71 protein-coding genes (1 of these 71 cut by a window edge) are annotated in these 50850 nt (G+C 69.3%); 18 read left to right on the forward strand and 53 right to left on the reverse strand.

What is annotated here, in order from left to right:
* Nucleotides 1-5: 5 nt before the first annotated feature.
* The gene (locus tag AB0P29_RS02640; protein ID WP_363378226.1) at nucleotides 6-707 is read right to left on the reverse strand and encodes a class II aldolase/adducin family protein; all 702 of its coding nucleotides are present in this window, start codon (nucleotides 705-707) and stop codon (nucleotides 6-8) included.
* A gap of 121 nt (nucleotides 708-828) precedes the next feature.
* Nucleotides 829-1839 (reverse strand): LacI family DNA-binding transcriptional regulator, encoded by a 1011-nt coding sequence (locus AB0P29_RS02645; protein WP_217530499.1) that lies wholly within the window; start codon nucleotides 1837-1839, stop codon nucleotides 829-831.
* Between the two features lie 152 nt (nucleotides 1840-1991).
* Between AB0P29_RS02645 and AB0P29_RS02650 the strand changes: the two genes are divergently transcribed.
* The 3 genes from AB0P29_RS02650 (at nucleotide 1992) to AB0P29_RS02660 (ending at nucleotide 3658) form a co-directional block, all read left to right on the forward strand.
* Nucleotides 1992-2504, forward strand: coding sequence for a hypothetical protein (locus tag AB0P29_RS02650; RefSeq protein ID WP_253035887.1), 513 nt, complete (start codon nucleotides 1992-1994; stop codon nucleotides 2502-2504).
* Nucleotides 2505-2514: 10 nt separating this feature from the next.
* Entirely contained in the window at nucleotides 2515-3378 is an 864-nt protein-coding gene (locus AB0P29_RS02655; RefSeq protein WP_253035888.1) for an NYN domain-containing protein, read from the forward strand.
* Between the two features lie 85 nt (nucleotides 3379-3463).
* The gene (locus AB0P29_RS02660) at nucleotides 3464-3658 is read left to right on the forward strand and encodes a hypothetical protein (RefSeq protein ID WP_363378229.1); all 195 of its coding nucleotides are present in this window, start codon (nucleotides 3464-3466) and stop codon (nucleotides 3656-3658) included.
* Nucleotides 3659-3713: 55 nt separating this feature from the next.
* Here the strand turns inward: AB0P29_RS02660 and AB0P29_RS02665 are convergent, their stop codons facing one another.
* On the reverse strand, nucleotides 3714-4112 hold the full coding sequence (locus tag AB0P29_RS02665) for a hypothetical protein (RefSeq protein WP_363378231.1): 399 nt from the start codon (nucleotides 4110-4112) through the stop codon (nucleotides 3714-3716).
* A 54-nt stretch (nucleotides 4113-4166) separates the two neighbouring features.
* Between AB0P29_RS02665 and AB0P29_RS02670 the strand changes: the two genes are divergently transcribed.
* Nucleotides 4167-5297 (forward strand): methyltransferase, encoded by a 1131-nt coding sequence (locus AB0P29_RS02670; protein ID WP_363378233.1) that lies wholly within the window; start codon nucleotides 4167-4169, stop codon nucleotides 5295-5297.
* Between the two features lie 9 nt (nucleotides 5298-5306).
* Here AB0P29_RS02670 and AB0P29_RS02675 read toward each other — a convergent pair whose 3' ends face one another.
* From AB0P29_RS02675 to AB0P29_RS02685, 3 genes are all read right to left on the reverse strand, one after another.
* On the reverse strand, nucleotides 5307-5768 hold the full coding sequence (locus tag AB0P29_RS02675; protein ID WP_359917126.1) for a DUF3817 domain-containing protein: 462 nt from the start codon (nucleotides 5766-5768) through the stop codon (nucleotides 5307-5309).
* Nucleotides 5769-5837: 69 nt separating this feature from the next.
* Nucleotides 5838-6245, reverse strand: a complete 408-nt coding sequence (locus AB0P29_RS02680) for a hypothetical protein (protein ID WP_253034054.1) — start codon at nucleotides 6243-6245, stop codon at nucleotides 5838-5840.
* On the reverse strand, nucleotides 6242-6667 hold the full coding sequence (locus tag AB0P29_RS02685) for a MarR family transcriptional regulator (RefSeq protein WP_082886071.1): 426 nt from the start codon (nucleotides 6665-6667) through the stop codon (nucleotides 6242-6244). Before AB0P29_RS02685 ends, AB0P29_RS02680 begins: the two co-directional genes overlap by 4 nt.
* An 83-nt stretch (nucleotides 6668-6750) precedes the next feature.
* On the opposite strand from AB0P29_RS02685, the gene AB0P29_RS02690 reads away from it, so the two are divergent.
* The 5 genes from AB0P29_RS02690 (at nucleotide 6751) to AB0P29_RS02710 (ending at nucleotide 10478) form a co-directional block, all read left to right on the forward strand.
* Entirely contained in the window at nucleotides 6751-8010 is a 1260-nt protein-coding gene (locus AB0P29_RS02690; protein ID WP_363378235.1) for a hypothetical protein, read from the forward strand.
* Nucleotides 8010-8489 (forward strand): hypothetical protein, encoded by a 480-nt coding sequence (locus AB0P29_RS02695; protein WP_363378237.1) that lies wholly within the window; start codon nucleotides 8010-8012, stop codon nucleotides 8487-8489. The genes AB0P29_RS02690 and AB0P29_RS02695 overlap by 1 nt, the downstream gene beginning before the upstream one ends.
* A 294-nt stretch (nucleotides 8490-8783) precedes the next feature.
* Nucleotides 8784-9527: a hypothetical protein gene (locus AB0P29_RS02700; protein WP_363378239.1), complete on the forward strand. Its 744-nt coding sequence runs from the start codon at nucleotides 8784-8786 to the stop codon at nucleotides 9525-9527.
* Nucleotides 9505-9918 (forward strand): phage holin family protein, encoded by a 414-nt coding sequence (locus AB0P29_RS02705; RefSeq protein WP_363378241.1) that lies wholly within the window; start codon nucleotides 9505-9507, stop codon nucleotides 9916-9918. The genes AB0P29_RS02700 and AB0P29_RS02705 overlap by 23 nt, the downstream gene beginning before the upstream one ends.
* Entirely contained in the window at nucleotides 9915-10478 is a 564-nt protein-coding gene (locus AB0P29_RS02710) for a DUF3618 domain-containing protein (protein WP_363378243.1), read from the forward strand. Before AB0P29_RS02705 ends, AB0P29_RS02710 begins: the two co-directional genes overlap by 4 nt.
* A 399-nt stretch (nucleotides 10479-10877) precedes the next feature.
* On the opposite strand, the gene AB0P29_RS02715 is transcribed toward AB0P29_RS02710, so the two are convergent.
* Nucleotides 10878-11114, reverse strand: coding sequence for a DUF3263 domain-containing protein (locus AB0P29_RS02715; protein ID WP_363378245.1), 237 nt, complete (start codon nucleotides 11112-11114; stop codon nucleotides 10878-10880).
* A 28-nt stretch (nucleotides 11115-11142) separates the two neighbouring features.
* Nucleotides 11143-11310, reverse strand: coding sequence for a hypothetical protein (locus AB0P29_RS02720; protein ID WP_363378247.1), 168 nt, complete (start codon nucleotides 11308-11310; stop codon nucleotides 11143-11145).
* Nucleotides 11311-11391: 81 nt separating this feature from the next.
* Here AB0P29_RS02720 and AB0P29_RS02725 point away from each other — a divergent pair, with 81 nt between their 5' ends.
* Together AB0P29_RS02725 and AB0P29_RS02730 are read left to right on the forward strand one after the other, a co-directional pair.
* Nucleotides 11392-12099, forward strand: a complete 708-nt coding sequence (locus tag AB0P29_RS02725; RefSeq protein ID WP_363378248.1) for a DUF3800 domain-containing protein — start codon at nucleotides 11392-11394, stop codon at nucleotides 12097-12099.
* A 249-nt stretch (nucleotides 12100-12348) separates the two neighbouring features.
* On the forward strand, nucleotides 12349-12651 hold the full coding sequence (locus AB0P29_RS02730; RefSeq protein ID WP_363378250.1) for a hypothetical protein: 303 nt from the start codon (nucleotides 12349-12351) through the stop codon (nucleotides 12649-12651).
* Here AB0P29_RS02730 and AB0P29_RS02735 read toward each other — a convergent pair.
* A complete protein-coding gene (locus tag AB0P29_RS02735; RefSeq protein ID WP_363378252.1) occupies nucleotides 12635-13090 on the reverse strand; it encodes a hypothetical protein in 456 nt (151 codons plus the stop codon). The two genes, AB0P29_RS02730 and AB0P29_RS02735, sit on opposite strands and share 17 nt — an antisense overlap.
* On the opposite strand from AB0P29_RS02735, the gene AB0P29_RS02740 reads away from it, so the two are divergent.
* The 3 genes from AB0P29_RS02740 (at nucleotide 13070) to AB0P29_RS02750 (ending at nucleotide 14836) form a co-directional block, all read left to right on the forward strand.
* Complete coding sequence (locus tag AB0P29_RS02740; protein ID WP_363378254.1) at nucleotides 13070-13345, forward strand: hypothetical protein; 276 nt, start codon at nucleotides 13070-13072, stop codon at nucleotides 13343-13345. The genes AB0P29_RS02735 and AB0P29_RS02740 overlap by 21 nt on opposite strands.
* A gap of 36 nt (nucleotides 13346-13381) precedes the next feature.
* A complete protein-coding gene (locus tag AB0P29_RS02745; RefSeq protein ID WP_363378256.1) occupies nucleotides 13382-14005 on the forward strand; it encodes a hypothetical protein in 624 nt (207 codons plus the stop codon).
* Between the two features lie 75 nt (nucleotides 14006-14080).
* Nucleotides 14081-14836, forward strand: coding sequence for an SGNH/GDSL hydrolase family protein (locus AB0P29_RS02750; RefSeq protein WP_363378258.1), 756 nt, complete (start codon nucleotides 14081-14083; stop codon nucleotides 14834-14836).
* A 17-nt stretch (nucleotides 14837-14853) separates the two neighbouring features.
* Here AB0P29_RS02750 and AB0P29_RS02755 read toward each other — a convergent pair whose 3' ends face one another.
* The 26 genes from AB0P29_RS02755 to AB0P29_RS02880 form a co-directional block, all read right to left on the reverse strand.
* The gene (locus AB0P29_RS02755; RefSeq protein WP_363378260.1) at nucleotides 14854-16542 is read right to left on the reverse strand and encodes an SGNH/GDSL hydrolase family protein; all 1689 of its coding nucleotides are present in this window, start codon (nucleotides 16540-16542) and stop codon (nucleotides 14854-14856) included.
* Nucleotides 16543-16544: 2 nt separating this feature from the next.
* Nucleotides 16545-16853 (reverse strand): hypothetical protein, encoded by a 309-nt coding sequence (locus AB0P29_RS02760; protein WP_363378261.1) that lies wholly within the window; start codon nucleotides 16851-16853, stop codon nucleotides 16545-16547.
* Between the two features lie 11 nt (nucleotides 16854-16864).
* Entirely contained in the window at nucleotides 16865-17350 is a 486-nt protein-coding gene (locus AB0P29_RS02765; RefSeq protein ID WP_363378263.1) for a hypothetical protein, read from the reverse strand.
* The gene (locus tag AB0P29_RS02770; protein ID WP_363378265.1) at nucleotides 17347-17859 is read right to left on the reverse strand and encodes a hypothetical protein; all 513 of its coding nucleotides are present in this window, start codon (nucleotides 17857-17859) and stop codon (nucleotides 17347-17349) included. Before AB0P29_RS02770 ends, AB0P29_RS02765 begins: the two co-directional genes overlap by 4 nt.
* On the reverse strand, nucleotides 17856-18776 hold the full coding sequence (locus tag AB0P29_RS02775) for an SH3 domain-containing protein (RefSeq protein WP_363378267.1): 921 nt from the start codon (nucleotides 18774-18776) through the stop codon (nucleotides 17856-17858). The genes AB0P29_RS02770 and AB0P29_RS02775 overlap by 4 nt, the downstream gene beginning before the upstream one ends.
* A gap of 66 nt (nucleotides 18777-18842) precedes the next feature.
* Nucleotides 18843-19202, reverse strand: a complete 360-nt coding sequence (locus tag AB0P29_RS02780) for a hypothetical protein (RefSeq protein ID WP_363378269.1) — start codon at nucleotides 19200-19202, stop codon at nucleotides 18843-18845.
* Nucleotides 19203-19211: 9 nt separating this feature from the next.
* Entirely contained in the window at nucleotides 19212-22100 is a 2889-nt protein-coding gene (locus AB0P29_RS02785; RefSeq protein ID WP_363378271.1) for a hypothetical protein, read from the reverse strand.
* Complete coding sequence (locus AB0P29_RS02790) at nucleotides 22093-22794, reverse strand: hypothetical protein (protein WP_363378273.1); 702 nt, start codon at nucleotides 22792-22794, stop codon at nucleotides 22093-22095. The genes AB0P29_RS02785 and AB0P29_RS02790 overlap by 8 nt, the downstream gene beginning before the upstream one ends.
* Before the next feature lie 79 nt (nucleotides 22795-22873).
* Complete coding sequence (locus AB0P29_RS02795; protein ID WP_363378275.1) at nucleotides 22874-26887, reverse strand: phage tail tape measure protein; 4014 nt, start codon at nucleotides 26885-26887, stop codon at nucleotides 22874-22876.
* Nucleotides 26884-27561: an HNH endonuclease gene (locus AB0P29_RS02800; protein WP_363378277.1), complete on the reverse strand. Its 678-nt coding sequence runs from the start codon at nucleotides 27559-27561 to the stop codon at nucleotides 26884-26886. The genes AB0P29_RS02795 and AB0P29_RS02800 overlap by 4 nt, the downstream gene beginning before the upstream one ends.
* A 6-nt stretch (nucleotides 27562-27567) precedes the next feature.
* Nucleotides 27568-27759, reverse strand: coding sequence for a hypothetical protein (locus AB0P29_RS02805; protein ID WP_363378279.1), 192 nt, complete (start codon nucleotides 27757-27759; stop codon nucleotides 27568-27570).
* A 134-nt stretch (nucleotides 27760-27893) separates the two neighbouring features.
* On the reverse strand, nucleotides 27894-28343 hold the full coding sequence (locus AB0P29_RS02810; protein ID WP_363378281.1) for a hypothetical protein: 450 nt from the start codon (nucleotides 28341-28343) through the stop codon (nucleotides 27894-27896).
* A gap of 66 nt (nucleotides 28344-28409) precedes the next feature.
* Complete coding sequence (locus AB0P29_RS02815) at nucleotides 28410-29183, reverse strand: IPT/TIG domain-containing protein (protein WP_363378283.1); 774 nt, start codon at nucleotides 29181-29183, stop codon at nucleotides 28410-28412.
* Complete coding sequence (locus AB0P29_RS02820; protein ID WP_363378285.1) at nucleotides 29180-29608, reverse strand: minor capsid protein; 429 nt, start codon at nucleotides 29606-29608, stop codon at nucleotides 29180-29182. Before AB0P29_RS02820 ends, AB0P29_RS02815 begins: the two co-directional genes overlap by 4 nt.
* Entirely contained in the window at nucleotides 29601-29927 is a 327-nt protein-coding gene (locus AB0P29_RS02825) for a hypothetical protein (protein ID WP_363378287.1), read from the reverse strand. The genes AB0P29_RS02820 and AB0P29_RS02825 overlap by 8 nt, the downstream gene beginning before the upstream one ends.
* 12 nt (nucleotides 29928-29939) lie before the next feature.
* The gene (locus tag AB0P29_RS02830) at nucleotides 29940-30269 is read right to left on the reverse strand and encodes a hypothetical protein (RefSeq protein WP_363378288.1); all 330 of its coding nucleotides are present in this window, start codon (nucleotides 30267-30269) and stop codon (nucleotides 29940-29942) included.
* Nucleotides 30266-30628: a hypothetical protein gene (locus tag AB0P29_RS02835; RefSeq protein WP_363378290.1), complete on the reverse strand. Its 363-nt coding sequence runs from the start codon at nucleotides 30626-30628 to the stop codon at nucleotides 30266-30268. Before AB0P29_RS02835 ends, AB0P29_RS02830 begins: the two co-directional genes overlap by 4 nt.
* A 16-nt stretch (nucleotides 30629-30644) precedes the next feature.
* Nucleotides 30645-31001, reverse strand: coding sequence for a hypothetical protein (locus tag AB0P29_RS02840; RefSeq protein ID WP_363378292.1), 357 nt, complete (start codon nucleotides 30999-31001; stop codon nucleotides 30645-30647).
* Nucleotides 31001-31906 carry a major capsid protein gene (locus AB0P29_RS02845; protein ID WP_363378294.1) on the reverse strand — a complete coding sequence of 302 codons (906 nt, stop codon included), beginning with the start codon at nucleotides 31904-31906 and terminating at the stop codon, nucleotides 31001-31003. The genes AB0P29_RS02840 and AB0P29_RS02845 overlap by 1 nt, the downstream gene beginning before the upstream one ends.
* A gap of 13 nt (nucleotides 31907-31919) precedes the next feature.
* A complete protein-coding gene (locus AB0P29_RS02850; protein WP_363378296.1) occupies nucleotides 31920-32306 on the reverse strand; it encodes a capsid cement protein in 387 nt (128 codons plus the stop codon).
* A gap of 11 nt (nucleotides 32307-32317) precedes the next feature.
* On the reverse strand, nucleotides 32318-33622 hold the full coding sequence (locus tag AB0P29_RS02855; protein WP_363378298.1) for a head maturation protease, ClpP-related: 1305 nt from the start codon (nucleotides 33620-33622) through the stop codon (nucleotides 32318-32320).
* Nucleotides 33619-34932 carry a hypothetical protein gene (locus AB0P29_RS02860; protein WP_363378300.1) on the reverse strand — a complete coding sequence of 438 codons (1314 nt, stop codon included), beginning with the start codon at nucleotides 34930-34932 and terminating at the stop codon, nucleotides 33619-33621. Before AB0P29_RS02860 ends, AB0P29_RS02855 begins: the two co-directional genes overlap by 4 nt.
* Nucleotides 34933-34945: 13 nt before the next feature.
* Nucleotides 34946-36607 (reverse strand): hypothetical protein, encoded by a 1662-nt coding sequence (locus AB0P29_RS02865; RefSeq protein WP_363378302.1) that lies wholly within the window; start codon nucleotides 36605-36607, stop codon nucleotides 34946-34948.
* Nucleotides 36567-37202, reverse strand: a complete 636-nt coding sequence (locus tag AB0P29_RS02870) for a hypothetical protein (RefSeq protein ID WP_363378304.1) — start codon at nucleotides 37200-37202, stop codon at nucleotides 36567-36569. Before AB0P29_RS02870 ends, AB0P29_RS02865 begins: the two co-directional genes overlap by 41 nt.
* On the reverse strand, nucleotides 37195-38466 hold the full coding sequence (locus AB0P29_RS02875) for a DNA methyltransferase (protein WP_363378306.1): 1272 nt from the start codon (nucleotides 38464-38466) through the stop codon (nucleotides 37195-37197). The genes AB0P29_RS02870 and AB0P29_RS02875 overlap by 8 nt, the downstream gene beginning before the upstream one ends.
* Nucleotides 38467-38888: 422 nt before the next feature.
* Entirely contained in the window at nucleotides 38889-39233 is a 345-nt protein-coding gene (locus tag AB0P29_RS02880; RefSeq protein WP_363378308.1) for a hypothetical protein, read from the reverse strand.
* Between the two features lie 78 nt (nucleotides 39234-39311).
* Here AB0P29_RS02880 and AB0P29_RS02885 point away from each other — a divergent pair, with 78 nt between their 5' ends.
* Nucleotides 39312-39533, forward strand: a complete 222-nt coding sequence (locus AB0P29_RS02885) for a hypothetical protein (protein WP_363378310.1) — start codon at nucleotides 39312-39314, stop codon at nucleotides 39531-39533.
* On the opposite strand, the gene AB0P29_RS02890 is transcribed toward AB0P29_RS02885, so the two are convergent.
* Nucleotides 39534-39848, reverse strand: coding sequence for a hypothetical protein (locus AB0P29_RS02890; protein WP_363378313.1), 315 nt, complete (start codon nucleotides 39846-39848; stop codon nucleotides 39534-39536).
* Between the two features lie 224 nt (nucleotides 39849-40072).
* On the reverse strand, nucleotides 40073-40417 hold the full coding sequence (locus AB0P29_RS02895; protein WP_363378315.1) for a hypothetical protein: 345 nt from the start codon (nucleotides 40415-40417) through the stop codon (nucleotides 40073-40075).
* 146 nt (nucleotides 40418-40563) lie between these two features.
* Between AB0P29_RS02895 and AB0P29_RS02900 the strand changes: the two genes are divergently transcribed.
* Nucleotides 40564-40749, forward strand: a complete 186-nt coding sequence (locus tag AB0P29_RS02900; protein WP_363378316.1) for a hypothetical protein — start codon at nucleotides 40564-40566, stop codon at nucleotides 40747-40749.
* Nucleotides 40750-40855: 106 nt separating this feature from the next.
* Here AB0P29_RS02900 and AB0P29_RS02905 read toward each other — a convergent pair whose 3' ends face one another.
* Nucleotides 40856-41113, reverse strand: coding sequence for a hypothetical protein (locus AB0P29_RS02905; RefSeq protein ID WP_363378318.1), 258 nt, complete (start codon nucleotides 41111-41113; stop codon nucleotides 40856-40858).
* 31 nt (nucleotides 41114-41144) lie between these two features.
* Between AB0P29_RS02905 and AB0P29_RS02910 the strand changes: the two genes are divergently transcribed.
* A complete protein-coding gene (locus AB0P29_RS02910) occupies nucleotides 41145-41366 on the forward strand; it encodes a hypothetical protein (RefSeq protein ID WP_363378320.1) in 222 nt (73 codons plus the stop codon).
* 41 nt (nucleotides 41367-41407) lie between these two features.
* On the opposite strand, the gene AB0P29_RS02915 is transcribed toward AB0P29_RS02910, so the two are convergent.
* A complete protein-coding gene (locus tag AB0P29_RS02915) occupies nucleotides 41408-42010 on the reverse strand; it encodes a hypothetical protein (protein ID WP_363378322.1) in 603 nt (200 codons plus the stop codon).
* Between the two features lie 107 nt (nucleotides 42011-42117).
* On the opposite strand from AB0P29_RS02915, the gene AB0P29_RS02920 reads away from it, so the two are divergent.
* Complete coding sequence (locus AB0P29_RS02920; RefSeq protein ID WP_363378324.1) at nucleotides 42118-42471, forward strand: hypothetical protein; 354 nt, start codon at nucleotides 42118-42120, stop codon at nucleotides 42469-42471.
* A 274-nt stretch (nucleotides 42472-42745) separates the two neighbouring features.
* Here AB0P29_RS02920 and AB0P29_RS02925 read toward each other — a convergent pair whose 3' ends face one another.
* The 14 genes in view from AB0P29_RS02925 to AB0P29_RS02990 are tightly spaced (each overlapping or abutting the next) and all read right to left on the reverse strand, a layout consistent with a single transcriptional unit that may run on beyond the window.
* Entirely contained in the window at nucleotides 42746-45379 is a 2634-nt protein-coding gene (locus tag AB0P29_RS02925) for a DNA methyltransferase (RefSeq protein WP_363378325.1), read from the reverse strand.
* Nucleotides 45376-45522, reverse strand: a complete 147-nt coding sequence (locus tag AB0P29_RS02930) for a hypothetical protein (RefSeq protein ID WP_363378326.1) — start codon at nucleotides 45520-45522, stop codon at nucleotides 45376-45378. Before AB0P29_RS02930 ends, AB0P29_RS02925 begins: the two co-directional genes overlap by 4 nt.
* Entirely contained in the window at nucleotides 45522-45845 is a 324-nt protein-coding gene (locus AB0P29_RS02935; RefSeq protein WP_363378328.1) for a hypothetical protein, read from the reverse strand. Before AB0P29_RS02935 ends, AB0P29_RS02930 begins: the two co-directional genes overlap by 1 nt.
* Nucleotides 45842-46477 (reverse strand): hypothetical protein, encoded by a 636-nt coding sequence (locus AB0P29_RS02940; RefSeq protein ID WP_363378330.1) that lies wholly within the window; start codon nucleotides 46475-46477, stop codon nucleotides 45842-45844. Before AB0P29_RS02940 ends, AB0P29_RS02935 begins: the two co-directional genes overlap by 4 nt.
* Complete coding sequence (locus tag AB0P29_RS02945; RefSeq protein WP_363378332.1) at nucleotides 46474-46839, reverse strand: hypothetical protein; 366 nt, start codon at nucleotides 46837-46839, stop codon at nucleotides 46474-46476. The genes AB0P29_RS02940 and AB0P29_RS02945 overlap by 4 nt, the downstream gene beginning before the upstream one ends.
* On the reverse strand, nucleotides 46836-47081 hold the full coding sequence (locus tag AB0P29_RS02950; protein WP_363378333.1) for a hypothetical protein: 246 nt from the start codon (nucleotides 47079-47081) through the stop codon (nucleotides 46836-46838). The genes AB0P29_RS02945 and AB0P29_RS02950 overlap by 4 nt, the downstream gene beginning before the upstream one ends.
* Entirely contained in the window at nucleotides 47078-48280 is a 1203-nt protein-coding gene (locus AB0P29_RS02955) for a DnaB-like helicase N-terminal domain-containing protein (protein ID WP_363378335.1), read from the reverse strand. Before AB0P29_RS02955 ends, AB0P29_RS02950 begins: the two co-directional genes overlap by 4 nt.
* Nucleotides 48277-48597, reverse strand: coding sequence for a hypothetical protein (locus tag AB0P29_RS02960; protein ID WP_363378337.1), 321 nt, complete (start codon nucleotides 48595-48597; stop codon nucleotides 48277-48279). The genes AB0P29_RS02955 and AB0P29_RS02960 overlap by 4 nt, the downstream gene beginning before the upstream one ends.
* Nucleotides 48594-49412, reverse strand: coding sequence for a helix-turn-helix domain-containing protein (locus tag AB0P29_RS02965; protein ID WP_363378339.1), 819 nt, complete (start codon nucleotides 49410-49412; stop codon nucleotides 48594-48596). Before AB0P29_RS02965 ends, AB0P29_RS02960 begins: the two co-directional genes overlap by 4 nt.
* Nucleotides 49409-49798: a hypothetical protein gene (locus AB0P29_RS02970; RefSeq protein ID WP_363378341.1), complete on the reverse strand. Its 390-nt coding sequence runs from the start codon at nucleotides 49796-49798 to the stop codon at nucleotides 49409-49411. Before AB0P29_RS02970 ends, AB0P29_RS02965 begins: the two co-directional genes overlap by 4 nt.
* Nucleotides 49798-49965: a hypothetical protein gene (locus AB0P29_RS02975; RefSeq protein ID WP_363378343.1), complete on the reverse strand. Its 168-nt coding sequence runs from the start codon at nucleotides 49963-49965 to the stop codon at nucleotides 49798-49800. Before AB0P29_RS02975 ends, AB0P29_RS02970 begins: the two co-directional genes overlap by 1 nt.
* Nucleotides 49965-50441 (reverse strand): hypothetical protein, encoded by a 477-nt coding sequence (locus AB0P29_RS02980; protein WP_363378344.1) that lies wholly within the window; start codon nucleotides 50439-50441, stop codon nucleotides 49965-49967. Before AB0P29_RS02980 ends, AB0P29_RS02975 begins: the two co-directional genes overlap by 1 nt.
* On the reverse strand, nucleotides 50438-50758 hold the full coding sequence (locus tag AB0P29_RS02985; protein WP_363378347.1) for a DUF4406 domain-containing protein: 321 nt from the start codon (nucleotides 50756-50758) through the stop codon (nucleotides 50438-50440). The genes AB0P29_RS02980 and AB0P29_RS02985 overlap by 4 nt, the downstream gene beginning before the upstream one ends.
* Nucleotides 50755-50850, reverse strand: the 3' portion of a protein-coding gene (locus tag AB0P29_RS02990) for a hypothetical protein (protein WP_363378349.1). It continues 111 nt past the right edge of the window; only the last 96 of its 207 coding nucleotides appear in the window; the start codon falls outside the window, past its right edge; its stop codon occupies nucleotides 50755-50757. The genes AB0P29_RS02985 and AB0P29_RS02990 overlap by 4 nt, the downstream gene beginning before the upstream one ends.

Genomic DNA, 50850 nt, shown 5'->3' on the forward strand with positions numbered 1-50850 from the left:
TCGGGCTACCGGCGGCCGTCGGTGATCGGTTCCCGCAGGTCGCGAGCGCGGCCGGAGAGGTCCGCGATCGTCTCGGGCGAGAGGGGCTCGGTGGGTCCGCCGACCGCGGCGAGTGCAGCGGTGCGGGCGACGCCTTCGAGCACCTGCGCGACACGGGCCGCCTCGCGGGCGGAGCCGGCCGCGCAGAAGGCGCCGAGACCTGCGACGAGGACGACGGAGGCGCCGTCGCCGCGGAGGGCCTCGACGAGAGCCGCCGGGTCGACGCGCGGCCCGGCGAGGACAGGCACCGTGCCGCCGAACTCGCGGGCGGACTGGGCGGTGACGCAGGGGATCTCCTGCCCGCGTGCCGCCCAGGCGGCCGCGTGGCCGGTCTCGAGGTGGACGAGGGCCATCGTGTCCGGGAGCTCGCGGAGCACCGTCGCGTAGAGCGCGACGTCGGCGGGGCGCGCGCCGCCCTCGCCGGGCGTCCCGGCGACGGGGGTGCCGGTGAGGGTGAGGACCATCATCCGCTCGGGCGCGAGGTCGTCGTCCGCGTCCGCGGGTCGGGTGACGAAGAGGTCCGCGTCGGGGACGCGCTCGCACAGCGTGGCCGAGACCAGGCCACGGCGGGACAGGTCGACCAGGAGGGATGCCACTCGCTCGCGGATGCGTGCGACGGCCACCTCGGTCCTCACCCCGCTCACGTAGCGCTCGTCCTTCGACGCCATTGCCGACTCCCTTGTCCTGCGCGGTCCGATTCACTCGGCCGGGTGACGGCCATGTGACCGTTCACATCGGAGACTATGCACCCAAGGCCGCGGTGATGTCAAACACGACGCGCCGAAGGGGTCAGAGTCGGGCGACCGCCGCCGTCGACGACCGGACGACGAGCTCCGGCGTGAGCATGGGAAGCGCTGCGGACCCCGCCTCGTCGAGCAGGATCTCGACGCACCGGCGGCCGAGTTCGGCGAAGTCCTGACGCACCGTCGTGAGCGGCGGCCAGAAGTGGCCCGCCTCGGGGATGTCGTCGAACCCGACGATGCTGATGTCGCGCGGACAGTCCAGGCCCTCGTCGCGCACGGCGTGCAGGAGCCCCAGCGCCATCTGGTCGTTGGAGGAGAAGATCGCCGTGAAGTCGCGGTATCGCAGCAACTCGCGCCCGGCGTAATAGCCGAAGTCGGCGGTCCAGTCCCCCAGGATCGGCGCGGTCGTGGCGATGTCCCACGCGCTGATCTCCTCGAGGAAGCCCGTCATGCGGGCCTCCGCCTCCATCCAGTCCTGCGGCCCCGCGAGGTGGTAGATCGAGCGATGGCCCAGTTCGATCAGGTGGCGTGTGGCCAATCGGGCGCCCGCGACCTGGTCGACGGCGACGGAGTGGCCCGCGTCGGGATCGGTGGACTGCAGCGTCACGAACGGCACGTCGACGGCGTGGGCGGCGATGGCCCGGATGACGCGCACCTGGGGCGCGATCACGACGAGACCCTCGACGGACTGGGCCATGAGGTGCGAGATGCCGTCGGGGATGGACTGGGGGTCGCCGGGGTCGATGTTCGCCGTCGACACCCAGTAGCCCCGCGCCTGCGCGGCCGCTTCGATCGCGGCGATGGAGGAGGCCGGGCCGTACTGCGTCGCCGACGCCGCGAGCACGCCGATGGTCCGCGACCGGCTCGTCACCAGCGCACGGGCCGCGCGGTTCGGGCTGTACGAGAGGTCCCGCATCGCCGCCAGAACCCGGTCCCGCGTCTCCGGCCGGATGCTGGGGTGGTCGTTCAGGACGCGGGACACCGTCTGGTGCGAGACCTCCGCGAGGCGCGCGACATCGCGGATACTCGGTCTCCGACCGGCGGCATCGTCGCTCATCGGGCCCCTCGCTGAATGTTCACGGTCACATCGATTCGACGCCATTATGCACGTCCCGACCTCCAGGGCACCCTACTCCCCTGTCGTGACGGGGCCTCGCGTGTGACAAGACGGCCTGTCACATCGCGCCCGCCGCCGCCTAAGCTGACCGCATGTCCGACCTCTCGCGCCACCTGCCCCTCAGCAACCGGGAGCGCACGGACGAGTCCGCGGTGACGGGCGACTGGAGAGTGGCGCTCGCCGACGTCGTCGCGCTCGCAGCGGGCCTCGCGCGATCTCAGGACGACGCCGACCGTTTCCTCGCCGAGGCCGGTCTGGGATCCTCCGCGGGGACACCGCTCACCGAGGTGGTGGCGGAGATCCGCGGCGGTCGGCGCCGCCGCATCCGCTCCCTCGTCGACGCGACACGCGCCCTGCTCGTCCTCGCGGGCGATCGCCCGGTCGCGCTCCCGCCCACCCTGAGCGGGGCCGTGGCGCTGTATGCCGTCACACGCATGCCCTTCGAGCGGCGCGCCGCCGTCGCCGGGTCGACCTTCTCCGCGGACGACGCCGGGTGGGCGCTCGGGCGCGGTCCGGTGCGGACGGCGACGGCCCGCGACATCCTCGACTTCGTCCTCGGCCTCAGCGACACGGTTCCCGGAACACCTCGCGGCCCCAAGCTGTAAGACTGGGGGGATGCCGGATTCCTCCACTCCTCGCGTCGCGGTCTACCTCGATTTCGACAACATCGTCATGAGTTGGTACGACCGGGTGCACGGTCGCAACAGCTACTCGCGGGACCGGCAGCGGATCACGGCGGATCCCGACGAGAAGGAGATCGCCGACCGTCTCGCGGCGGCGATGATCGACGTCGGCGCGATCATGGACTACGCCGCCTCGTTCGGCACCCTCGTGCTCACCCGCGCCTACGCGGACTGGTCGTCGCCGGTGAACTCGCTCTACCGGCAGCAGCTCGTCGCCCGGGCGGTCGACCTCGTGCAGCTGTTCCCGGCGGCGGCGTACGCGAAGAACGGTGCCGACATCCGCCTCGCCGTCGACACCGTCGAGGACCTCTTCCGCCTCGAGGACCTCACCCACGTCGTCATCGTCGCCGGCGACAGCGACTACGTGCCGCTCGCGCAGCGGTGCAAGCGCCTCGGCCGCTATGTCGTCGCCGTCGGGGTCGCCGGCTCCACGGCCAAGTCGCTCGCCGCCGCGTGCGACCAGTTCGACGCGTACGACGCGCTCCCGGGTGTGACCCTCGCCCACCCCGAACCCGCACCCGAGGCCGCTCCCAGCGCTGGTCGGCGCCGACGCAAGACGGTCGACCCCGTCGAACAGCTCCTCTCCCGCGCACTGCGGCTCGAGCACGAGCGCACCGACGAGGAGTGGGTCCACCTCTCGGCCGTCAAGAACCTGCTCAAGCGCATGGACCCCTCCTTCAGCGAGAAGGCGCTCGGCCACCGCTCCTTCTCGGACTTCGTCAAGGACCACCCGAAGGTCGCCGAGCTCGACGAGACCACCAACATCGTCCGCGTCCGCCTCATCGACGCCGCCTGACCCGCCCGGGGCCGGTCGCGCGCCCCGCGCGGTAGGGTGTCCCCGTGGCTCGCCGGTCAACACCGCCCGGCTCGCAGTCCTCGGTGTGAGCCTGTTCGGTGGTCGCGGACGGCTGATCCACGCGGCGATCGGCGCGCTCGTCATCGCGATCATCATCAACGGGCTCGGCCTTCTGCAGATGGATGCCGGCTTCAACCTGCTGGTCACGGGCGGCGTCCTGATCCTCGCCGCCACCGTCGACGCGCTGTCGCGTCTGCGGACCGGGGGCGTCCGCACCTGACGCCTCCCCTGTACGAAGGAGGCCCCCGTCCGCGCGGACGGGGGCCTCTCTCGTCTCAGTCGCGCGCGGACCCCTCATCCCGCGTCGACCACAGCGCCCAGGCGACGAGGACGGGCTGGAACAGCAGCCGCGCCCAGCGCGCCTTGTCGCTGTCGAGGCGGAAGCCGTCGCGCTTCCCCAGGGCCTGGCCGATGTTGCCGGGGAAGATCGCGACGAAGAACGCGGCGAGGATCGCCCCGACGCGGCGCCGCTCCTTCGGGAGCGCGACGAGAGCGGCGCCCAGCATCATCTCGACGGCGCCGGAGGCGACGACGACACCGTCCTTGTCGATCGGCAGCACCTCGGTGACGAGGTCCGGCACCTGCGCCTGGAACTCCTTCCGGGCCCAGAACAGGTGGCTGAGGCCGGCGAACACCATGGCGCCGGCGAGTACCCAGCGTGCGAGAGTCTTCATCGTCCGATTATCCCCCGGGTGAGGGATGCCGCGGCCCGGCGATACGCTCGACGGGTGACCTCCGCCGCGCCGTTCCCGTTCGCGCGGCTGTCCCGCCTCCCGGATCTCGAGGCTCCGGGGCTCGTCGCCGCCGATGCCGCCGACCGGCTGATCCTCGACCAGTCCGCCGACGCGCGCGCCGCTGCGGCCGCCGGGGAGATCGCGGTCATCGGCGACGCCTACGGCGCCCTGGCCCTCGGTGCGGCATGGGACGGGGGCCCCGGCATCCGCGTCCATCAGGACGCCCTCGCGGGCGAACGCGCACTCGCCCGCAACGCCGCGGCGCTGGGCCTCGCCGGGCGGGTTTCGTCGCGCCCGTTGAGCGCGGAGCTCGTCTCGGGGGCGCGGGTCGTGCTGCTGCGCCTGCCGCGGTCCCTCGATGCGCTGGACGACATCGCCGCGCTCATCGCCGCCCACGCCCACCCGGACGTCGTCGTCTGGGCGGGCGGACGCCTGAAGCACATGAGCCTCGCGATGAACGAGGTCCTCGCCCGGTCCTTCGACCGGCTCGACGTGACGCCGGCGCGCCAGAAGTCGCGCGTGCTCGTCGCCCGCGGGCCGCACGACGGCCACGATCCCGTGCCGGCGGAAGGCGACGCCGACGGCCTCGCCCTCCGCGCGTTCGGCGGCGCGTTCGCGGGCGCGCGGCTCGACATCGGCACGCGGCTGCTGCTCGCGCACCTGCCGCAGGACCCGGCCGGCGGCAGCGCCTCCGACCCGCTCATCGACTTCGCGTGCGGCACGGGCGCCGTCGCCGCGCACCTCGCCCTCGCTCACCCCGGGCGGCACGTCTACGCGTCCGATCAGTCCGCCGCCGCGGTGGCCTCGGCGCGCGCGACGGCCGCGGCGAACGGCGTGGACGACCGCGTCGAGGTGGCGCGCGACGACCTGCTGCAGGCACGGGCGGATGCCTCGGCATCCTTCATCGCGCTGAACCCGCCCTTCCACAGCGGGGCCGCCGTGACCGACCGCCTCGCACCGCGGATGTTCGCCGACGCGGCGCGCGTCCTGCGGCCCGGCGGCGAGCTTTGGTGCGTCTGGAACTCCGGACTGCGCTACCGCAGCGCGCTCGAGCGGATCGTCGGTCCCACGCGGCAGGCGGCGCGCGACGCGAAGTTCACCGTGACGGTCTCGACGCGGCGCTGACCCCCGGGATCACCGTCCGCCCGGCGGCCCGACGATGAGCAGCACGACGTAGAGCGCGACGACGGCGACGACGATCAGCGCCACGAGGACGCCGGCGTGGCGCAAGAACCACCGCAGCAGCCGGTCGATCGGCCGCCGGTCACGCGGGTCGGCGGTCTCCTCGAGCCGCCAGTGCCCGTCGAGGCGTCCCGTCCGGCGCAGCCACATCTCCATCGGCAGGGTGGCGTAGGGGACGATCGCCGATCCCACCGCGAGCAGCGCCACGCCGAGGTGCCACCGGTTGTTGAGGGCGACGAGGATGGCCGTCGCCCCGTAGGAGAGGAAGACGAACCCGTGGATGCCGCCACCGATCGTGACGGCGACGGCCGGACCGCCGACCGCGCGGATGATGAGGCCGGCGATCAGGAGGGTCCAGGAGAACAGCTCGGCGATGGCGAGCACGCGATACAGGGAGGCAGGGGTGCGGAACACGCCTTCAGCCTAGCTGAAGGATGCTGCGACACCTGTGCGCGCGCTGTGACGGCTCCGCACGGTGACCACTCACCGGCGTGTCGACCAGAGCGCCCACGCGACCAGGAGCGGCTGCAGGAACAGGCGAGCGAACCTCTTGGCGTCGGAGTCGAGCCCCGGCACGTCGCGTCCGGTGCGCCAATGGTGCACGTTGCCGGGGAAGACCGCGACGAACAGAGCGGCGACCGCGACGCCCACGCGCCGGCGCTCGCGCGGGAGCACGAGGAGCGCAACGCCGAGCAGCGCCTCGACGACACCCGACACGACGACGATGGTGTCCTTGTCGGTGCGCAGCAGCCGAGTCGCCCAGTCCGGCACCGCGATGCGGAACCCGCGGCGGAGGACGGTGAGGTGACCGACGCCGGCGGCGACGAGGAGAGCGGCCAGCGCCGAGCGCGCCGCCGTGCGGAGCGGGTCCCGCGGTGCCGCGCGCGTCATTCGACGACGCCGGCGCGGATGCCGTCGAGCGACTCCGCGACCCTCGGATGCGCCTGTGCCAGCGCGCGGTCGAGGGCGGCGAGCCGTTCCTGCGCGTCCTGCAGGACCTTCGCGCCGCGGGGCGTCACGCTCAGGTCGCTGGCCGCGCCGGCCTGGGCTGTCGCGTCCGCCACGAGGCCGTCGTCGACGAGGGCGTGCACGGCCGCGTGCGCGGACTGGACGGTGATGCGGGAGCGGCGTGCGAGCTCCGAGAAGGAGATGCCGGGCTCGGCGCCGATGTGCCCGAGCAGACCGAACTTGCGGGTCGAGATGCCGAGGTCGCGCAGCTCCGCGGCGAGCTGCGCCTCCCACGAGGCGGAGACGGCGAGCAACGCGATCACCGGGCTGAAACGCGGAGCGTCCTCGGTCGGGGTATCTGCCACGCGAGCAGTCTATGAGTCATGGGAGCGGCCGTCCGTGATTGGCGTGGCCGGGAGCGGTCCCGGCTGCCAATACAATCAGCGCTATGATGCGCGCGAATGCCCATCCGACCGCAGCCCTGGCCGCTGCGGCGATGGCGTTCGCCTTGGTGACTCCCGGAGTCCCGGTGGCGCCGGCATCCGCCGCGGCGCCGACCCCGAATCACCACCGGACGCACCTCAGCGTCTCGGCGACCCTGGCCGAGCTGGCCTCCCTCGATCGCGCCGGCGTGAGGGCGCTGCTGGACCGCACGCCCGGGCTCATCGCGACGCTGCTCACGCAGACCTCCGCTGCCGACGCCGCGATCTGGTGGGCCGAAATGGATGCCGCGCGCCGCGACGACCTCATCCGCACGGTGCCCGTGCTCGTCGGCTCGCTCGACGGCATCGACGCCACCGACCGTGTCCGCGCCAACCGGTACGCGGCGCGGGCGCGCCTGGCGCGGGTCGACGAGCGGTTGCAGCAGGTGAGTCGCCGGGGCGCGGAGGAAGACGCGGCACTGCTCGGCGACCTGTTGCTCGAGCGCCGGTACCTCACGAAGGTCGTCGCCGGTCAGGTGCGCCTCTACCTCTACTCCCCCGAACGCGGCGCGATGATCGAGATGGCGGGCGATCCGTCGACCGCTGCGGGCATCCTGCTCGTCGTCCCGGGGACGAACGCGTCGGTGCGCAGCTTCATGGTGGACGACCCGGTCACCTCGTTCGCCGACTGGCAGGTCGCCAACGCCGACCCCGGCGCCCCCGTCGTGGCCTTCACGGTGCTCGCCGCCCCCATGCCGCAGATCTCCCTGAATCTCGCGTCGGGCCCGCAGAACAACACGATCGCCACGGCCGCGGGTGCGGACTACGCTCGCATCGTGAAGGGAATCGAGGTCGCTCTCCCCGGGCTCCCGACGCTCAGCTACGAGCACAGCGCCGGGTCGCAGGTCGGCAGTTCGGCCGAGATGCACGGTGCCCGTTTCGACGTGCGGTTCCTCGCCGGCGGCGTGGGGGCCACCGACGGCTACCGCCCGGTCAGCGGAACGGCCTACTACGCGGCGCAGGCCGCGGAGGACGTCAACCGGTACTACGCGGGCTTCCAGGTGGGCGACATCGGCTACGGCGTCGGCCCCGAGGACATTCCCGGGGTCATCGTGCTGGACCCCGGGTACGCCGAGGAGCAGGCGACGGGCTCGGTCGGCGCGATGCTCATGCAGGGACTCGATCTGCACAACCGACTGTTCAGCGGCGACGGTCGCACGAACGGAACCGTCCTCAAGGACGTGCGCCTGCTCCTGGCCTCGCTGGCCCGCGGAAGCAGCGGCTGATGCGCGCCCGGTCCGGCGCAGCGACGATGCTGCTCGTGACCTGCCTCATCGGTCTCACCGCCTGCTCCGCGGGAGCGGGGCCGTCGTACGCGGACGTGCGCGCCCAGGCCGAGGACGCGGTCGCCGAGATCGTCGCCGCTCTCCCCGACGGCGCCGAGTTCGTCCCCGACGGCGGGGCGAGCGCGCAGTCGTGCGATTCGGAGGTCAGCCCGGGCGGCCCGTCGACGGGCGAGTTCGCGACGATCCACGGCGCCGTCGCGCTGCCGGAGGGAACGGATGCCGCCGCGACCGTCACGGAGCTCCCCGTCGCCCTCGGCGACGGCTGGGCGCTCGAACCGGCCGGCGTCGACCTCGACATCGCGACCGTGCGGCTCAGTCGCGCCGAGACGAACGTGTCGGTCGACGTCACGGAGTCGACGGTGCAGGGGCGCCCCGGACTCGACCTGCTCGCCCTGTCGGAGTGCGGCCGCGGGGGCTGACGCCGCTCAGGCCGGCGGCGGCGCCGTGGACCGCCCCGGTCCGCTCGCGGATGCAACGGATCCGACGCGACACGCCGCGCACACGCCTGGTCTGTCGGCATGTCGCCGCGGATCCATTGCATCCCTGAACAGCCCGGCGCCGACGACGGCGGAACCCGGCGTCCGCTCGCGGGCCTCGCGTGCGGTCCCCTCGTGTACCGCTTGACGCGTTGGTGCGCAACCCCGATACGACTTGCTCGACCTGCTCGCACAGTGGCGCTCCCAGGACAGGAGTCCTCGAGCAAGGGAGCAACTATGTCAGTCGGATATGGACCCACGGGTACCGGTGGCGCCGACGCCGGGTCGGGGAAGACCGAGACCGTGAAGGATGAGGCATCCGCCGTCACCGGCACCGCGACCGACGCGGCGAAGGATGTCGCGCACACCGCCAAGGATGAGGCGGCGTCCGTGGCGGGCGAGGCGAAGTCGCAACTGAAGGACCTCTACGCGCAGAGCCGCACCGAGTTCTCGGAGCAGGCGGCGCAGCAGCAGGAGCGAGTCGCGAGCGGGCTGAAGGCCGCGGGCGAGGAGCTCGGGTCGATGGCCCGCAACGCGGAGGGCGGCGGCATCGCCACCGACCTCGTGCAGCAGGTCTCCGACCGCCTCACCGGCGCGGCTGCGTGGTTGGGCGAACGTGACCCCGCCGCCCTCCTCGACGAGGTGAAGCGGTTCGCGCGGCGCCGCCCCCTCGTCTTCATCGCCGGCGCGGCCGTCGTGGGGATCGTCGCCGGGCGACTCGTCCGGGCGATGGCGTCGCACGACGACAGCGGTCCGTCGACCTCGCGCACCGCGCTTGCGCCCGCCCCGGCAGCGGCGGCGGTCCCGGCATCCGCGCCCGCCACACCCGTCGACGGACGGGACCCGGCCTACATCGACCCGATCGCGGCCGACACGACCGGTGAACTGCCGCCGTCGGACACGCCGCTCTACGACGAGTCGGCCGGCTTCCGCGGCGGCGCAGACGAAAGGGTCACGGATGAGCGACGCGACACCTTCTGAGCGCAAGGCCGCGTCGACCTCGCTCGGCGACCTGCTCGGCGAGGTGACACGCGATCTGTCGACGCTGATGCGGCAGGAGATCGCGCTCGCGAAGGCGGAGTTGAAGCAGTCGGCCACGACCTCCGCCAAGGGCGCCGGGCTTCTCGGCGGTGCCGGGTACGCGGCCTCCATGGTCGTCCTCTTCCTGTCCCTCGCCTTGTGGGCCGCCCTCGCGACCCTCGTCGGGTGGGGCTGGTCGGGCGTGATCGTGGCGGTCCTGTGGGCGATCATCGCGGCGATCCTGTACACGGTCGGCCGCAAGCAACTGAAAGAGGTGCAGGGCGCGCCGCAGACCGTCGAGACCCTGCAGGAGATCCCAGAGACATTCAAGAGAAACGAGGAGAACCGATGAGCGATTCACCTGACGCGATCCGCGCCGACATCGAGCGCACCCGCGCCGAACTCGGCACCGACGTCGACGCACTGGCCGACAAGGTCAACCCGTCGAAGATCGTCGACCGCCAGACGAGCAAGATCAAGGGCGCGGTCGGCTCCGTCCGCGACCGGATCATGGGCGCCGCCGACGACGCCGGCTCGTCCGCGCACGACCTCGCCGGGTCCGCGCACGGCGTCGCCCACGACGTGAAGGCCAAGGCGGAGGGCAACCCGCTCGCCGTCGGCCTGATCGCCTTCGGCGCGGGGCTTCTCGCCGCATCCCTCATCCCCGCCTCGGCGAAGGAGAAGGAGCTCGCCGAGACGGCGAAGGAGCAGGCGCAGCCGCTCGTCGACGAGCTCGGGGAGGTGGCGAAGGATGCCGCCAGCCACCTGAAGGAGCCGGCTCAGGATGCCGCGACCGCCGTCAAGGAGCGTGCCCAGGAGGCCGTGCAGACGGTGAAGGACGAGGGTTCCGACGCCGCCGGGACCGTCACCGACCGCGCCCAGGAGGCGCGCACCAACATCAGCGAGCACTGATTCCGAGAGGAGACATCATGAGCGATCCCATCGCGGACAAGCCGAGTCAGGCCGAGGGCGACATCGGCGACGACGACATCACGAAGGACGAGCAGGAGTCCGACGAACAGGACGACTGACCGCACGGGCCACCGCGCAGCGAACGACGAAGGCCCCCGGCATCCGCTCATGCGAGCAGTGCCGGGGGCCTTCGTCAGTGACTCAGAAGTCCCAGTCGTCGTCCTCGGTCGCGACGGCCTTGCCGATGACGTACGACGAGCCCGACCCGCTGAAGAAGTCGTGGTTATTAGCTGACACCCGCCACACTGTAGCCGACCGCGGGATTATGCGGGAGAAGCGTTGGCGAGCGATGGCGAGCGCGGGCAAAAGTGTGGGCAGAATGTGGGCAGAACGTGGGCACTAGCTCGCCCGCCGGCGACGACGCCAGCGGGCATCAGCACGGTCCTGCAGCCGACGCAGCCGGTGGACCAGCATCGGGTCGAGCTGCTCCGCTTCCGGCTCGTCGATGACGCGGCCGAGCAGCTGGTAGTACCGTGCCGCGCTGATGCCCAGCTCGGACTCGATCGCCTGCTGCTTGTGCCCCGGGTGGCCGGGGTGGCGGGCTTCGAAGTCGAGGAGGGTGGCGGTGGACAGCATCCCTCGATCCTGCCGAGGGGGTCCGACATCAGCGGATGCTGGGCAGCCCATCCCCCGCGGTCGGACGCTCCACCCACGGGACGTCCTGGAACCAGCCACACCCGCCGCACTCGTAGCCGCCGTCGACGTCGCGCATGACAGTCCCGCAGGCGGGGCAGTTCGGCTGGGATGCTGAGTTGAATCCGTCGTCGGTCATGCCGAAAACCCTAAGCCGTAGGGTGAGACATCGAGCGGAGTTATCCACAGGCTCGGGTGTCGAGTGTCTTAGCGCGAGCTTATGCTCGGCACCGTGCTGTTCGCCTTCATCGATGAGTCCTACACCCAGGACCGCTACTACGTTGCCGCGCTCGTCATCGACGTCGACGACATCGGGAAGCTCGGCGCCGCAGTCCACGCCACCGCGCAGTACGCAGTCGGCTTCGGCGTACCCCTCGGGACCGAGCTGCACGGGCATCGGATCATGAGCGGAACCGACGGGTGGGAAGCCCTACACCGCAAGACACGAGCGAAGGGCATGATCTACGGCCACGCGGTGGACGGCATCGGCCAGCTCCCGGCCAGGCTTTACGTCCAAGGCGTCGACGTTGCACGTCTGAACGCCCGCTACTCCTACCCTGATCCGCCGCATCTCGTATGCCTTCGGCATGTCCTCGAAGACGTGAACACCCTCGCCGCCGCGCGCAACGAGGAAGTCATCGTCATCTGCGACCAGGTCACCGACCAGGAGGCCCACGAACGCCGCTTCGGTCAGTACCAGAAGATCGGCACACCGGGTTTCCGCCCCAGCAAGCTCGCGCGCATCGAGCAGCTCATGTTCGCTGACTCGTCAGCCTCGCCTGGCCTCCAAGCGGTCGACCTCGCCGTGTACCTCTACCGTCGTCGAGACGCGAATGCCGCGGTTGATCCTCGTGCGAAGAAGCTTGCCGACGACCTCTGGTGGAAGCTGCGTCCGATCGTGGCGAAGGCGCGGCGCTGGGACCCCTGAGAAGCACGAAAGCCCCACTGCGCGTGGGGCCTCCGGCGGACAACGCTCCGGTAACCGGCTCGTCGTGCTTGGAATGTACCACCTACGGCTGACAACGGTCACCATTGAGAGGCCACAGGTGCCAACAGGTGCCAACGAGTCCGCACAGATGCGAACGGATGCCGCGTCTCGACCACAGCTAGGCATCTCGAGCGGCGCGATGTCCGCGTATCCTGGCATCCTCGGCCGGAGGAAGGATCCCGGCCACCCGTGACGAAGAACCGCCGCTACGAGGCGCACTACGACACCCTCAACGACGCTCGCATCATGGAGTCGGCGAACGTCCGCGCCGCGACGACGCTCCCGCAGCAGGCGTTCGGTCCGCAGCCGTTCGAGTGGACGAACCGCGGCGAGCCGGTGTGGGCCTGGATCTCCTGGGCGGAGGGGCCGGCGACGCGGATCCCCGCGACGGCGACCGGATGGAATGACCGGGTCGTGTGCGTCGAGTGGGAAGCGCGCGGCGGCCGGCGATCCGTGATCGTCTGGCGAAACGCGGTCAGTCGGCGATCTTGAGTGCGACGGCAACGACCGTCGCGCATGCGCTGATCGAGGCGACCAAGGGGATCAACGCAACGGCCGCGTCGAGATACGGCCGAACTCTAGGCGCCAGGTCTTTCGCTTCCGATAGGACTTTCAAGGCGGTCAGCACGACGGTGATGAGGGCAGCGACGACGGCGACAGTCCCGTAAGTATCAGGCGTCGAAATCCACCGGATCGCGAAGAGTCCACCGAAGAAGAACAGGACGATCGTCAGTCCCACGGCGACCCAAGACGATCGCACCTGCTTTGCCTTCTTCTTCTCAAGGGCCGCGACGCGGGCCTCGAGATCTTGCTGACTGCCCGGCACAGGGTGAGTGCCTGGGACTGGAGGCGTAGACATGCTGCCACCATAGCGCCGCATCAGCAGATCGCCGTTCGTAGGCTGGTGATCATGTTCATCGGCACGATCCACCCCGACGAGACCCGCACCGCCGAGCTCACCGGCAACTCGCTCGAGGAGATCCATGCCGCGGCGATCGCGCAGCTCCCCGACGGTTTCGAGCTTGTTGCCGCGCCCGTGCAGATGATCAAGGGCAGTACCGCGCTCACCGCGACCGCGACGTACCGGCGCGTCGACGGGATCCGTGAGGTCGAAGCCGACGACCGTGGCGCGCTGTTCGCGAAGGTACCGGTCGGCTGGAAGATGCTCGAGGTGCGCGAGGTCTGAACGCTCGCTGTCGTCGCGCGCCGCTATCGTGACGGCGTGGACGAGATCTGGGCGTGGGCAGCGGACGACGGGCTACGCCTGCTCGGGGACATCATCATCCCGGTGGCAGCAATCCTGATCCCGACGATCATTGCGGTTAGGGTCGCCCGGCGGGAGCGCGAGCGGGCGGAGAGTGCTGCGGTCGAGGAGCGCGCGGCTCGAGCGGCAGACGAGCAGCGCGCTCGGGCCCTTGCCGCTGGAGGAAACGTCATCAGCGTCCTGGCGAGCTTCGTATCGATGAACCCCCGCACGATCGACATGCATGGGCACCTCGCTGCGCTTCGCGGTTCCATCGCTGTGTACCGCGCATGGATACCCATTGACGACATCTCGGGCGATTGGCTTGCACTCAAGCACACGCAAGGCATGAAGCTCTGGGGTGCAGCGATGACGGCCCCGGACGTGACTATCGTCAACGATCAGCCGCTGTTCCCGGTCGCTCTCAGCGCGGCTCAGCAATGGGCGCAGGACACCATCGAGACGTTCTCCGGATGGTTGCGGGGCGACACATCAGAAGCGCAGCTCAGCGAGGAAGGTGCCGACCTGTTGCACCTTGCCCGACCGAGACCAAGCCAGTGGGCTGGTGCGGAAACGACGGAAGCCCCCGGCCAGCATCCGTAGATGCCAGCCGGGGGCTGTGATGGTGTCGGCAGTAAACCGGGCTACACGTGCGATTGCCGGTAACACGGTGCCCATATGATCGAGCGCATGGGGAAACGACGCCGCCATCGAAATCAAGACGCCTGGTGGCGTCAGCAGTACGGTGGGATGCCCGTCTGGGGGCTCGGCCTCGCCGTCGTCGCGCTGGCGATTTCCGCCGCGATCGCAGTTCCGGCCGCTCTCACACCGCCGCAACGGAGCGAGGCTGCACCGCGCCCCCTCCCATCGATGTACGTGCCGGCGAAGAAGCCGGTCGCGGTGTTCATCGGTGATTCCTACACGGCGGGTGACGGACTAGCAGACAAGGTCAGCGAGCGGTGGACACATCTCCTGTCCACGGAGAAAGGCTGGTTCGAGAAGAACTACGGGATTGGCGGCACAGGTTACGCGACCGTAGGTCCCATAGACGGTGCGGACACCTACCTCGACCGCCTCTCACGCATCGCAGAAGATCCAGACATTGTTTTCGTCTCGGGTGGGCGCAACGACGACGAGGGCGCGTACGAACCCTCAGTGGCGGAGTTCTTTACAGCACTCGACGCCGCGTTCCCCGATGCCAAGATCGTCGCGATCGAACCGTTCTACGACAGCGGCCCGTACCCGGAGAGGCTCACCCGACTCGGCGAGCTGGTCCGGGGTGAAGTGACGAAGATCGGCGGAACCTACGTCGAGGGCGTGGGTGGTGCACTGACGGGGCACCCCGAGTGGATTCTTGACGATGGCGTGCACCCGGACGCTGAGGGGCACAGGCGGCTCGCGGAAAGTGTCGCGGCCGCCGTGCCCCCGCTCTAAATCTGCATCCGATACGGTCAGGCGGCCCCGAGTGAAGTGAGGTCGGCGACGGTGATCTCGGAGAACTTCGCTACTGACCCTTCACCGGCCAGCGTGAATCGGAGGCGGTACGTGTCGCCGAAGCCAGGCGGCACGGTGAACTCGGCATAGAAGCGACGGTTCGACACAGAGTTGTTGAGCACTTTCCCGCTCGGACTTGCTGTGTGATACCCCATTGCCCAGAGCGTGCCGTTTGTCGTACCAGTGTTGGAGTCGAGGCGCATGAAGAACGTTCCGCCACCCGCGAGAGCGAGATCGAACGCGAGCCCGAGCCGGTACTTGTGTCCTGCGACGAGAGCGTACGTTCCGAACCTTCCGCTGATGTCGGTGTCCCCCCGATTAGCGACATACCCGTAGCCGCCTTTGGCAGCAGCGAAAGCCGCGGGGAGGAATGACCCGGTACCGACCGACGTTAGGTTCTGGAAATCGGTCCCGACGGTCGGAGAACTCAGGGCCAGTGGTTTGGTCTGTAGGTAGTTCGTCGCGGGGGTGTTGAACGGCACCAGAGGTGAAACAGCGGTGTCGAACAGTGTTGAGAGCGTCGCGGCGATGGTCTCGCCGAGGACCTTCGCGCCAGCCTCGGACAGGTGCACGCCGTCGCCGTTATCCCAACCGGTGACATAACCGCCCGTAGTTGCATCCACCAGCGCCGCGTGAGCGTCCGCGATGGGCACGCCATAGCTCGCTGCCCACGCTTGTAGAGCAGCGTTGAGAGTCTGCGGGGTGGAGGGTGCAGAGTTGCGCGGCGGTGTGGTCACGGCGACCGTGTGCAGACCAGCAGCGCGTAGCGCTTCGTGAATCCGAGGGATGTCGTTCATCGCCGTACTCGCGCCGTTGGTCCCGGCAAGGACGACGACCGTATCGCCAGGGGTGGCCCGCGCGATGACGTTGGGAACGTGGGTCGCGAGGATCTGGGCCGGGGTGTAGCCCGCTGTTGCGGCAACGCCCGCGAGGGTCCACTTCCCCTCAGACGCAAGGGTTGCCCAGGTGGTCCACGCGTTATTGTTCTGCCAGAGCCCACCCTGGAGTCTCGCCGCGTTCACCTCTGAGCCATACGGCGCGCTCGACCACGCGACGCCCTGATCGGTGATCGAGTCGCCCATTGCCCAGACACGACGGGTGCGCGCTGCTCGGGTGAACGTCGCTGGAATGTACGTAGACGCTTCGACGCCCTGGTCAATCGTGTCCGTTAGTGCAGCTCGGGTGGCAGATCCCGAGGCTTTGATACGCCCCGCGATCGTCGCGTCCTGCATAGCGACTGCGCTCGATGCTGCAGCCTCAGCGTCCTCCCGCGCCTGCAGCACTTCGCCGTACCATCCCGGGATGGCATAGCCCGATCCCGCGACCGGCGCCATGTCATCGAGGTCCTTGAGGTCGTACGTGCCCGACGCCGGGACACGCTTCACGAGCGGGATCGACTTGAACTGGCCGTTGTTGATCTCGAACTCGAAGACGTGTGCGAAGCCCGCGGGCACCGGGTCGACGACGACGCTGAAGCTGCCGTCCTCCTCGATGGGGGTCGGGTTGCCCACGACAGGCAGCATCAGCACGCCGGCCGCGGTCGTCACCATGTCGGCCACCCGGACCCGGACGTACGACTTACCCGTTGTGAGCTGCGAAGGCGCGCGGCCCGGGCCGATCTCCACCTTCCCCGTGATGGTCGTCATGATCAGCCCTCCGGGGTGGTGAAGCCATCGCTCTCCGCGGCCTCGTCGAGGCCGGCCTCGACGTACTCGCCGGGGATGCCGCGGGACAGGATGGACAGGGCGGATGCCGCGCCGGCGAGCAGCGGCGTGACGAGCGCGACGCCGACTGTGATCGCGAGCGGGATCGGCTGCACCTCGCCGGTTGTGAGGCCGATGATGACGGTCGTCGAGATGCCGCCCGCGAGCGAAGTCGAGTACGCCTGCGCGGTCGTGCGGATGAAGCCTCGCTTTGCGGCGAGCTTGGTGCTGTCGGGGACGATGCTGGTGCTCATGGTGGGCTCCTTTAGCCGGTGGTGATGGTGTCTTCGAGATCCCCTAGCCCGAGCTCGGCGCGGGCTTCGCGCTGGAGGACGGAGTCGGGGAGGTTGGGGTCGCCGAGGATGTCGACGACGGTGAGGCGTTCGCCGCGCGCGAGCTTCTCGGCGGCGAGGCGTGCGCGGGACTCGAGGGCGCCGATGCGGAGGGTCTTCTTCCGGTCAATGTCCTCGAGTGCGCGGATGCGTTCCTGCTTCGTGGTGCCGTCGTTCTTGAGGTCGCGGATCGTCTCGCGGAGTTCCTTGCGTTCCTCGCGCGCCTCGGTGAGTAGCGTCCCGAAGAGCTCGTTCGCGATCTTCGTGGCCTCGTTGTCATCCGAGGGCGTGCGGTCCTTCCTCGCCTCGCGGTTCTCCTTGGCGACGCTTCGAGCGAAGATCCCTGTCACGACGGCGGCGATCACGACGACGATCGCGCCGAGCGCCTGGAGGAGCGTCGCGACATCGCCGCCGGTCACGCGATTCCCCCGATCGCCTTCGCAGCGCGCACTTCCTTCCGTCGCCGGCGGCGCACGGACACGAGCCGGGCGACGAGCATCGCGCCGGTGAAGTACACGAATACCGTCAGCGCGACCCGCTGGTCACCCTCGGGGCCGAACGACAGGACGGCCTGCGTGAGGAAGTAGAGCGCGATGCCGAGGAGCATCCCCGCGATGCCGAGCAGCTCGATCGCGAGACCGCGGAGTGTGCGTCGCAGGGTGCTCCGCAGCTCGGATGGGCTCTCGTCCGGATGCCGCGCGGCCATCACGAGACCGACGATCGAGACGACCGCGCCGAGCAACGTGGACGACGTCATGACCCAGATCAGGACTGCGCCCAGAGAGTCGCTGACCCGCTGTGGCGTGATGATGAAGAAGACGATCGCCCAGAGGGCCGCGGCGGCCTTCGCGTGGAGCTGCGCCCAGTCGACGCCGTTCATCCGCTTGAAGGCGGAGACGACGGCGGTGATCCCCCCTGCCGCCCTCATCCGAGGAACCGCGAATCCACCCAGCCCGTGCGGACGCCGACACGCACCCGCCACCAGCGCGCGTTGTCCTTCGACCCGAGCACCGAGAGGACCGTGACCTTCGTGCCCTTCCTGAGCCCGGTGACGATCGCGCCCTTCTCGGACGGGGTCTTCCGGAGGTTGAGGCCCTTGTCGGCCGCGACGGTCTTGTTCCGGACGACGATGTAGTCGCCGCGGATGTAGCCGGTCTTCGTGCCCCACTTGACGGGGTGCCAGCCGTTGACGGCGGCGCCGTTCTTGACGACGGTGCCGTCGGGCACGACGCCGAGGATCTTCGCCTTCGTGCTCGGCTCGGCTCGGAGGTTCACGGCGGTGGTCGTGACCTGCTCGCCGTAGTAGGTGATCTTGACCGGCTTCGGCTTGCTGACGCCGGCGGGCTTCGGGGTGGGCTTCGGCTTGTCGACGGCGGCGAGGGCCTCCCGGATGAACGGGAGCGGGTTGTACTCGGGGCGGTTGCGCCAGGCGCCGTCGACGTAGTCGGAGATGCCCATGTGATCGTGCGGGCCGGACCACGCGGTGCCCGGGTTTTCGTCGGCCGCGGCGTTCCGGCACAACTTCTGACCGGCGGCGACCTTCTGCCCGATCTTCACGACGGGCGCGGCGTTGTGCGCGTGCCATTCGTACCGGCCGCGCCGGCGTCCGGTGTCGACGACGATCACGAGCTCGATCAGGTCGTTGGGGCGACCGATGTAGACGACCTTGCCAGCCGACAGCGAGTGCACATCGGTGACGACGGAGAACCGCCCAGACGGGTCGAGCTTCCGGATGTCCTGCGCGCGGTGATACCCCTTCATCGTGTAGACCTTGGGGTCGCGGTAGCCGTACTTCCGGCCCATGCGGGCGGGGGCGTAGGACGCCTTGATGTTGGCGAGCGACATTCTGGTTCCTCCTCGGGAACGACGAGAGCCCTCGAGCGGGTTGCTCGAGGGCTCTCGTGGGGGTTGTCAGGTGGTGGGTGCTTCTTCGGGGTCTTGCCACGCCTCCCAGTGGAGGACGTCGGCAGGGTCGATGGGGCGGCCGTCGACGGTGCGCCAGCCGAAGCTGGGAGCGCCGAGGACGTGGCACGGCTCGGTCGGGTTCTGGGTGAGCCACACGGCGATGTCGGCCATACCGTCGGGCATGGCCGGGTCGCCGCGGCGGATGAGCTCGACGCTCCAACCCTGCGCCGTGTCGAGCGCGCCGAGGGGGGAACCGTCGTAGGCTCCCCCCTCGATCGCGGTGACCGTGTACTCCGTCGTCACGACGTCGTCGCCGGCGCTCTTGCGCGCCTGCACCCGGTCGCCGACAGCGATGGTGAACTCCATGAGCTGCTCCTACTGGTAGGTGATCTTGAGCTGCGGACGCACCGAGCTGCCGGCGGCGTTGGAGGACGGGTAGCCGTCGAGGATCACGTAGTCGCTCTTCCCGACGTTCACGTTCGGACCGCCGAACTGGAAGCCTCGGATCGAGCCCGACGCGACCGCCGCCCACAGGGACTTCGGCACGGGGATCCAATACGTCTGCCCGCGCTTCACCCGCTTGGTGAACTGGTTCGCGAGGTTCGGGCTCCCACCCGATGGCGGCTCCGTGTTCCCGTGGGTGCCGATCCGGAGTGTCGCCTCGGTGAGCCCCGTGTGCCGGACTCGGACCTTCAGCCACATGCCCTTGATCGTCTTGCCGGAGATCCCGAGCGCAGGGAAGCCGACTCGTCCTGCGCGCCCGTCGCCGATCGACGAGCCGCCGCCCTGCAGCATCCGGCCGTCGTCGTAGAGGTTCCCGCTGCCGGGCCGGATCGATCCGGACGGTCCCCACAGGACCGACCAGGTGGCGTTCCAGACCTTCGTGACGGTCTTCGGCGCGACGGGTGCGGTTGACCCGCTGCTGCTGCCCGACGAGGCGACGTACGCCCGCGTGCTGTAGTCCTCCAGCGCCTCGTCGACGCGGGCCCACGCCTCGATCGGCATGAGGTCCACCGTCTCGATGCGCGGAGGGTTCTGCGGGTAGTCGCCCGGGAAGAATGCGAACGCCCGCGAGGACGGGTTGTTAAGCGAGACGAGCACGTTGTAGGTGTCGTCGGTCGGGACCACGAACTCGCGGAACGCGATGTACGGGTAGGTGAAGTCCAGGCCCGCCTCAGCGCCCGAATTCAGGATGCGGGCGTGCGACCACCCTCCGCCCGCGGTCTGCGGGTTCGCGATCGACTGAGTGTTGGTCGACCAGTGCACCTGCATCGAGAGCTGCTCGCCGGATCCTGGCTCCATCCACTCCGAGACGATGTTCCCGTAGAACTCGAACCGGTACACCCGGCCGGCGCGAAGGTCGACCTGGAACGAAGCGAGCCCGGCACGCTCGTGCGTCACGTTCGGGTAGCCGCTCGCCCCGATGTCACCGACGGCGACGACACCTCGAGCGAGACGGTCGAACATCGCGACGTCGGAGAGGTCGACACCGTTGGTCTGCGAGTCGGCGAAGGTACCGATCAGCGGGGCGCCCTGGAAGATCGCATCCACCGAGACGTCGAGATTCTGGAACGCGGCGTCACCGTTCTCGTCGATGACCGCAACCGCGACGGCCTGGCCCTCGTCGTTGCGCTGGCTGATCGTGAGGACGTTCGCGCTCGAGGTGGTGAGCGACACCACCGGGGTGTCGTCCTCGTCGAACAGGACCATGCCGGCGCCGGTCAGCTCCATCCGCTGCCCGGTCTCCCCCACGCCGACGGCGAGGTGCATCGCACGGATCGCGCCGGCCATGATGTGGTTCGTCGAGACGCTGCCGAACTCCATGTCCGGGCCGTCGATTCCGACGACCTCGACCTCGACGACGTCGGACGGTGCCGACAGGACGCCCTTGGTGTTGATCGCGCGGAGTCGGACGTGCACGAGGTTGCCGAGCACGGCGCCGACACGGAATGCCGGGAAGGTGATCGCGCCGCGCTCGAACGCCTGGCCCACCTGGACCCACGTCGACACGTTCGCGCGCTTCGCCTCAGCGATGACGCCGGCGAAGCCCTCGCCGGGCGCTCCGGTGGTGAGCGTGCGGCCCCACCCGACGGTGATTGTCGCGAGCATCGACGTCACGGACGGCGGAGTCGGAGGGGCGAGCACGCCGGCGGGCGGCGTGGTCGTCGACGGGATCGGGCGGCCGATGGACGTCGGCCCGGATCCGAGGGACAGGGATGCCGTGCGCGAGGCGAGCTTCGCGGCGAGGGTGCGGAAGATCTCGCCGAAGGTGAGCCGCACCGTGACGGCGTCGCCCCTGGTGACCTGGATACCGACGAGCCGGTAGACGCCGTCGTGGACGTCGAAGTCGTCACCGACTTGGAAGTCGATGAACGGGCGGGCAGGGAGGTTAGCGGCGTCGTAGTTCACCGTGATCTGCCGGCGGACTTTCGCGGCCGCCTTGATCAGCGGGTCGGCCATGCGGAGCGCGATCTGCGGCGTCGTCGCGCCGGCGACGGTGACGACCGCTTCGCGTGGGCCGGCGCCGAGCTCGGGCTTGTAGACGATCTGCGTGTCGACCTCGGTGTCGGTGACGACGTAGAACTTCGATGCGGTCTCCGTGGTGTCCTCGTCGACGAGGATGTCCTTCGCCGGCGGGTCGATGCGAATGGTGCGCTTGACGCCCGTGCCCGTCTTACGAAGCACGAGCTTGGTCCCCTCGGACCACCAGGTGCAGAACGCGGCCGCGGTGAGCGCGTCGAGGATCGCCTTTCCCGAGGCGAACTGGCCGGCCTTGTGGTCGGCCTTGTCGGCGGTCGGCCAAGCGGCGCCGGCGCTGTCGACCGCGGCGGTGAAGTCGCGGGTGATCCCGGTGCCCGGGGTGCGGGACAGGAAGTCCGCGAGGACCCCGCCGGCGGAGGTGTTCAGCCACTCGACCTCGCCGTCGCCGAACTCGGTCGGGTCGAGCTTGTGCGCGCCGAGACGGTCGGCGACGTACTGCACGCCGGAGAGGTCCTTGATCGCGGCGAGGTCCTTCTGGTTCCCCGCGCGACGGTGGAAGGTGAACAGGTCGTTGCGGGGCTTCACCCACCCGTTCGGCCCGCGCACCTCGATGCCGGCGTAGAACGGCGTCGGCAACGCGCCGGCGATCACCTCCGGAACCGTGAGGGTGAGCACGGACGCTTCGTCCGCGACGTCGGTGAAGGTGATCTGTGCGCCCTGAATGACCCGGCCCCGGGTCGTCGGTGTGGTGTACCGGCGGACCCGGACCGAGAAGTCAGACAAGGTGCGCTCCCCTCCCCCTCAGCTCGACCTTCGCGCCGGCGGCGCGGGCGGTCGACGCGACCCTGAGCCGTGCCATCGATTCGAGCGGCGTCGGCCGCCACGGGTAGATCCCGAACTTGTCGCCAGGCCCGTCGTCCTCCACCGCTCCCGAGACCTCAGTGCCACCGGTCCAGGTGTCCGTCGTCGTGACGAACGCCCGGCCGGTGGCGCACTCGTACCGGAAGTACGAGCCCGAGGTCAGCGCCGGCGGGTAGTCGACGTACGCCGTGCTGGAGATGAGGCGCAGGCCGGTTGTCCCACGGACCCGGATCACGGCATCCGTGACGAGCCCGGTCATCCGCCACGTGTCGGCGACGACCGAGTCGCTGGTCAGGTCCGTCGTGAGCGTCGTCTCCACGGCGTCACGCCAGAACACACCCGGGAGGCGCACGGCAGCGGTGACGTCGATGATGGCGTCAGCGTTGCCGTGCCCCTCGTAGGAGGTCGTCAGCAGCTCGTACTCGGCCTGCTTCTCCGGACGGTCCGTGATGGACAGCACGCTCCCGGCGCTCAGCAGCGCCAGGACGTCCTCATACGCCGACCGAGGGGTCTGGACCACGAGCATCAGCGTCGGCGCGTCCAGCGCCTCCAGCGTCTTCTCCACGCCCGCCACGACACCGGGGAGACCCGGCACCCGCAGCGACGTGCGCTGCACCGTCAGATCCGATAGCGGCTTCGACGGGCCACGGAATTTCCAGCCCATGCCGGGGTTCTGCAGCGGGACACCGTCGACGCTATACACCTTCACCTCCAGCTGCCGCGGCCAGGATCTGCGCGGTCTCCCACGCGTCCTGCTCGAGGTTCTTGACGATCGGGTTCACGAACTGCGGAGCGACCGTGAGCTGACGGTTGACGGCCGGCGATGCCGCGACCGGGACGACCTTCGTGATCATCCCGTCGAGCTGCCCGCTGACCGCGGCCTTCCGCATCCGGGCGACGGCCTGGTGGCCGCCGGCGCCGTCGACCTCCGCAGCCGACCACATGTGCTCGTCCGTGGACGCCCACATCGGGATGCTGTCGGAAGTGCGGGTGCCGGGCCCGAAGATCGGCCCACCGTTCGCGCGCTTCTGCGCCGACCCGTAGCCGGAGGCGAGCGCCCGGATCACCTTGTCGGTGAGCGTGGACAGCTTCGCCTCGATCCGGTCCTGGTTCCGCTCGTCGAGCGCGAGCTGCTTCTCAGCGGCGGTGACGAGCTCCCGCATCGTCTTGCCGTTCTCCGTCTGCGCCTCCGCCGACTGGGTGCCAGCAAGGTCCGAGAACTTGCCGGCCTTCTGGTACGAGGCGTTGATCGACTTCACGTCGTCCTTCGACCCGCCCAGCAGCGCGTCCGCGACGGGCTCCCCGGCCTCGGATCCGAGCATCGCGATCTCCTCGACGAGCGCGGCTGCGTACCCCTTGCCACGCATCTGGGAGAGCTTCTTCTGGAAGCGTTCGATCGCCTGCGCCTTCGCCTTCGCGTCGGCGCGGATGCTCTTCGCCGTGAGCGGCACATTCTCGGTCCGCGCCGAGGTGATGGCGACACCGTCGACCATGCGAGTCGAGGCGACCTGCCGGGTGCTCGCCGTCCAGGACGAGACGTCGAACGTCCGCCGCAGCGAGTTCGACACCGCCGAGGCCATCGACGCGATCCGATCCTTCAGATCCGACAGCCGGGTCCCCGACTTCTCGACGGCCTCCCCGGCGCGCTCGGCGGCCTTCTCGAGGGTGAGGTACTGCTTCTCCATCGACGCGGCCTGCGTGCGCATCTTCGGCCCCTGGGTGCCGCCGAGCGAGTACGACAGCTCGGTGAGCTCGTCGATCAGCGAGAGCCCGCGGCCGTTCATGCCGGCTTCGCGGTTCTCGCCGCGGCGCTGCGCGGTGTTGAAGTCGAGGTGCTCGCCGCGGATCGACGCGCGCGTCGACTCCAGCTGCTCCTGAGCGCGCTCGAGCTCCTCGGCGGCACGCTCGCGGACGTCCTTCTTCTTCCCGCGGGCAGCTCGCACCTTGTCCTCTGCGCGGCGGACCATGAGCCGCGCGTGCGACAGGCTGATCTCGCCACCTGTCGCGTAGCTCAGCCGTTCCCGGAGTGCACCGGATCGGATCGCCTCGCGGAGGCGGTAGATCGCGCCGTGGCCGCCGGCCTTCATGACCTCGTCGGCGGTGAGCATGTGCTCGCCGTTGGACGCCCAGATCGGCACGTCGTCGGACGTTCCCGAGCCGGGGCCGGTGATGGGGCCGCCGGTGGCTCGCGACGTCGCCACGTGGCTCGACCCGGAGAAGACGACGCGGGACTCTTTGGTCACGACGTTGAGCGTGATCCGGCGTCCGTTGTTCGCCGAGATCAGCCGGTTGACGGCGTTCTGCGCTGCGGCGATGTTCGCGTCGAAGGTGAGCTTCCCTCGCGCGCCGGCCTTGACCGTGTCGATAAGCCGCTTCGCGGCGTCACGGGTCATGCCCGCGGCGACCATCTGGTCGAGCAGGGCATCCGTGCCGTTCTTGTACCGGCGGTTGAGGTCGTCGTGCTTCTCCCCCGCGGCCGCTGCGGCGTCGCCCTCTTCCTTCATCGCGGCGAGAGCGTCGCGGACCTGGTCCTCGACCTTGCCCGTTTCGTCCCCGACCACGCTGATGGACTCCGCGAGACGGCGCTGCGCGTCGTTGAGGTTGGCCACGGCCACCGCGGGCTCGGCGAACTCGTTCAGCCGCTTCCGGGCCTCCGAGATGGCGTCGCTCGCGACGTCGGTGGTCTCGTCGAAGTTCGACATCTTGTCGATCAGGTCGTCGAGACCCGTCAGGTCGGCGTCGCCCGGCAGCCACTCGATCAGGTCGCGGACGCCCTTCACGGTCTCGCGAAGGGGGCCGGACACGAAGGCACCGAAGCCGTCCGTCGCGGACTCAGCGAAGTCCAGCGCGCCGTTGGCGAGGTCGACGAAGAACTGCAGCAGCGGTCCACGGTTCGAGGACACCCAGTCGGCCAGGTCGCCCAGCGGCTCCGAGAAGGCCACCGCGAAGGCACCCTGGATGCCGGATAGGGCCACCTCGATGTTCCGCTTGGCGCCCTCGAGCTTGGTGGCGTCGTTGTCCGACATCGTGTCGAACATGCGCCGCGCGGCGCCCGAGACCCCGTCCAGCTCGTCGACGGCTGTCGAGAGGTCGAGGTTGCCGAGGGCCCCCGCCATGTCCTCCGCCTGGGTACCGAAGAGCCCCAGCGCGATCGCGTTCCGACGGGTCGGGTCCTCGACCTGTCGCAGCTCCGTGAGGATCTCCTCCAGCGCGCGACGGGCCCGGGGACCGCCCTCGACGAAGGCCGAGGCCATGTCGTTCGCGTTCAGCCCGAGGTCCTTCAGCGCCCCCGCGGCGGCGATGCTGCCGTCCTTCGCGGGCTTGACCTGGATGGTCAGCTCCTTGAGTGCGTCAGCGACCTTGTCGGCGTTGAACGCACCGCCCTCGAGTCCCTGGTTCAGAAGGCCGAGGGCCTCCGCACCGCTCAGACCGAGGTCGCGGAAGTGGGTCGAGTACTCGTTGAACGTGTCGAGCAGGTCCTCGTTCGCGTTCACGCCCTTCCGGGCGCCGGTCGCGAGGACGTCGTACGCCTCCTCCGCGGACTTCACGAGGTCGTTGCGAAGCATCTGTGTCACGGCACGCGCGACAGGCGTGACGTCCTCCTGGAGCACGTCAGCGATGCCCGAGAGCCCCTCGATCGTCTTCTGCGCGGCCGACGTCGTCGCGTCCTCGTCGATCAGGTCGAACTGCAGCGCGAGACGCGTGGTGTCCATGTTCGACTCGATCGAGTCGCCGAAGACGTTCGCGTAAGCCTCGCCGGCGGCGCGCGCCAGGCGGCCCGCTGCGACCTCCGAGATGCCGGTGAGCGCCTGGAGGTTGTCGCGGCCCTGCTCCTGCGCCAGGCCAGCCTGGAACGAGTCGAGGATCGCCTTGGCGGCAGCCGCGCCGACGCCGACGACGGCGCCCGCAATCGGGATGGTGGCCAGCGCGCCGACGATGCCGCCGACGAGCGCGGCGCCACTGCGGCGGCCACCGTCGTCACCGGCGTCCTCGGCGATGTCCGCGACGCCCTTCAGCTTCTGCTTCGCGCCGCCCTCGTTGACGTCGACGACCATCATCGCCCGGGCGCCGTTCAGGTCGCGCAGGGCGGCCTCAGCGCCGCGGAGGCGGTTCTCGGCGCGCGCGACGTCGGCGTCGACCTGGACGCTCGGCGACATCGAGCGGAAGTACTCGATCTGGGACTTCAGCTGTTCGACGCGGGCCTGCGCGCTCGTGATGTTCGCGTTGACCTGCAGCGCGGTCTTCATCGAGACGAGGCGCTTGGCGGCGTCCTCGACCTGCGCGACGCCGTCGAGAGCGTCGGCGGGGTCGGCCTGGACCTCGATCATCGTGCGCGCGGTCTTCAGCGCGTCGAGGTTCCGGTTGACCTTCTGCAGCTGCGCTTCGGCACGCTTGATGTCGGCGTTGACGTCGAGCCCGCCGAGCGCCTTGATGCGCAGCGATTCGAGCTGGTCGGTGATCCGCTTGACGGATGCCTCGCCGCGCTTCACGTCGGCGTCGAGGCGGACGACCTGCTCCTTGGAGACGAGACGCTTCGCCTGCTCCTCGACCCGGTCCATGGCGCCGAGGGCGCCCTTCGCGTCGGCGTCGATCTTCGCCTTGATGGGCTTCGACTCGATGCGCTGGCCGGTCTGCTTGACCTGCCGCTCAGCCTGCTCGATCTGGTCGACGTTCGCGGTGAAAAGAGTCTCCAACTCAGCGACCCTCATGACGCTCCTTTCCCGGCTCCCTTCCGCTGGTTGCAGCGTCGACAGGAGAGCACAGCGTTAGTCATCGAGTGGTGGCCGCCGAGGCTCACGGGAACGATGTGGTCGAGGGTGGGATGGAGAGGTCCGCAAACCCAACGGCGGTGGCCATCGATGGAATTGACGTACCGTCCATCAGCGGCATCGCACATCAGACCGCAGTAGAAGCAGGTCATGCCGTCACGTTCGGCCACGGCCCGCCATGTGACCCCGGGCTCGACGACCGATGCACCACGGCGGCGTGCGTGATATCGCCGCGATGCCTCCGCCACGACTTCGGGGTTGCGTTGCCTATATGCGCGCGACCTCTCCGCGAAGACGTCAGGCGAAGCGGCACGCCGGTCTCGAGCCGAAGCAAGGATGGTCTCTCTGTTCGCGAGGTAGTGCTTGCGGGCGTACGCCGACTGTGCCGACGGGTCATCCGCGCGCCGCTTCCGCTGTCGCGCAAGGATCGCCTCACGGTTTGATCGGTATTCGCGCTGGTGCTTCTCTTTCACCCGCTCTGGGTTGGCGGCCCGCCATCGAGCACCTCGCTCCGCCGCGCGCGCCGCGACGCATGCTCGGCACTGCCGTCGCCCCTTCGCGAAGCCCTCTGGTGATGTAGGCCGACCGCACGCGCTGCATTCGGCTACGCGCATCGGTGGTCACCTCCTGATGAGTGCTGCCTGGAGTCGGGTCTCCGAGTACAGGAGCGAGAGCACGTAGCCGCGAATGTGCGGCCACGGCTGGGCGAGCACGTCAGCGGCGTGCATGTCGATCTGGAAGCGTTCGCGCATGTCCACGATCACGAGATCCCAGTGGGTGACGATCCCGTAGGTCGTGATGTCGATCGTCACGGTCTGCGGGGAGCGCTCCGGATCCTCGGACTCCGCAGCCTTCGCATCGACCGCTGCTGCCTCGACGGCGGCCGCGGGCGGCCGGTAGTCGGCGAAGATCGGGACGCCGTTCTCGTCGTGGTCGATGGGCTCCCCTACGCCGTACTGGACCCACTCTTCGGGCGTGAGGAGCGCGGCGCTTTTGGGAGTTCGGCCGACGCCTTCGCTGCAGCCTCGAGGGCGATCTCCGCCGACCACATCAGCGACGCGATCATGTCGGCGTACTGCTTGCCGCGCGCCCAGTAGAAGACGGCGTAGTAGGCCATCCGGTCGATGGTGGTCTTCGGGATGCGGTCTGCGACCATCTGCTCGTAGACCGGGTTGCTGAGGGCGAAGTGGTCGTCGGGCTGCACCGCGGTGAGGATGCGCTGGACCTCTTCGGATGCCTCGCCGCTGACGAGGCCGAGGCGGATCTCGCCGAGCGCAGCTGCGGCGACGATCTTCTTCGCGTCGATCGTGTCGGGCGGCGGTACGCGGTACTCGTTGCCCTTGACGGTGAGGACGAGGTCGGGTGCGGCCCAGTCGTCGAAGTCGACAGCGGTCATGGTGGTCCTCTCTCGGGTGAGGGGTGGGCGGGGCGCTCGCGATGGAGCACCCCGCCCGGTGCGGCGTTACGCGCCGCGCGTGTACGGGAAGCCCGCCGAGGTGCCGGCGGAGTTCTTGACCTTGATCTCGGCGGATCCGGCGGACCCGGCGGGGACGACCGCGACGATGGTGCTGGAGTTCAGCACCACGTAGCCGCTCGCGTTCGTCGAGCCGAACCGCACACCGTCGGCGGTGGTGACGCCGTCGAAGCCGGAACCCGTGATGGTGACCTGCTGGCCAGCTGCCGCGCCCTCCGGGGTCGCGCCGGTCACGGCCGGCGTGGTGACGTCCCAGCCGGTGAACGGGTTCGCGATCGGGATGTAGGAGCCGACGCCGGTGAGGGTCCAGTTCCACACCTCGACGGTGCCCTCGGGGCCGGTGTTCTGCCGCGTGAACGCGACCGTGGCGATGCCCTGGCCGGCGTCCACGGGGTTCGGGGTGCCGTTGGCTGGCTTGTGGTACCAGCGGACCTCGATCTCGGCGAGCGAGCCGACAGCGGCCGGGAGCGTGCGCTGACGCAGCGCCTCGACCTCGGGCAGGTACTGGCCGGTCGATGCGGACCGGTTCACCTGCGAGGCGAACGCGAGCGCCCACGCCCATCCGCCGACCATGCTCGCCGTGGAGCCCTTGTCGTCGTAGGTCGTGGCGTCGTGCGTGGTCGGCGTCGGCGTGAAGAGGAAGTTGAAGATCCGTCGGAACGGGATCCAGTTCGGGGACGCGTGGGTCCCGATGTTGACGTCGAGGCCGTACTCGTAGCTCTTGCCGAGCTCGGTGCCGACCGGGAGTTCCGGCTTGGTCATGATGACTCCTGGTTGTCGAGGATGATCGTGTAGTTGTCGGTCCGCTCCATGCGGCCGTTGTCGTCGGCACCGAGCAGTGCGACGGATGCGCGACTGACGCCGCTGATCCCTCCCTCGCGGGAGAGCGTGTGTCGGGCGGCGAAGATCCGCGATGCGATCGCGTCCGCGTCGAGCAGGTCGTCGCGGCTGCCGCGGATCCGGAGCTGGACGCGCCGCCAGTGGAGGTACTGGGTGTCGATGTCGGTCCACAGGTACAGCTGGACGCCGATGATGCGGTCGCTGGTCTCGTCGATCGACCCGTAGACGACGCTGAGGCCGTCGCGCGTGTACTCGACGCCCAGCTCGTGCCAGGCGCCGCCGGTGACGGTGGCGACCCAGCGGCAGACGAGCCTGGTCAGCTCGGTGTCGTCATGGAGGTCAGCCACCGAGGGCCTCCCGCACCTTCTGGGCCATGATCGGCTCGACCAGCTGCTCCATCTCGGCAGCAGCCGTCTCCAAGAACTTCGCCTGGCCACCCCGCGGGTGCTGCCACTCCAGCTTCTCGTGCTGGAGCAGGGACACCAGAGAGGAGTAGCCGACCGTGACCGTGAGGTCGTCGACTGCGACGAAGCCAGACTCGTCCGACTCGCCCGTCAGCGTCGGGGAGAGCTCGTTCGACCGCTCGAGCGTCTGCTCAGCGACCTCACGCAGCGCGTCCTGCGCCGCCTTCTCGACCGTGCTGAGGATCGGCAGGTGCATCTTCACGATGAGGCCCCCTCACTTCAGCGCGAGCAGCTGGAACGAATCCAGCAGCGGCGAGTCCCGGTTGTCGTTCCGCCCGACGGAGATGACCTCCGACGTGCGCTGCGACGGAGTGCCCGCCCAGACCGTGACTTTCGAGCCGACTGGCGCGACGACGTCGAGGCCGACCGACACCTGCGTCGACGAGACGACCTCGACGCCGGCGGCATCCCGGACGAGCTTCTGCTCGTCCTTCACCTCCGCAGCGACGTCGACGGCATCCGCCCACGAGTGACCGGTTCCGGTTCGTCCCGCGTAGGCGCGGATGGTGACCGTGTGCGGGTAGAAGAAGCTCCCCCAGCTCACACGTACTCCTCCGGCCACAGGCGCCCCAGGACGGGGCTCTGCGGGAAGGACCCAACCGGGAGCCCCGGGGACCCTCCCCCGCCGCACAGCGCCCGCAGGCTGATCTCCGGGTCGCCCTGGAACGCCGACGAGATCGCCTCGACCGACACGGAGGTGCCGTTGCGGCTCATCGTGCGCAGTCGGGACTGCCCGGGTGCGGGAAGCTCCGCGATGACACCCTTCAGGATGGCGATCGCGGTCCTCCCGTCCTCGGACTCCTTGTCGAGCGAGTCGAGGCAGGGGGCGATGACGCGAGCACGCGCCAGTACCCGACGGCCGAGCTGCTCGTCCGTGGTGATGTCCGCATGCGTGATCGGCATCATCGCCCCCTCTCGGTCAGGACTGCTTCGCGTCGTCGGCGACGAGCGCGGCGACCAGCTCCGGCCGGTTGCCCGGCTCGGGAACGGTGATCTTCGCGTCGTCCTCGCGGTCGGCGTTGCGGGTCTCGATCTCGGTCTTGAGCTCGGGGACGGTGACGCCCTTGTAGGGCTCGTCCTCCGTGCTCTCGCCGGCGTCCTCGGCGTCGGCCGATTCCTCGTCCGAACCGGTGACGGGCTCGTCGCCGTTGAGGCGGTCGAAGCGCTCGAGGTCGTCCTCGTGCACGTCGACGACCTCGTGCTCGTACCCGGTGACCGGGCGGCCGTCGACGTCGGTGAAGACGATGAAGCCGCGTCGGATGGTCCGCTCGGCCATCAGCCGGCCAGCCCCGTCAGCTTGAACACGGAGTACGGGTCCGTGATGAAGGAGACGAAGCGGGCGTCCGTCTGCACCCAGGTGCGCTGGGTCTCCGGCTCGCGCCAGGTCTCGGTCGAGAGCGCCTTCTCGGGGCGGATCTCGCCGGGCTGCCCGGCAGCGAGGGCGTACGCCGTGCCGGCCGCGACGCGGTTCGAGACGCTGAGGTTCTCGATGCCGTGCGTCTCCAGCAGACCGTTGAGGTCGTCGCCGTAGACGATGCGCAGCTGCAGCGCCTGCGCGGGGTTGAGGACGAGGGTGTCGATCTCGACACCCAGCTCCTGCTGGTCCGCGAGCGTCTGGATCCGGGCGATGTCCGCGGCGGGCCACAGCGCCGCGTTGGTCTGGCCCGAGCCACCGGTGACGACGTTGTTCCAGTTCGTGCCGACGACCACCTGCGACGAGAACTCGGCGAGAGCCGCGTCCACGATCGCGATCGTCCGCGCGTCCTGGCGGCGCACCATGGCGTTGATGAGCTTGCGGCCCTCACGCTGGATGACGCCCTGGTCGTTGCGGTCGCGCGCCTCGTCGAGGACGAAGAACTTGCCACCGTGCTTCTCGACGGCGGCCGTCTTCGGCGTCGGGTTCTCGGACGTGATGTTCGGGAACTCGGCACCGGGCGCGACCTCCTGCACATCGCGCGTCGGGAACAGGTCGTTCAGGGTGAGCTGGTCGTAGACAACCGCTCCGCCCGAGACGCCGCCGGGGCTGGAGAAGAACAGCCCCGAGATGTAGTTCCGGAGACGGATGTCCGACAGGTATCGCGTGATGCGCGTCGGCTGGTTGAGCATCGTCTCCACCGTGATGGTGGAGCCGTTGACGCTCGGTGCCGCCAGCGGGTACGACGGCGAGTTGGGAGTGGGCATGCGCGGGCTCCTTTCAGTAGAGCTCGATGAAGACGTCGGATCCGGACGTTCCGGCCGACCAGGCGCGGCCGCGGGCCTTGCCGGAGGCGAGCGTGACGGCACGCCCGTTGGAGCCGACCTCGACCTCGGCACCGCGAGCGATCGTGCCGCCCGCCGTGACCGGGACGATGGCGCCCACATTGCGGAGGATGTGCAGCTTGCCGCCGGCCGCGGTGTCGCGCGATGCGACGCCGACCGACAGGCCCGCTGCGGTCGCGGTCACCACCGTGATGGGCGTGCCAGCGGCCACGTCCAGGGGGCCGGAGATGTCGACGAAGGTCTTGCCGACCACACCGCCCGCTCCAGCGGTCGCCGTGACGTCGGCGCCCGGCCGGTATGCCGGGATGCTCTCGTTGGTCATGATCGGTCCTCTCAGCGCTTCCAGTGCGCGGGGTAGGCGTCGTCCTCGACGACGGCGGAGGCGTGACCGATCTCGTCGACCGGCACGGTGTTCTCGGGGAGGGACGCGAGGACCTCGGAGAAGCCCGCCTCGTCCTTCGCGAGACGCGCGCGCCAGTCGTCCGCCGACGCGGTCGTGATGCGACCGGTCTGCAGAGCGTTGAGGACGATGCCCTCGCGGCGCGCCTTGTCCTGCTCGGCAGCCGCTTCGGCTCCGCGGCGGGCGTTCGCCTGGGTCTCTTCCCAGACGGACTTGTCGACGACGACGGTGCCCTCGGGCACTGTCGCGGCCGGCGTGGTGGTGTTGCTCGGCTGCTCAGCGAGCGTCTCGTCGAGCGCTGCGAGCAGCATCTCGTCGGTGACTTCGGCTTCGGTGATACCGAGCCGCTTCGCGAAGCCAGCCTTCAGGTCGTCGTATGCCACGACGTTCTCCTCTCGGATGGGTTCACCCGGCTCGGACGAGCTCGGGGGCTTGGGGGCAGCCGCGCGCGCCACAGCGGCAGCGGCCTTGACGCGAGCGGAGCGCGCTTCGGCGTCCCCGTCGTCGTCGGATTCGAGGTCGATGAGCACGACGTCGTCATCGGTGCCGACGGTGGTCGCGGTGCCGGCGTCCGGCACGACCTTGACCTCGTCAGCGAGGCCCATCTCGACGGTCTCGGTGGCGGTGAGCCACGTCTCGTCGGCGAGGATCTGCTTCCAGTCCTTCTCGCCGGCCTTGTCGACGTAGACCTCGATGATCGAGTCCTCGAGCTTGTCGAGGAACGCCGCGGTCTTGCGCATCTCGACGGCGTTGCCCCAGGCGATCGACGACGGTGAGTGCAGCATCATCTGGCTGCCGGGGCTCGCGTACGTCTGCGCACAACCCGCGGCGATGAACGACGCGGCGGAGGCAGCGATGCCGTCGATGACCGCGACGACGTTCGCGCGGTGGGCGGAGAGCATGTTGAGGATGGCCATGGCCTCCCACACCTCGCCGCCAGGTGAGTTGATGCGGAGGATGATCTCCGACACCGACTCGGGGAGGGCGTCGAGCACGCGCCCGACGTCTTCGGTGGAGATGCCCCACCAGCCGCCCCAGCTGTCGATCGGCCCGTACATGCGGATCGTCGCGACGTCGCTCGTCCCGTCGGCCGTGGGTGTGGACACGGCGCTGAAGAACTCCGCGCGGTCCGTGGGCGGCTCGACGCTGCCCCAGTATCGACGCTTCGGATCGGGCTGCGCGCTCTGGTCGTCGCGAGCGGAGGCACCCTTCTTCAGCGCGTTCCGAAAGTCGATCATGCGGCCTCCTCAGGCTGTCGCGGTGCGGTGGCCGTCGCGTCCATGACGGGCAGGCCGTAGAGCGCGCGGAGGTGAGCCTCAAGCGCGGGGTTCCAGCGGATGGCGCCGGATTCGAGCAGGGCGCGGATGGCCTCAGCGGTCGCGGGGTGCTCGGCGCCGATCTTCGGCGGGACGATCCGCGGCGCGGGCTCCTGGGTGCCCCAGTTCTTGTCGACGAGGTCCTCGATGACGTGCTGGTTCACCGTCGTCGCGATGTGGCGCGCGAGCGCGTTCAGCGACTTCGTGAAGAAGCTCTCGAACGTGTCGCCGAGGGCGTACGAGCCGGTGGAGTTGTCGCCGCCGAGGTTCAGGAAGTTCGCGAGGGCGATGCGGGCGATCTGCTCGTCGTAGTAGCGGATCTGCTTGTCGAGGTCGGGGAGGTTGCCCTTCACTCCGACGAGTGCGAGCCCTGCGCCGTTGGGCAGCGATGCGCCGGCGGCGTCTCCGGCTCGCGCGCCCTTCGCGATTCCGAGACCGCGCTCGATCTCCGCGTCGAGCCACGCCAGCTTGTCCTCGTACGAGGCGTTGTCGGGCGGGGCTGCGCTCGTGTACACCGGCAAACCGAGGCCGTTGCGCTCTGCCGCGAGTGCCTGGACGCGGAGCGTGCGGTCCTTCAGTAGCCACATCTTGTACGCCGGCCGAAGCATGGAGGTCCCGACCCAGTTGCCGCCCTCGCGCTCGTTGACGAAGACGACGAGTCGGTCGACCGGGATCCTGACGTCGGCCGTCGGGACTCGCACGAAGTTGCTGCGACCGCTGACGGGAGCCGCGAGCCCAGCGCCGAACTGCTTCACGGCGACGAGGCCGCCGTCTCGCGCGACCTCGAACTCGCTGATCGTGCGCGGCGGCCGCCAGGCGAGCTTGTCGAGGTGCGTGCGACCGAACGCATCGATGCTGTAGACCTGCTCGAAGATCGAGTGCCCGTACCGCAGCTCGAGCAGCGCGAGACGCAGGAACTCCTCAAACGAGAAGCGACCCTTCGTGCGGAGCGGCGCGGTCGGCTCCTTGCCGACGATCGCCAGGCCGAGGTCCGTCGCGATCTGCTGAGCGACCTCGTCTCGGACACCCGTCGCGTCGAGGCGCCACTCGGTCTCCTGGACCGGCAGGGTGACGGCCCGCATGACCGACATGACCTGCGGGTCCTCGCGGCACATGCGCTCGTAGGTGTCGTTCGACTTCGGCCAGACGAGGTCCGGGTTCGTCTCGTTCGACTCCGCGGCCATGCCCGCCCACCCCGGCAGAGATGCCGTCTGATATCCGAGCTCGGGCAAGGCTGACCTCCTGTCAGAAGCGGGCGGTGGCGATGTTCACCTCGCCCGCGGTTTCGACGTCGCCGCGAGTGATGAGCCGCGCCGCGGGTGGCGGCGGGGACGGCTCCGGTTTCTCCGGCGGGCTGAGTACTTCGAGCCCGTACAGCGCCTCGGTCTCGGCGACGAGCCCGGCGATATCGACCGGGAGCGACTTGTGGCGCGACCAGGCGAGGTTCTCGGCGTACTGGGTGACGACGCCGCCCTCGACGGCGAGGTCGACGGCGGGCTGCTCGATCACCAGGAGACGCCGGTCGAGTACTCGGTCCCGCATCCGGCCGGTAGCGGCAGCGAACTGTCCGCCGTCGAGCGCGTGGACGTGCAGCCCGCGCTCTCTCAGCGGCTCGATGAACTCCATGGCGGGAGTCCCCCGACCCTGCACGACGACCTCGTTCCATCCCGACTTCTCGGCGAGGTCGGCGAGGTAGTCGGGGACCCAGAGCATCCCCGCGCGGCGGAGGCGCACCGTGGTGAACGGGCGGCCGTCGGCGGTGAGTACTGCGCCGGCGACCCACGACATGGACCGATGCTTCGGCTCGGTGTCCACCGCCCAGACCGTGCGGGAGCCCTTCGGGATCTCGATGTCGCTGATCGGGGTGTGCCGCGGCCGCCAATCGCGCGGCGAGATGTACGAGATGACCTTCGAGGTCACCCACTGGCAGAGGACCTCGGTCCGGTAGGACGCCTCGAGCATGTCGCGGGCGTCCTGGAGGCACATCTCGACGGTGATCTCGCCGTGCCCGATGCTCGGGTTCGCCTGCAGGATCCCGTCGACGTCGTCGAGAGCGCATCCATCGGGCGCGGACCACTCGAACAGCGCCGACGTCGACGCGGCGAGCTCACCGTTGGCGTACGCCTCCAGCTCGTCGATGCCGCGGGCCAGCCACTCCTCGATCTCGGAGATGAGGTTGTCGCGGAGCTTGCGGAGCACGACCGAGCGGGCGTCGCCGGCGTTCGAGATGCCCCAGAGCTGCGAGTTGAACACGGCCTTGGTGGTCTGCGCGACGGAGTCCCAGGCGTCCCACGTCTGCTGCTCACGCATCTCGTCCATCAGGACGCGCGCGGCAGTCTTCCCGCGGCCGCCCTTTCGGGATGCCGCGCGGACCTCGTAGTGCGCGCCGCTGCGGAGGTAGATGCCGGGCTGGCCGTTCTTCCGCTGGATCTTCTGGAGCGCCTTCGCGAGCGCCGGCACGCACCCCTCGTTGTCCTCGTCGCACCACCGGGCGGTGAGATTCCAGACGTCCTGCGCGGTGTCGAGGTTCTGCGCGGTGCCGAGTACCTTGAACCGGAACGGCGGCAGCCGGTCCTCGAAGCGGTCAGAGTCGACGAAGAGCCACCAGGCGGCAAGTACTGCGGCGAGCAGGCTCTTCCCGTTCTGGCGGGCGACGAGCACCACGACGCGACGGAAGCGGAACGTGCCATCCGGGTTCAGCTCGAGCGCGTGGATCAGAAGCCACTTCTGCCACGGGTACAGGTCGATCCCGAGGAACATCAGCGCGAACTCGATGACCTCGAAGCCGAGCGACGTCTCCTCGGTCAGCGGGCGAAGCGGACGGGTCCACAACCGCGGCACTTCGGAGCCGACGAGGTCGGAGAAGTCAGCCTGCAGCTCCCCCGCGTCGTCTGCTCTTGAAGTCACCGAGGTCAACTGGACCCCCTTCGGGTGCAGAGTCGCCAGACGGTTCCGTCGGGGCGGGCGGGACGGATGCCGCGAGCGCTGCGCGGGCCGCCGGCGTGGCGCCGAGCTCGCGGAGCCCGTTCCACAGGTGCGGCAGCAGGTACAGCGCCTTCGTCGCCTCGAGCGATGTGCCGTTCGCGACGGCGTGATCGATCTGCCGAGCGACCTGACGGCACGATGCGATGAGCGCCTCGTCCGCTTTCGTCGTCGTGATCTCCGCGAGCGTGCTCTCGAACGCATCCGTGATCGCGTCCTTGACCCGCGTGGGCTCGCCCAGGAGCCGCTGACGCATCTCCGAGAGGCGCATCACACGGTCCGCGGCCGCGACGTCGCCCCCGATCGCCTTCTTCCACATCGCCCGGTGCAGCGCGTCGACCCGCTCCAGCTCGACGATGCGGGCGGCGGACTGGTCGAGAGCCACCGGGGAGGCGGCGATCGCGGCCATGACCGCTTCGCGCGCCTCCTCGGTCGTGCAGTCGAGCTGCGTCGCGATCTGATCGAACGGGATCGCGGCTCGGAACAGCGCGAACGCCTTCGCCGGGTCGACGTCAGGCATTCACGACCTCGGAGAAGTCGACGCGCTGCCCGTCACGGACGGGGACGACGCCCGTGTGCTCCTGCCAGCGGCGGCAGATGACGTCGGCGTACGTCGGGTCCAGCTCGACGACCATTGCGCGGCGTCCGAGGCGGTGCGCAGCGATCAGGGTCGTCCCGGAGCCGGCGAATCCGTCGAGCACCCAGCCTCCGGGCGGGCAGGAGTTCACGAGCATCCGCTCGACGAGCTCGACAGGCTTCATCGTCGGATGCTCGGCCGATCGCGACGGCCGGCGGACGTCGAACACGGTCGAGGAGCGGTTGTCGCCGAACCAGTGCGGCCCGCCACGCCCCAGACGACCCTCGCCGCCGGCCGTGAAGCCGTACGCGATCGGCTCGAAGTCGCGATCGACCTCCCCCTCGAGGATCGGCTCCGACTGGTAGTGGTAATCCGCCCGCGAGAGGACGAATCGGTCCTTCACCCACATCAGCGTCTGCCGGTAACGGATGCCGAGACGGTCCATCGCGGCCTGCAGGGGCACCCGAAGCACGTCCGAGTGGGCGACGTAGACCGGCGCACCGTCGCGGCACACCTCGACGGCGACCTCCAGGAAGGCGACCGACACCGCGATCGCGTCCTCCGCGCCGTCGTTCTGGATGCTCAGGCCCGTCCCGCCGACGTACTCGACGCCGTAGGGAGGGTCCGTCCAGACGCACTCGAACTCGACACCCTCCGGGAAGGCCCCGCGGACCGCGTCGAGGTCGCCCGAGGACCCGACGAGCAGCCGGTGAGGGCCCAGATGCCACACATCGCCCACCCGGGACACCGCGTCGGCGGCATCCGGCCGCGACGGGACGTCATCCGGGTCTGTCAGCGACACCGGCTCGTCGAGCGACGCGAGCAGAGCGTCCAGATCGCCCGATGTGTAGCCCGTGCCGTCGAGATCGCCGGCGGCGGCCATCGCGGCGGCCAGATCGGCGTCGTCGTAGGCGCCGAGATCCGCCAGACGGTTGTCCGCGAGCACGATCCGGTGCGCCGTCGCCTCGTCGACGTCGACCGTCGTCGCCTGGACCGTCGCCCAGCCGAGCGAGCACGCCGCCAGGAAGGTGTGATTGCCCGCCAGGATCTCGTTCGGCCGCCCCGTCAGCGATCCGACGTTCACCACGATCGGCCGATACTGCCCCTGAGCCTCCAGCGACGCCGCGATCGCCCGCACATCGCCCCGACGGGGGTTCCGGTGGAACACCTGCAGGTCCTCGACCGGGAACGCGACGACCTCGAGCATCGGGGACTCCTTACCGCGCGTGCGCGTGATGGGGGTGGTCAGATCGCCGGGGAGAGAGGACAGCGCCCCTGGAGCGTGGTCCGCCCCCAGGTCGACCTCTGGATTTTTCGAGGGGGGCGGGTCAGGAGGCTGGCAGGAGCTCTGCGGGCATGTCCTCGCAGTTGATCCGGACGCCTGTCTCGGGGTGCACCCATTGGTGCGGGAGTGGGTCGTGCTCGAAGTCGGGGGTCATCGGGCTTCCCTCTCCGGTGGGAGTCGGTGTCCGCAGCGCTGGCAGCGTGTGAGGCGGGCGACGGTGCCGACGCCGTGAGGGGTGAGGCTGTGGAGGGTGACCTGCCAGAGGTCGGCCCATCCGCACTGTGGGCAGTCGGTGTCGAGGCGGCGTGGGGTGCCGGCGGTGAGCGGGATGGCGAGGGCCATGGTCAGGCTCGGACGAAGGTGCCGCCTGTGGTGGCGAGGCACGGGCTCAGGTCGGCGACCTGGTCGGGGATGAGGTCGACTCCCGCGTCCAGGTAGATGGCGTCCCATGCGGATCCGATGGCGCGCTGCGTGGAGCGTGTGGTGGCGAAGCGGATGCCGCCGCGGTTCGGGTAGTCGATGCGCTCGGCTCCGTTGGCACGGCGGATGCTGGCGCCCTCGGTGTTCGCCGCTGCGTCGATGAGGTCGAGCAGTCCCTCGCGCAGCTCGATCGCGGTGGGCGCGACGACGAGGATGCGCTTGCCCTGCGCGGCTTCCGCAGTGATGCCGGCGGCGGCGTAACGGTTCATGGTTCCTCCGATGACCGGTGTCCTGGCGGGGCCCTAGATTCGGAGGCAGCCAAATGGGCGGATCCGAAGGGGAAAGACATGGCACAGGTGAAGGAGCAGCGGCTCACGATCATCAAGCGCAGGGACGGCAAGTACGGGTGGTCCCTGTACGGCGACAACGGGACCGACATCATCGCGACCGATGGCGGGCAGGGGTACGAGAACTACGCCGACGCGCTCACGATGGCGCGCAAGGTGACCAGCGGCCACTACGCGAGCTCGCCGCTCTACAACCGCGACGACACTCCGAAGGCGAAGTAGTCACCACCAGTCGGGCATGGCCTCGCCGAGCGGCGGGGCGGGCGCCCGGTTCCCTCGCTGCTGGTTGCACAGTGCGTGGGAGTGGCGGAAGTTGTCGGGGTCGGATTGCAGGTCGGGTCGGTCCTCGACGGTGTGGAAGTGGTCGAGGTTGTGGGAGTCGGGCGTGCTGTTCTGCGCGGCCGTGTAGTCGATCGGTTCGCCGCAGAGCCAGCAGTCGGCTTCGGGGTCGCCGAGCGCGTCGAGCCGCTTCCCTTCCTCGAAGAACTCCTCGCGGAGTCGGTGGTCGAGGCGTGTGTTGGTGCGCTTGTCGGCCACGGACCCTCCGGGTTCTGAGAGGCGCCGGCGATGGGTCGCTCGGCGCCTCTCTCGGGTGCAGGTACTCCGGCGACCGGAAGGTGCGGTCGCTTCTCGGAGGTGGAGTCCTTCGCGCCATGGGGAACGCGTTGACACCCGGGACTGACCTCGGCCGGGAGGAGCGGCAGCGCTGGACCACCCGAGGGTCCGCGATCTGCGGTCGGCTCAACTCCCGGCCGAGGCATCTATGTGGCGACGTGGTCGCCGAGGTTGGTGGTGATGGTGTGCCCGTGGATCGCGATGACGACGCCCTCGAGGACGCATCCGGAGCGGGCGTAGCGGAGGATGTCGCCGATGCGGATCCCGTCGGCGTCGGATACGTCGTAGGTGCGGGGTGTGGTGGTGTCGATCCATGCGGCCGCGGCGCGTGCCTCGTCGGCGAGCATCTGCGCGGGCAGTGAGCCGACGCGTCCGCTGAGGATGTCGGCGAGCTGGATGAGTCCGGCGCGGTCACGGTCGTCGCGGAGCCGGCCGATGTTGCGGCGGTTGATGGCGACGTAGTCGTGTCCGGGCCCGTGGGTAGGCTCCACGGCAGCCCTCCTATCGATGCGAGTCGATGGTGGGTTAGGTCCCGGTGTGGCGTTGGCGCGCCTGCCGGGACCGTCCTTTCCAGGTCGTGTCGGTGGTCGGGTCTATGGTCGCGAACGGGATCCGCCCACGACTAAAGGAGAAGGACATGGCATCAGCACACGAAGAGGCGTTCAACGCCGTGATGAAAGAGATCAAGGCGTCCGCGGAACGTCTGGGGCAAGCATCCATAACCGAGGGCGCTCGAGCTGCCGCGCTTCGCGAGCTCGCGGCCGCTTACCGGCACTTGCGTGGCGGACAACAGCCCGGCGGTGTACAGGTCGCCGAAAAGTAGGCGTACGTCACGAAGGCCCCGTCAGCAGATGCTCGGCGGGGCCTTCGGTGTTCGTGAGAACTGTCTAACCATGAATGTAGGGGCGGCAAACGGGAAGGTGTCAACATCAGCGTGATTCTCCGCGTGTCGAGCCTCCAGCGGCTTCCTCTGCGGCTTTTAGCGCTCGGATGCGTTGCTGATTGATCGGATCGTTCTTGAGCCTCTGACGCCACCAGGCGAGGAGCACTCGGAGCTCGACGACGCGGACGCGTTGGCCGTTGCGGATCTCCCACGTCATCTCCATGCCGTTGAGCCGCCAGTGGCGGATGGTGCGGCGTGCTCGGCCGACGCGCTTCGCGGCCTCGCGATAGGTCAGTGTGGGCATGTAAGTGGGCTCATCTCGCTACGCTGCACTCATGTCTGAAGCAACTTGGTCTGAATTCGGTGGCGCCTGGCTCAAGGATCAGATAGTCGACGGCCGCCTTGAGCGGCGCGTATTCACGTCAGACCCGCGCCAGGACAACAACGCGCGTCTCGACCAGATCATTGAGTTCAGCGGCCCAACTGACGAATCTTCTAGCCGCACCGGATGGGCGGACGGCGAGGGCAACATCGACTGGGGCACCTGGGAGTCCTGACTTCGGCGAGACGTTGAGCTGGGCGCGACATTCGAATCACGTCAGGTCTCGCCGCAGACACGGCAGGCGCGGGACAGGACTGGAGCTCCCCCCGGCCCGTCGAGCCAGTCGATCTGCACTTCTCGCGCGCCGCACGTTTCGCACAGCTCGAGCGGCGCGGTCGTGACGACGGCTGCACCACCCTGTCGACGCCGTGCTCGACGGATGAGCCCGAAGAGGCGTTCCTCGAGAGCGGTGAGGTCCGGCCAGTCGAGCAGGTGCTCGACGATCGCTGCCAGCCATTCATTCGCCGCGTAAGCCCACTGTCGAGCGAGCTCCGCATCGCCAGGGACTGTGGCCGGCAGGATCGGGGCTTCGACGCCGAGGTGGCTGGCCGCAGCGACGAGGTAGGCCCGCAACGCATCCCAGATCGCCCGGTTGTCGCGTGCGCCGGGTCCGTCGGCGACGGGCACGTTGTCGATGTAGCCGCCGCCGGAGACTCGGATCTGGTCGGTGCGGGATGCCTTCAACCGGACAGGGGCGAGGACGCCGCTGTCCGAGTAGTCGATGACGTGCGGGAGCTGGTCGACGTGCCACAGGTAGCGCGCGACCCATTCGCGGTACCCGGCTTCGGGGTCGATCGCGTCGACGGGGATCGCGCTCATGCCGGCATCCCCGATACGGTTCCGAGGTGACTGAAGTGCAACGGCTCGGGTTCGAGGACCTGATGAACGCTCTCAGCGTCGGCTTCCACGGTCAGACCATCGCCCGGATGCTCATCGACCTCGGCGCTCCGGAGGATGGCCCCTACGCGGTCTACTGGCCGCGCGACAGCATCGTCGTTGCTCATGGCGTCAGCTACGAGGTTGCCAGGGCAATCGCTTGTGTCCTCCGGGACGATCGCACCCGATGGATGGGCGAGCCGACGACGTTCGCTGAACCGGAGATCGCGGTCATGCGTCGAGACATCGGCGACTTCGTCACGCCTGAGCACGCCCGGAACGGGCGCGAGTACGTGAAGGATCGGTTGCTTCCTGCCGATATCTCGACTCGTGTCGAGCACTACGAAGTGCAGTTCGCGAAGGGACAGGTCGAGTTCGACTTCTCGACCCTTCCGGGGTCCTGACTGCCTGAATTCCTCGAGCCGGATTCCGATCATGCGGCTCCCCTCCCTCTCTTCTTCGGGGCGATCTCGTCATGTAGCGCGAGCAGCACCCGATCGCGCCGGATCTGTTGGAATACCGACCGCCACGCGGCCGCCTCTCCAGGGGGTGACGGGCACATGGCCTGCACGGTCCCGATCGCCGCGCCGACGTCTTCCGCGACCCAAGAGGCCGGGAGTCCGTCGGTACGCAGCACCACGACACGCGTCCTCTGCGCCTCGGTGAGGTGACGGCCGGTCATGCTGCCGTCTCCTCGAAGTCGAGCAGATCGAACAGGGTGGGCACGTGCCGCTGGTCGTCGTGCTCGCGGAGATACACGAGCGAGTCAGCGACGGATGCCGGGTTCAGCTCTCCGCCGTAGCCGCGGCGGCCGGCGCGGACCGCTTCGAGGACCGTGGAGCCGAGCCCGCTGAACGGGTCGCCGACGAGGTCGCCCGGGTTGGAGAACATCGCGATCAGCCGGCGCGGGATGTCGAGCGGGAAGGGGCAGATGTGCTGCTCGACGTTGCGGCGCTTCTGCCGGCCGTTCAGCGTCTCAATGCGGAGGACGTCGAACCAGATGTCCTCCCGCCAGGTGCCCGGGACGAGGGATGCGAAGGTGCCGGGCAGGGCGTTCGCGGCTGCGAGGCGTTCCGCGAGGGCGACGTGCGCGTCGTAGTCGTAGACGCTCCCCCGCGACTGCTGGGTGAACAGCTTCGACCGGATGCCGGGCTCGAGCGCGGCGAGCTCGTCGAGGGACAGCAGCCGGTCGCCGCCGGTGCGCCATTCGGCGGCCGCGTCGATCTGCCACCGGCCGACGGAGTACTGCGCGCGGTCCTTCACGACGGGGACGTCGGCCCAGCCCTTGGAGCGGTTCGTCTGCGGCTTGTGGAACAGGAGCACGTACTCGGGTGAGCCGACGCCCATCGGGGTGTGGTCGCGGAGCATCTTCGAGTAGGACAGCCGGTAGGTCTGGTTGTTCTCGCGGACGACGTCGGTGGTGACTGTGATCATCCCGAAGTAGTCGAACCCGTGCCCGGTGTAGTGCGCGATCGCCTCGGCGTGGAGCGGTGAGACGGTGTAGACGCCGGCGCCGGTGACGGATCCGAAGAGCTGCCGGTCCTTCACGTGGACGGCGAGGATCCGTCCGGGCATCAGCGATCGGTAGAGCGACGGGGTGAGGTAGTCGTTCTGCCACCAGAAGTGCGCGTTGTCGTCGGTGTGCCCGAAGTCGGCGTAGTTCGGCGAGTACTCGTAGTGGTTGCCGAACGGGATCGACGTGACGATGAGGCCCATCGAGTCGGGCTCGACGTGGTCGCGCCATTCGGCGACGGAGTCGTTGAGCGCGATGGTCCAGGCTTCACCGTGGTGCACCTCTCGCTCGACACCCATCGCTCGAGCGAGAGCGTTGGAGATGGCGGATGCTGACAGCCCGTATTCGCGGAGGACCTCGGACATGGTGCCGGTGAGCTCGGCGTCCTCGGCCCACTTCTGGTCGAGTACGGCGCGGACCTCCGATTCGGTCTCGGCGTACAGCAGGTGGATGTCGCAGGGTCGCTGCTGCCCGAACCGGTGGATCCGGTGCACGGCCTGGATGGTCTGCTCGTACTTGTGCGTGATCCCGACGAAGACGGCCGTGGAGCACTGCTGCAGGTTGAGACCGCGGCCGAGCATCATCGGCTTACCGATCAGCGCGTACGTGTCGCCGTCGAGCCACGCCCGGAGGCGTTCTTCGATCTCGACGTCGGACAGGGCACCGTGGATCGACGAGAACGTGAGCCCGCGGTCCGAGAGTGCTCGCTCGAGCGCGGTCTGCTCGTCGTTGAGGTCGCACCAGAGGATGATCTGGCCAGCCTCGTTGGGGTCCATCCAGTGCGAGGTGACGATGCGCATCGCCCGGTCGACCCGTGCCTCCAGCGTCCGCCGCTTCTCGCGTGCCGCGTCGATCGTGGACATCGCGCCACCGCGGACAAGGACACCCTGCCCGTCCTTCTCGACCTGGTCGGACAGCAGGTCGACGGTGACCTCCTCCCAGTGGAGCCGCAGCTCGGGGAGGTCGTAGCCGGCGTCGTCGTAGCCGAGGTCGGAGGGCCGCTGGATGAAGCACGCCCACGTGTTGAGCCACAGCCAGAACTCGCGCCGCTTGTGCGGGTAGAGGTGCAGCTCGTTCGCCTTCGACGAGTCGCGCTCGAAGAACCGCGTGAGCGCCTGGCCGGTGTCCATGATGCCGAGGAAGCCGGCGTAGTGGATCAGCTCCTTGTGCCGGTTCGGCGACGGGGTCGCGGTCGCGACGAACCGGAACGGGACGTGCTCGAAGAGGACCATGAATCGCTGGTAGGTCTCGGAGCCGAACGATCGGAGTACTGCGGCTTCGTCGAGCGAGACGGCGATGAACAGGTCGACGTCGAGCTTCCCGTCGCGGACGGACTCGTAGTTGGTGACGTAGAGTCCGGACCAGGTGGGGTCGACCTCGTCGGTGTGCCGGACGAACCGGACCTCGGTGTCGAGGTGGCGGCGGCCGTCGCGGATGATGTCGAAGCGGACGCCGAGCGGAGCGACGATGAGCCCGCGGCGGACGGTGCGCCCGAACGTGTCTGCGCGGCCGTGTGCGCCTCCCAGGGCGACGATCAGGCGCAGGACCTCCAGCTGCATGATCGTCTTGCCGAGGCCGTACCTGGCGAAGATCGCGCGCCGGCCGCCGCGCACCGCCCAGCCGACGATGTCCCGCTGGTGCGGCTTGAAGTCGGGATGCCCGGGCTGGAAGATCGGCGAGAACGCCTCCATCGGGACGTTGAAGCCGTAGGAGCGGTCGAAGCGGACCTTCTCACGCAGGAAGTCGTCGTAGGTCAGGGTGCCGTCGTTGCCGGTCTGGAGGGCGAGTAGCGCGCTCATCGGGATTCCTCATCTGCTCGACGTGCTGCCTGGCAGTCGGCGCACGTCACGGTGGTCCAGCTCTTCTCGGTGGTCTTGGCCTTGCGGCCGCAGTAGGCGCGTCCGGCGATCTCGCTCGCGCCGTGGGTGTCGGCGGCGGGCATCAGAGAGGCACCACCCGGTACAGCTCGTCGAAGGTGATGGGCATCCGCGTCCGCACGCCGCATGCGACGCACTCGACGAGCCCGGTCCCGCAGAAGCCGATGTCCGTCATGATTCGCGCGAGCTGCAGGTGCGTGGTGCACAGCTGCAGGCTTGCGCCGCAGCAGCGAGCCGAGAGGCTCCAGGACGCCGCTGCCTCGCACTCCGCGCGCGAGCAGCCGATCTCGTCGCCGAGGTGCATCTCCATGTCCCTCAGGACGTCGTCGTCGTGGATGCCGAACCGGGTGACCTCCTGCTGCTCCGCCGGTGACAGCGAGGCGCTCACAGGATGCCCTCCTCGCGCAGCTTGGCCTCGGCGAGTGACACCCGCTGGAACGTCGCCGCGTCGCCGCCGTGGTCGGGATGCGTCTCGCGCTGCGCCTTGCGGAGAGCGCGGCCAGCGACATCCCGGTGCGCCTTAAGCTCGGACGCTCCGAGCCGGACGAACGTCCCGAGGAACGCGAGAGCCTCATCCACGTCGGCGAAGCCCGCCGGCGCCGCGGTCGCCTCGAGCGCGCGGAAGCCGCGGTACTGCTCGCCGCGCCTGGTCACCCCGTAGCGATCGACCTTCCGCAGAGCCTCGAGCGCCAGGGCGATCGCGCGGACGTTGTCCTGCCACGTCGTGAAGGTGTCGCACGGGTAGGACAGCGCACCGTGGCGCGAGTCCATCGTGAGGATCACGCCTGGGTGCTCAGCCTTCGCCGTCGCGCGCGGCCGCCCGTCGAGGCGGAACTGCTCAGCGGGGACCGCGATCTGGAGGCGGGCGTTCTTCGCGCCCAGGTGCCAGAGCTCGCGCCGCAGCAGATCCAGGGTGCTCGTCCAGGATGCCGAGAAGTTCGACCGCTGCCGGCTGAGCGTCAGCTTGCCCGGCCACTGCGCGATCGGGTCGACGTCGAGGTCGGTAGGCCACGCGGTCATGACCGCCCCCGGTGTCCGTCGGCGGGGCACTGGCACGCGACCTCGTCGATCTCGTCGCCACGCTCGACGTGCGCCGAGCCGATGCAGGCGCCGTGCTTGCCTTCGCGGCAGTCGCGGCAGATGACCGGGTCGACGTCGAAGCCGTGCACTGCCTGGTCGGCGTCCGCGGCCGCTCGGTCCTCGGCGAGCATCCGGCGCGCGTCCTCAGCGGCGGCCAGCAGGTCCAGACCGAGGCGCTCGGCCGCGGCGAGGTCGAGAATCGTGCGCCGCTTCCGTGCGATCGGGGTGCGCAGCTCCACCTGGTAGTCGTCGGTGACCTCGACGTCGGCGACGATCACCGTCATGTCGATCGTGACGCTCACTGCTGCTCCTCGATGTTGAGCGCGGCGCGAACCTGCGCGCGCAGACCGTTCCGCGCGTTCAGGTCGGCGATCGCGTTGGCCGAGGTGACGTTGCGCCCCTCGTCGTGCTTCCACGCCTTCGCGCCCAGCTCGAGCGCCTTCAGGTTGTTCGCGGTGCGCAGCTCCGCGGTGAGTGCGTCGATCGCTTCGACTTGTGTTCGTCGTGTGGTTCCCATGTCGCTGTTCCCTTCGTTGCTGTTCATGCGGTCGTCTCCCAGGGCCACTCCTGGCCACGGACGAGGTGCGGCCAGACCCGGTCATCGCGGTCGCCGCGCCACCGGATGAACCGGTACCGAGAGCGGCCGTTGACGATCTCCTTCTCGCGCGTCAGCCCGATCCCGAACTCCGGCCAGCCGAGGAGCTGCGATGACCCGCGTGGACGGAGGTTCCGCTCGCCGTCCTTCTCCTTGGCGTGGCCGGCGTGAAGCTCGATGAGCATCGCGACGTTGCGTGCGCGGATCGTGTCGAGTGCTCGCAGGGCCGCCTGCGCTTCCTCGTCGCCGTTCAGCCCGCCCGGGACCATCCGGTACAGCGGGCCGATGACGACGAGATCCGGTTGGACCTCGTCCATCCATTTGTGGATCCGGCCGAGGTCGCCCGCGGAGGTGATATCCATGAGGTCGACGCACCGGAGTGCGACGTGATCGACGGGGCTGCGCTGCCCGAGCATCTCGGCGCGATCAGCCATGTGGCGGGTCTTGCGACGCCACTGCCGCTCGCTGTTCTCCGCGTCGACGACGAGGACCCGCACGGGGTCGATCGGCGAGAAGCGGAACGGGTGGATGCCGGCCGCGGACAGGATCGCCATCTGGCGGAGGAGCGTGCTCTTGCCCGCACCTTCCCCAGCAGTCAGCGCGAGCCGATCACGCCGCTCGACCACGCCCGGGATCACCCACTCGGGAACGTCCTCCTCCTCCGGGACGTCCAGGACCTCAGCCAGGTAACGGACCTGCGAGTCGCCCTCCTGGAGCGTCTGGTCGCGGAGGTCCTGCATCGCGTTCATCGCCTTCGCCAGGGCGACGCCGGGGTCCGAGATCTCCGCGGTGAGCTGCTCACCGATGACTTTCAGCCCGCGGCGGGTTGAGTCGGTCCGGACGATGGAGGCGTAGTACGTGACGTTCGCCGCCGTCGGAGTGACCGAGGTCAGGTGATGGACGTACGCGGCTCCGCCGGACGCCTGCAGCTCCCCGACCTTCATCAGCTGGTCAGCGACCGCGACGGCGTCCGTGGGCGCCTGCGAGGTCGACAGCGCCGCGATCGCGTCGAAGATGACCGCATGGCGCGGAACCGCGAAATCCTCGGTGCGGAGGAGTGTGAGCACCTCCGCAGCGGCCTTCGAGCTGATCATCATGGCGCCCAGGACCGACTGCTCAGCGGTGACGCTCTGCTCGTTCTCGGTCACGAGGTCACCTCGCGCATCTGTCCACGGCTGAGCCGGTCCTGAGCCTCGAGGGCACTGTGATCGGGAGCGAGCGCGTTGCCGTGGTCGTCCTCGGGGAAGCGCTGGGCGTTCAGGATCCGGAAGTAGTTCGCACGGACGTGTGCCGGCGTGATCCAGTCCGACGTCTCGCGACGGTGGAGCTTGACTGCCTCCCGCGCAACCGGGGAGTCGAGGTCCTCGACGAGCTCCTGCCAAGCGAGGATCACGGCCTCGTCCACGCGCCGGTTGTCGATGATTTGGATGAGCGTCAGCAGCTCAGCCGTCTGCTGGAGGTTCACGACGCCACCCCACGAGCCGCGGCATCCGCCTGAGCCTGCAGCCGAGCGCCGAGGTCGAGCGTCGCGCGCGCACGGTCGACGGGAGCCTGACCCGCCTTCCGCTTCGCCTGAGCGACGAGCGTCGAGAACTTCTCGCGCAGCTTGGGCATCGACCGGATGTTCGCCGCCCAGAACTCGTCCGTCGTCGCCCAGCGGATCATCCACTCGACCTGCTCGACGCTGTACCCGTCGAGGCGGATGAGGCGATCGCACGCCGCCCACCACAGCTGTCCGACAGTTCCGACCTTGTGGCCGTTCGCCCGGACCGCGGCCGCGAGCTTCTCGCAGAGATCGATGACCTCAGACGAATAGGGCGCGGCGGCGTCGCTTGCGACGTCCGACGTTGATACGTCTCTTACGTCTATACGTTGATAAGAGGAGCGATCACCGCTCGTGTCGGTGAATGCGTGCACCGCTGTCGGTGAATCCTGCACGGCTGTCGGTGCATCCGAATCGTTCCCCGACACTTTGTCGGTGGTGGTTTTCGCCCACGGGACGACCAGCCGGAACTCGTTCGGGGTCGTCTTGGAGCCTCGCTTCATCCCGAGGAGGCCCTGCAGCCGGAGCTTCGGAATCAGCCGCTCGATCGTGCGTCGATCGACACGGACCTTCCTCGCGAGGCCGCCGTAGCTGAGGTCGTCCTCGTCAGCGAGGTAGCGGCACCGGCCGTTGTCGTCCGCGACGTCGGCGAGCGCGAGCATCAGGATCATCTCGTTACCCGAGAGCCCCGCGGTCTCGTCGCCGTGCCAGACCCAGCTGGACACCTTCACGCTCATTGGTTCGGTCCTTCCACTTCCACTGCTCGACCACCTGCGGTGAGCAGAAACCATCGGCCTGCGCCGTCCCGGACGCGCATCAGCGCCGGAGAGAACTCGGGCGTCATCGCGAGCCGGCGGATCGCGAGCCCGAAGTCGTACGCCCACTCCGGGTCTTCGGTGACTCGCCCGTGGCATCCGGTGGTGCCGGTGCCGCAAAGGACGAGGCCGTTCGGGTAGCTGTTGTCGCCGGCGCGGCGGCCCTTCCGGTGATGGATGGACCAGCCGCCGGCGAGCATCGAACCGCGAAGCTGGAACGACAGCGGGCGTCGGCAGTAGAAGCACCGCTGCGCCTCGCGGGTGAAGAACAGGTGCCGTACCTGCTTCGCCGTGAACTCCGCGCCCATCAGGCAGCCCGCCCCGCGTAGCGAGCGGCGAGCCGCGTGTGCTCGGGGCAGAAGTCCCCGAACCGTCCGAGCGTCCACCCGTCCGTCTGATTCGCCGGGGTCTGCTCCGGGCACTTCGCCCAGCCGCCAAGCTTCGCGACCTTCGCGTCGCAGGTGACGATCCGCATCACTGCCTCCCCGCGTCGCGGTAGACCAGCTCGACCTGCTTGCCGATCGTCTGCACCCGGGAGGTGTAGTCCTTCAGCAGATTCCCGATCCGCCGGGCGTACTCGAACGCGATCACCGTGCGGTCGTACTCGTCCTGCTCATCTGCGCAGCCGAGGGTGATCTTCGCGGTGAGCTGGGCAGCGGGCAGCGCACGGTGATCCCACCGGAGCTGCGCCTTCCGCCGCGCCAGCGCCGTCGACGCGGCACGCTTCAGCTCCTCCGCTCGAGCGATGACCACGACCATCCGGGCCGCGTGATGCGACACCGTCGCGAGCTCGCCGATCACCCAGTCCGGGGAGCGGAGCGCACGGTCAGCGGGATCCGGCTCGGCGACCTGCTGGGCGGCATCCGTGTTCGCGCGGATCGAATCGACGTCGACGAGCGTCCCGTCGGGCCACGTCAGAGCCTCACTGTCGGTTACCTGGAGATCGCTCATGCGGGCACCGCCGTCCCTGTCAGCCACTCGGGCAGCGGAGCGACGCGCAGGCCGAGCGTCGCGGCGACATTCACCTCGAGGCGTGCCCCGCCGGACGCCTCCCACCCGGCGAGCAGGGCGACCGCGTCGCAGCGGATGAGTTGCGCGAGCCCGGCACGAAGCCACCCGTGGTAGTCGCCCGGCGTCGGGTTCTCGTTGGTCGACGGGTCCTCGACCTCGAAGCCGAGGCTGGCGAGGGCCGCGGCCGCGTCGCGGAACGCCGGGTAGTTGAACTCGGGCAGGCCGGTCATCGGACCGGCGACGTAGATCCGTGTCATCGCCAGACGCTCACGATCTCGCCCGGGTCCCGCTCGGGGACGATCACGCCGCCGGACTCCGACCGCATGATGAGGTAGATCTGCCCATTCGC

Origin of the sequence: Microbacterium sp. NPDC080220 (assembly GCF_040686395.1) — a bacterium.
Taxonomy (GTDB): Bacteria; Actinomycetota; Actinomycetes; order Actinomycetales; family Microbacteriaceae; genus Microbacterium; species Microbacterium gawkjiense.

What these genes read in the sequence shown, in the direction of transcription:
- AB0P29_RS02640 (WP_363378226.1), bottom strand. Translation starts at nt 707, where the DNA reads ATGGCGTCGAAGGACGAGCGCTACGTGAGCGGGGTGAGGACCGAGGTG.
- AB0P29_RS02645 (WP_217530499.1), bottom strand. Translation starts at nt 1,839, where the DNA reads ATGAGCGACGATGCCGCCGGTCGGAGACCGAGTATCCGCGATGTCGCG.
- AB0P29_RS02650 (WP_253035887.1), top strand. Translation starts at nt 1,992, where the DNA reads ATGTCCGACCTCTCGCGCCACCTGCCCCTCAGCAACCGGGAGCGCACG.
- AB0P29_RS02655 (WP_253035888.1), top strand. Translation starts at nt 2,515, where the DNA reads ATGCCGGATTCCTCCACTCCTCGCGTCGCGGTCTACCTCGATTTCGAC.
- AB0P29_RS02665 (WP_363378231.1), bottom strand. Translation starts at nt 4,112, where the DNA reads ATGAAGACTCTCGCACGCTGGGTACTCGCCGGCGCCATGGTGTTCGCC.
- AB0P29_RS02680 (WP_253034054.1), bottom strand. Translation starts at nt 6,245, where the DNA reads ATGACGCGCGCGGCACCGCGGGACCCGCTCCGCACGGCGGCGCGCTCG.
- AB0P29_RS02690 (WP_363378235.1), top strand. Translation starts at nt 6,751, where the DNA reads ATGATGCGCGCGAATGCCCATCCGACCGCAGCCCTGGCCGCTGCGGCG.
- AB0P29_RS02695 (WP_363378237.1), top strand. Translation starts at nt 8,010, where the DNA reads ATGCGCGCCCGGTCCGGCGCAGCGACGATGCTGCTCGTGACCTGCCTC.
- AB0P29_RS02700 (WP_363378239.1), top strand. Translation starts at nt 8,784, where the DNA reads ATGTCAGTCGGATATGGACCCACGGGTACCGGTGGCGCCGACGCCGGG.
- AB0P29_RS02705 (WP_363378241.1), top strand. Translation starts at nt 9,505, where the DNA reads ATGAGCGACGCGACACCTTCTGAGCGCAAGGCCGCGTCGACCTCGCTC.
- AB0P29_RS02710 (WP_363378243.1), top strand. Translation starts at nt 9,915, where the DNA reads ATGAGCGATTCACCTGACGCGATCCGCGCCGACATCGAGCGCACCCGC.
- AB0P29_RS02715 (WP_363378245.1), bottom strand. Translation starts at nt 11,114, where the DNA reads ATGCTGTCCACCGCCACCCTCCTCGACTTCGAAGCCCGCCACCCCGGC.
- AB0P29_RS02720 (WP_363378247.1), bottom strand. Translation starts at nt 11,310, where the DNA reads ATGACCGACGACGGATTCAACTCAGCATCCCAGCCGAACTGCCCCGCC.
- AB0P29_RS02725 (WP_363378248.1), top strand. Translation starts at nt 11,392, where the DNA reads ATGCTCGGCACCGTGCTGTTCGCCTTCATCGATGAGTCCTACACCCAG.
- AB0P29_RS02740 (WP_363378254.1), top strand. Translation starts at nt 13,070, where the DNA reads ATGTTCATCGGCACGATCCACCCCGACGAGACCCGCACCGCCGAGCTC.
- AB0P29_RS02750 (WP_363378258.1), top strand. Translation starts at nt 14,081, where the DNA reads ATGATCGAGCGCATGGGGAAACGACGCCGCCATCGAAATCAAGACGCC.
- AB0P29_RS02755 (WP_363378260.1), bottom strand. Translation starts at nt 16,542, where the DNA reads ATGACGACCATCACGGGGAAGGTGGAGATCGGCCCGGGCCGCGCGCCT.
- AB0P29_RS02760 (WP_363378261.1), bottom strand. Translation starts at nt 16,853, where the DNA reads ATGAGCACCAGCATCGTCCCCGACAGCACCAAGCTCGCCGCAAAGCGA.
- AB0P29_RS02770 (WP_363378265.1), bottom strand. Translation starts at nt 17,859, where the DNA reads ATGAGGGCGGCAGGGGGGATCACCGCCGTCGTCTCCGCCTTCAAGCGG.
- AB0P29_RS02775 (WP_363378267.1), bottom strand. Translation starts at nt 18,776, where the DNA reads ATGTCGCTCGCCAACATCAAGGCGTCCTACGCCCCCGCCCGCATGGGC.
- AB0P29_RS02780 (WP_363378269.1), bottom strand. Translation starts at nt 19,202, where the DNA reads ATGGAGTTCACCATCGCTGTCGGCGACCGGGTGCAGGCGCGCAAGAGC.
- AB0P29_RS02795 (WP_363378275.1), bottom strand. Translation starts at nt 26,887, where the DNA reads ATGAGGGTCGCTGAGTTGGAGACTCTTTTCACCGCGAACGTCGACCAG.
- AB0P29_RS02800 (WP_363378277.1), bottom strand. Translation starts at nt 27,561, where the DNA reads ATGCGCGTAGCCGAATGCAGCGCGTGCGGTCGGCCTACATCACCAGAG.
- AB0P29_RS02810 (WP_363378281.1), bottom strand. Translation starts at nt 28,343, where the DNA reads ATGACCGCTGTCGACTTCGACGACTGGGCCGCACCCGACCTCGTCCTC.
- AB0P29_RS02815 (WP_363378283.1), bottom strand. Translation starts at nt 29,183, where the DNA reads ATGACCAAGCCGGAACTCCCGGTCGGCACCGAGCTCGGCAAGAGCTAC.
- AB0P29_RS02835 (WP_363378290.1), bottom strand. Translation starts at nt 30,628, where the DNA reads ATGCCGATCACGCATGCGGACATCACCACGGACGAGCAGCTCGGCCGT.
- AB0P29_RS02840 (WP_363378292.1), bottom strand. Translation starts at nt 31,001, where the DNA reads ATGGCCGAGCGGACCATCCGACGCGGCTTCATCGTCTTCACCGACGTC.
- AB0P29_RS02845 (WP_363378294.1), bottom strand. Translation starts at nt 31,906, where the DNA reads ATGCCCACTCCCAACTCGCCGTCGTACCCGCTGGCGGCACCGAGCGTC.
- AB0P29_RS02850 (WP_363378296.1), bottom strand. Translation starts at nt 32,306, where the DNA reads ATGACCAACGAGAGCATCCCGGCATACCGGCCGGGCGCCGACGTCACG.
- AB0P29_RS02855 (WP_363378298.1), bottom strand. Translation starts at nt 33,622, where the DNA reads ATGATCGACTTTCGGAACGCGCTGAAGAAGGGTGCCTCCGCTCGCGAC.
- AB0P29_RS02870 (WP_363378304.1), bottom strand. Translation starts at nt 37,202, where the DNA reads ATGCCTGACGTCGACCCGGCGAAGGCGTTCGCGCTGTTCCGAGCCGCG.
- AB0P29_RS02875 (WP_363378306.1), bottom strand. Translation starts at nt 38,466, where the DNA reads ATGCTCGAGGTCGTCGCGTTCCCGGTCGAGGACCTGCAGGTGTTCCAC.
- AB0P29_RS02880 (WP_363378308.1), bottom strand. Translation starts at nt 39,233, where the DNA reads ATGAACCGTTACGCCGCCGCCGGCATCACTGCGGAAGCCGCGCAGGGC.
- AB0P29_RS02885 (WP_363378310.1), top strand. Translation starts at nt 39,312, where the DNA reads ATGGCACAGGTGAAGGAGCAGCGGCTCACGATCATCAAGCGCAGGGAC.
- AB0P29_RS02900 (WP_363378316.1), top strand. Translation starts at nt 40,564, where the DNA reads ATGGCATCAGCACACGAAGAGGCGTTCAACGCCGTGATGAAAGAGATC.
- AB0P29_RS02905 (WP_363378318.1), bottom strand. Translation starts at nt 41,113, where the DNA reads ATGCCCACACTGACCTATCGCGAGGCCGCGAAGCGCGTCGGCCGAGCA.
- AB0P29_RS02910 (WP_363378320.1), top strand. Translation starts at nt 41,145, where the DNA reads ATGTCTGAAGCAACTTGGTCTGAATTCGGTGGCGCCTGGCTCAAGGAT.
- AB0P29_RS02915 (WP_363378322.1), bottom strand. Translation starts at nt 42,010, where the DNA reads ATGAGCGCGATCCCCGTCGACGCGATCGACCCCGAAGCCGGGTACCGC.
- AB0P29_RS02920 (WP_363378324.1), top strand. Translation starts at nt 42,118, where the DNA reads ATGCTCATCGACCTCGGCGCTCCGGAGGATGGCCCCTACGCGGTCTAC.
- AB0P29_RS02925 (WP_363378325.1), bottom strand. Translation starts at nt 45,379, where the DNA reads ATGAGCGCGCTACTCGCCCTCCAGACCGGCAACGACGGCACCCTGACC.
- AB0P29_RS02930 (WP_363378326.1), bottom strand. Translation starts at nt 45,522, where the DNA reads ATGCCCGCCGCCGACACCCACGGCGCGAGCGAGATCGCCGGACGCGCC.
- AB0P29_RS02940 (WP_363378330.1), bottom strand. Translation starts at nt 46,477, where the DNA reads ATGACCGCGTGGCCTACCGACCTCGACGTCGACCCGATCGCGCAGTGG.
- AB0P29_RS02950 (WP_363378333.1), bottom strand. Translation starts at nt 47,081, where the DNA reads ATGAACAGCAACGAAGGGAACAGCGACATGGGAACCACACGACGAACA.
- AB0P29_RS02965 (WP_363378339.1), bottom strand. Translation starts at nt 49,412, where the DNA reads ATGAGCGTGAAGGTGTCCAGCTGGGTCTGGCACGGCGACGAGACCGCG.
- AB0P29_RS02970 (WP_363378341.1), bottom strand. Translation starts at nt 49,798, where the DNA reads ATGGGCGCGGAGTTCACGGCGAAGCAGGTACGGCACCTGTTCTTCACC.
- AB0P29_RS02975 (WP_363378343.1), bottom strand. Translation starts at nt 49,965, where the DNA reads ATGCGGATCGTCACCTGCGACGCGAAGGTCGCGAAGCTTGGCGGCTGG.
- AB0P29_RS02980 (WP_363378344.1), bottom strand. Translation starts at nt 50,441, where the DNA reads ATGAGCGATCTCCAGGTAACCGACAGTGAGGCTCTGACGTGGCCCGAC.
- AB0P29_RS02985 (WP_363378347.1), bottom strand. Translation starts at nt 50,758, where the DNA reads ATGACACGGATCTACGTCGCCGGTCCGATGACCGGCCTGCCCGAGTTC.